Source organism: Erwinia sp. INIA01 (assembly GCF_025947915.1).
GTDB lineage: Bacteria > Pseudomonadota > Gammaproteobacteria > Enterobacterales > Enterobacteriaceae > Erwinia > Erwinia coffeiphila.
Genome location: NZ_JAPDNC010000004.1, coordinates 1 through 57,671, shown reverse-complemented (window position 1 = coordinate 57,671; position 57,671 = coordinate 1). Strand labels below are relative to the sequence as shown.

Here is a 57,671-nt window from a genome sequence, read left to right as displayed (position 1 = left end):
TTTTACGATCGATCTTATCGCTCAAAATCATTCTGCCACTGTCATTCAGATTAAATTTCTTTTCCTGTAGATGGCTGACATCTAATTCAGACTGCGCCTGCTGTTTTAACTGGAATATTTGCGCATAGGCCCAGGGGCGAGCGTACATCGAGAGCAGGGTCACTAAAATACCTAACGGGATCGCCAGGAACATGATGGCTTTATAAATCCGAAAAGGACTTATACCTGAAGCCAGTACGGCAGTTATTTCTGAATCGTTATAAAGCTGTCCCAGTGCAACGGCAACGGAAACATAAAGCCCGATGGGAAGTAGCATCTCCAGAGCAATCAATATTTTATAGAAAACGATATACATCACCGATTGCAGCGCCAGCGTGCCGTTGGCGGCATCGGTCAGATAGCGTTGAGTTGAATAACTGGCAAAGATAAAAATCAGGAAGCCGATTATTGTTATCACCAGTCGTTGCGTTGCAACCATGATGTAGCGTTCGATTAAATACATAAAATATTGAGACTCAATATCAGCGTCATAAATAACGGATTTTTATAGCCTTTCAGAGTAATAGTTCAGTCGCGTTACCGTCTTGCAGTTACGTGCTATTGCCCGAGCGGCCTGCTCGCGATGAGCGATTAGTGCGGTAAGCCATCTGGTAGTTGATCTGTATTTGAGAATAATTTACAACATACCATTAGTAACATACTTTTGGTATGTTGTGGCAATCATGGCCAAACACACTCTCATCACGCTCAGGGAACCTACCTATGCACGCACTTATTGTTGTTGCTCATCCGGATACACAGTCATTCACCCACAATGTTGCCGCCCGCGTGGCGAAAGGTGTCACTGATGCCGGGAGTGGCAATACCGTTGAAATCGCCGATCTGTTTGCAGAAAATTTCGATCCGCGTTTTGCCGCGCCGGACCTGGCATTTTTCCGCAATCAGTCATCGCCGCTGGCGGAAATCGTGGCTGAACAGCAGCGTATCGATCGGGCTGATGCGCTGGTGCTGGTCTATCCCATCTACTGGTGGTCTTTCCCCGGTATGCTGAAAGGCTGGATCGATCGCGTGTTTACCAACGGCTGGGCCTATGACTCCGCAGAAGACGGTGGGCTGATAAAAATGCTGCCGAATCTGAACGTTCATCTGATTGGCATTGGTGCCGCCGACGAAGGGACCTATTCTCGTCGTGGGTATGATGAGGCGATGAGAACGCAGATCGATCGTGGAATATTTGATTTTGTGGGTGCAAAGGTGGTTACATCTGAGCTGCTGCTGACGCCAAACGGCCAATTCCCTGAATCACATCTGGAAATCGCGCTGAAAATCGGTAATAAAATCGCCGGATAACGCCACGCCAGCGGCCAGTCAGCCTTATTTTCACCATCGATCTTTTCAGGATTGATACAACGAGGAGCTTCGGCATGCCCCGCATTCTGAACGAGAAGCACGGCGTCATTATTCACCATACAGCGTTAAGCATGACGGCGCGGGGTCAGTGATGTCGCGGCGTCGCTTATCTAAGGAAGATCGCTTTGCTCAGCTGATCGCGGTTGCGTGGCGGCTGATTGCCAGCGAAGGGACCGATGCGCTGACGATGGGCCATCTTGCCGAGGCGGCAGGCATCACTAAGCCCACCGTGTACGAGCATTTTGGCTCTCGTCAGGGGCTGCTGGCTGCACTGTATCAGGATTTTGAATCCCGCCAGAATAAGGTTATCGACGATGCGGTGGCCGCTGCGGAACCGGTTCTGAATGAGAAAGCCCGTATTATTGCGTCCAGCTATGTGAACTGCGTGCTGACGGAAGGGCGGGAAATTCCCGATGTGCTTGCCGCGCTGAGCGGTTCGCCGGAACTGGCCGAGCTGAGGAAGCAGTGTCAGAAAAGCTATCTGGAAAAATGCCGCCGCTCGCTGGCGATGTTTAGCGGCCCACGCGGCCTGTCGGATGCGGCGCTGTGGGCGATGCTCGGTGCGGCGGACAGCCTTTCTGCCACCGCCGTTAGCGGCGATATTGCTGAGCAGCAGGCGGTTGATGAACTGTATCAGGTGATTGTGGCGATGGTGGAACGCAGCCGCTAGTGCGGCTGTCGTTTATAAAGACGCCATGACGTCGTTGCGTAACTTACTGATGTGATTGCGGATGGAGGCCAGGCTTTTCTCGCGGTCGCCTTCGCGCATGGCGGTCAGCAGATCGAGATGCTCGGTGTGATTCTCGCTCTGGCGATGCAGAGGGCTGTGAAGGCGGAACAGGCGAACGTTAACCCGCAGCCCCTTTAACACGCCGGCCAGCACCACGTTGCCGCTGGCTTCCGCGATGGTGTTGTGCAGCTTCTCGTCATAGCGCCAGAAAAGATGCTCCTCGTCGGCCTTCATCAGTTCATGCAGCTCGGCGATCAGCGCATCCAGCGTTGGCGTACCGATTTTATCCAGCGCCTTGCCAACCGCTTCCACTTCCAGCAGTTCACGCAGCGCCATGGTATCTAAGTATTCTTTGATATCCACCGAACGAACGGTGTAAGAGCGTGCGCCGCGGCGCTCCAGCAGGTTCTCACCGGCCAGCCTGACCAGCGCTTCACGCATTGGAGTGCGTGAAACCTGTAGCTCATCGGCCAGGCGCGACTCCGACATTTCACTGTTGCCCGGAATTTTACGCTCAAGAATTAACTCTTTCAGTAATACATAGACCTGCTCAGACAGGCTGGCCGATTTCATATACAACGGTTTTGACGCCATAATTGCCGCCAGCGTATGGTCCTGATAGTCAGTCATCTTCACGCAGTTTCCAGTAGTTAATTCCGCCGCTAGTTTACCGAATTATCCTTCCGATGGGAAAGGGACCGCGCAGGCGAGGAAACGCCCCTGGCCCGGCACGCCGTGGAACTGATTATCGTCCCACACCGCCACGCCGTGCGACAGCGTAACGGCAGGCCAGGCCTGAACCTCTTTCCCTTCATACGGCGTATGGTCGGCGTTGGTGTGCAGCATGGCGCTGCTGATAGTTTTCGGCGTTTGCGTATCCCAGATCACCAGGTCGGCATCAGAACCGGGGGCGATAGTGCCCTTTTGCGGATAGAGGCCATAAAGCTTCGCCGGGGCGGTAGCGGTCAGATCGACAAAGCGCTGGGCCGACAGGCGATTTTTCAGCACGCCCTCGCTCATTAACAGCGGCATGCGCGTTTCCAGACCGGCAATGCCGTTCGGCACCAGATCGAACGATGCGTTTTCACCGTGCAGCTTTTTGCCGGTGGCATCATTATTAAACGGGCAGTGATCCGAGGAGAAAATGGTGAAGGTGCCGTTGGCCAGCGCCGTCCACACCGCGTTCTGGCTGTCCGTATCGCGCGGCGGCGGGCTGCAAATGCATTTCGCCCCGTGGAAGCTGTCATCAATCCCGAGGTCTTCCGCCGTCAGAAACAGATACTGCGGACAGGTTTCCGAAAAAATGTGCATGCCCTGGCCGCGCGCCCAGTAAATTTGTTCAATCGCCGCCCGGCTGGAAACGTGCACCAGCAGAATCGGCACATCGACCAGTTCGGCCAACGAAATCGCGCGGTGGGTCGCCTCGCGTTCGCCGATCGGCGAGTGGGCGAGGGCGTGATAGCGCGGGGCGATTTTTCCCTGCTTCTTTAGCCGCTCGGTCAGCCAGTTGATGCAGTCATCGTTCTCCGCGTGGATCATCGAAATCGCCCCCAGCTGGCGGGCGGCATCCAGCACATCCAGAATATGGTGATCCGGCAGCTTCAGCGCCTCATAGGTCATATAAATCTTAAATGAGGTGTGGCCCTGCTCGATCATCGCCGGCAGCTCAGCAATCACCGCCGGGTTGGCATCGGTAATAATCAGATGGAATGCGTAATCAATGCAGGCTTTGCCCTCGGCGCGCTGATGGTAGTCCGCAACGGCATCCTGCAGGCTCTGGCCCTTAAACTGCATGGCAAAGGGGATCACCGTGGTGGTGCCTCCGCACGCAGCCGACCGCGTTCCGCTGATGAAATCGTCGGCCCCGATTGAGCCATCGGTCGAGGGCTGATCGAGATGGCAGTGGGCATCAACGCCGCCCGGCGTGACCATTCTGCCCGCGGCATCAATCACCTGACGCGCGTCTTCGGCATTCAGCCCGGCGGCAATCATGCTGATTTTGCCGTCGCGGATGCCGACATCGCCGTGATAACGGTCGGAAGCGGTAATGATATCGGCATTTTTCACAATCAGATCGAACGTGCTCATCGCTGTGTCTCCTTGGCCAGCGCGGTGCTGGTGTCTGTTAACGGGGCCTTTTTCACCGGGCGGCTATGCTGGGTACTCTGATACGCTTTCGCGTAGTGCAGCTCGATGCGCCGCTGAATGAAGTCCCACAGCGTGGTGAGGATCAGGTAGTAGGTTGCCGCCACCATAAACAGCTCCAGCACCATAAACTGCTCCTGCATCAGGATCTGCGTACGGCGCAGCAGCTCTTCCATCGAAATCACCGAGGCGATCGAGGTGGTTTTCAGCAGGCCGTTAAAACTGTTGCCCAGCGACGGCAGGATCAGGCGCATGGTCTGCGGGAAAATCACGTAGCGCGCCACGCCTGCATGGTTAAAGCCCAGCGCCCTGGCCGCGTTGATTTGCCCCTTCGGCAGCGCCTGCACACCGCCGCGAATAATCTCTGCCAGATAGGCCGCCTCATTCAGCACCAGCCCGGTGATCACCGCTTCGATCACCGTAAAGCGAATGCCGATCTGCGGCAGGCCGGTATAAATGATAATCAACTGCACCAGCAGCGGCGTACCGCGGAAAATCCAGATATAGGTACGCGCTAACTGATTAACCCAGGACCAGGGCGACAGCCTGGCGAAGGCCAGCACCACACCCAGTACCAGCCCACCTGCCATTCCAGCCAGGGTTAACAGGACGGTATTCACCGCCCCAAGGAAAATGAAATAGTTGGTGAGATAATGGAAGTAGCCTTCCCAGCTCCAGCCCTGAATCATAGTGAAAGTTCCTGTGGTTTAAGAGGAGGGGCCCTGAACGCTAAAGGTTCCTGGGATCATTTCCGCGCCGTATTTCTTAAACAGCGCAGGCAGGCTGCCGTCGGCATTCATCTTGTTCAGCGCATCGGCGGCGGCGGCGGCCAGCTTCGGATCTTTAAAGGCGATGGCTACCGGGGTGGGTTCCAGCCCCGAGATCACCTGCTTAAACATCCCTTTGTGCTGATAGTCGGCGGCCACGGCGTCAATACTGATCACCGCATTCACCTGGCCCGCGCGCAGTGCCTGGAAAGCGACGGTGAAGTTGTCGAAGGTATGGATATCAACGGGCTTAAGGTTTTTGGCAACCAGCTGCTGGCTGATTTTGCGGATGGTGGTTTCTTCAAAACCGCCCAGCTCAACGCCCACGCTCTTACCGGACAGATCCTCAACCTTGGTGATTTTTCCTGCATCGGCAGGTGGGGTAGAAATACTCACCGCCTGGCTTTCATACGGGATCATGTACATCATTTTCGCGCGGGCCGGGGTGAAGAAAATGCCGGTATTGATCATATCCCAGCGGCCACCCTGCAGGCCGGGCACCATCGCGGAGAACTCAATGCGGGTGTAATCGGCTTTCAGGCACAGGCGTTTGGCAATCTCCTCGCCCATCTCAATGCGCATGCCCTTTAACTTTCCTTCACCGTCGACATATTGCAGCGGCGGCAGCGTCGGGTTGGTTGACATCTTCAACTCGCCTGAGGTAACCAGGCTGGCACCCTGTGGTGCCGTACAGTCGGCGAAGCAGCTGCCGGACAGCAGCGTTAACGCGGCTAATAAGGTTAATTTGGCTTTCATGTTGATTCTCCGGGTGTCAATTCAGGCCAGTGATTAATGCTGGAAGCTGTTCAGCACGTTAAGTTTTTCTAATTCATGACGTAAAACATGATGTAAATCGTCGGCCAGCGGCAGGCGCGGCGCGCGCGGGATACCAACATCGAGCCCCATCATCGACAAACCGGCTTTGCTGGCGGCGACGTAGTGCGGTCCGCCCACGGCGCGCACCACCGGCAGGATCTGGCGATACAGGGCGAGGGCCGCGTCGCGATCCAGACGATCCGCTGCGGCTTCAAACATCTGCGCACACTGCGACGGCAGCAGGTTAGAGGCCACGGCCACCCAGCCACAGGCCCCCAGCCAGAAGGATTCGTAACCGAGTATTCCGGCAAAGACGTTCATCCGATCGCCGCACAGTTCGATAATGTCGCGAACGCGGGTGACTTCCAGCGTGGATTCTTTGATGTAGCTGACCGTATCGATCTGCGACAGTCGGGCGACGGTTTTCGGCAGCAGGTCAACGTTGGCGGTGGCCGGGTTGTTGTAGATCATGATCGGGATGGAGATCGCTTCCCCGACCGCGCGATAGTGGGCAAACAGTTCGTCTTCATTCGGGCAGCTGTAAAACGGCGGGATGATCATCACGCCGTCTGCACCCATGCTTTCCGCCTCTTTGCTCAGCTCAACGCATTCCGGGGTCCACTCTGCACCCGTGCCCATCAGCACCGGCACACGCCCGCTTGCGGTGCACACCACCGTTTCAGTGACCAGCTGGCGCTCCTCGCGGCTCATCGATAAAAACTCACCGGTGCTGCCGAGCGGAATAAGTCCATGAATTCCCTGTTCAATTTGCCAGTTAACCAGTTTTTTCAAAGCTGGCACATCTATTGCTGAACCATCAGGGGTAAAGGGGGTAATCAATACCGTGTAAGTGCCGCGAAACGTAGACATGCTGAGTTCCTTGAGAAAGTTCTTGATGAACACCGTTTGTATACCGTATACGTACTGTATACGTATACGATGTCGGAGCACAAGATCTGTGGAACTAAAATCTCAAGATATCAGCCAGAGTGCCGAAACCCGGACCATCTGGTTTGATGGCCAGGCCATACAGGCTCTGGCTTCAGAGACGATCGCGGCCGCCCTGGCCCGCAGTAATATCGTGGCGCTGCGCGAAAATACGCAGGGCGAAAAGCGCGGATTGTGGTGCGGGATGGGCTCCTGCTATGAATGCGTGGTGGAGGTCGACGGCAAAGGATCGCAGCGCAGCTGTATGACGCTGGTTGAGCAGGGGATGCAAATTCACAGCCGTCGTTCAGACGATCGCACGCCTCAGCCGCTGGCGTCGGCACCCGCGACGGTTGAACCCGCTGAAACCGCCTGCGATCTGCTGGTGCTGGGAGCCGGGCCTGCCGGACTCTCTGCCGCGCTGGCGGCAGCGCAGGCCGGGGCTGCGGTGATCGTCATCGATGAGCGACCGCAGAGCGGCGGGCAGTTTTTCAAGCCGCTGGCACCGTCCCATATTCTGCACGGCAACATGCCGCCGCAGTGGCGCGACGGCGAAAAGCTGCTGACCGACGCCGTCGCAGCGGGCGTTACCGTGGTGCAACAGGCCACCGTCTGGGCGGCCTTCTCCGTGAATGAAATCGCCGTGATGGTTAACGGTCAGACGCGGCTGTTTCGCCCCGCGCAGCTGATTATTGCCACCGGTGCCTACGAACGCCCCGTGCCGTTTCCCGGCTGGACGCTGCCGGGCGTGATGACCACCGGAGCCGGGCAGACGCTGGCTAAAGCCTATCGCGTGATCCCGGGCAGCCGGGTGGTAGTGAGTGGCAACGGCCCGCTGAATCTGCAGTTTGCCGCCGACCTGCTGGAGAGTCAGGGTTCTGTTGTCGAAGTGCTGGAGCGCGCGCCGAAACCCGGGCTGAAGCATTTCCGCCAGATCTTCACCATGCTGCAGGCGGCCCCCGAACTGCTGTGGAAGGGGCGGCACTACCTTGGCGTATTAAAAAAACATCGCGTGCCGCTCAGCTGGGGTTATGAGGTGGTGGCCGCGCACGGGCAACAGCGCCTGGAGCGGATCACCGTGATGCGCGTCGACGCGAACGGGCAGCGTATTGCCGGTTCCCGCCGGGAAATCGACTGCGATGTGCTCTGCCTGGGCCACGGTTTTATCCCTTCCACCGATCTTGCCCGTATGCTCGGCTGCGAACAGCAGCTTTCCGCCACGCCGTTCAGCACGCCGACGATTAAAACCGACCCAAACGGCGCAACCAGCGTCAGCGGGGTTTACGTCGTGGGCGACGGCGCGAAACTGGGCGGCGCACAGGTGGCGCAGGCGCGTGGCAGGCTGGCGGGTCTCGCCGCCGCTGCCGCGCTGGGCAAAACGGTCAGCCCTCAGGAGATTCCTACCCTCACATCCCGCCTGACCCGGGCCGAGGATTTCCAGCGCTCGCTGTGGCAGGTCTATCAGGCACCGGCCGTCAGCCTGGCCTCGCTGGAAGATGAAACGGTGATCTGCCGCTGCGAAAATATCACTCTGGGCCGCCTGCGCCAGGCCATCAGCCAGGGGATCGACACCCCCGCCGCGCTGAAGCGCAATCTGCGCAGCGGTATGGGGCTGTGCCAGGGGCGCACCTGTTCCGGGATGGTGGCGCAGCTGGTGGAGGAGATGACCGGCCGTCATAACACCGTCAGCGGATTTTACGCGCCGCGTTTCCCCGTGCGCCCCGTTCCGATTGCCGCACTGGCTTTTGAAAAACCGGAATGGGGCGGGCATAAACCCGCCATCACTCCCAATCTTGCCCGACCGGTGGAGCAGACCGCGCTGCCGTTGCAAAAAACCGACATTCTGGTGATTGGCGGCGGGGTGATGGGTAACTGCCTCGGTTATTACCTCGCGGCGGGCGGTGCCGGTGTGCTGGTGGTGGAGCGTGACGAGATCAACCTGCAGGCCTCCGGTGCCAATGCGGGCAGCCTGCACGTACAGCTGCTGTCCTTTGATTTTGGTAGCAAGGCGCAGGAGGGCGGCGGCCCGGCGGCGCAGACGCTACCGCTGGGTCCGACGTCGGTCAGGCTGTGGCAGGCGCTGGAACAGGCCAGCGGCGAATCGCTGGAAATTAAAATTACCGGCGGGCTGATGGTGGCCGAAACGGAACAGGACATGCGTTTTCTGGAGCAGAAAATCGCCCTGGAGCGCCGCTACGGCATTGAAACCGAACTGCTGGATGCCGCCCAGCTCAACCGGCTTTCTCCTCATCTGTCACCGGACCTGCTCGGCGCGGAGTTTTGCCCGATGGAAGGAAAAATCAACCCGCTGCGTGCCACCTACGTGGTTAACAGACTGGCGACGGAGGCCGGTGCACGCTTCCAGCGCGGGACCGATGTGCAGGCCATCGAACCACTGCCGCACGGCGGTTACCGGGTGCAGACCAGCCGTGGGGTGATTGAAGCCGGGCGGGTGATCAACGCCGCCGGAGCCTGGGCGGCCAAAGTGGCTGAAATGGTTGATGTTGCGCTGCCGGTGAAAGGCGCGCCGCTGCAAATGATCGTCACCGAACAGTCCGCACCGCGTATTGACCACCTGATCGCCCACGCGGGCCGCCACCTGAGCCTCAAGCAAACCGCACACGGCAGCATTCTGATCGGCGGCGGCTGGAGCGCCGGATTTAACCCCGAAATGCGGATGAACCAGTCACTGCGCGCCAGCATTGAAGGCAACCTGTGGGTGGCCGGGAAGGTGCTGCCCGCCCTCAACAGCCTGCATATGGTGCGCAGCTGGGCGGGGATGAACATCAATATCGACGGTGCACCGATCGTCGGTGAAGTCCCCGGCAAAGCGGGCTTTTACCACGCGGTTACCTCTAACGGCTACACGCTGGCACCGGTTGTCGCCTGGAGCCTGTCACAACAGATTTTGCAGGGCCGCAGCGAGATCGATCTTGCGCCCTATGCGATTTCCCGATTCCACTGATAATAAGGACTTCTTTTCGTGAGCAATACACAACACACTCTCGCCAGCTGGATTGATAACCATTTTGAACAGCAGGTTGAGATGCTGAGAAAGCTGGTACAGATGCCGTCTGACAATCCGCCAGGCGACTGTACTCCGCACGCGTTAATGACAGCTCAATGCCTGCACGACCTCGGGCTGGAGGTGGAAATCCTCACCGTGCCCGATGACGTCGTCGCCGCAGGTGGCATGCGCAGCGCCACCAACCTGATTGTCCGCCACCGCTTTGGCCCCGGCCCGACCGTGGCGCTGAACGCCCACGGTGACGTGGTGCCGCCGGGCGGCGGCTGGAGCAAAGATCCCTACGGCGCGGAAATTGAGGACGGCTGGCTGTACGGGCGCGGCGCGGCGGTATCGAAATCCGATATCACCACCTACACTTCCGCGCTGCTGGCGCTGATTCACAGCGGTGCAGATTTGCAAGGCACCGTTGAACTGCATATCACATACGACGAAGAGACGGGCGGATCGACCGGCCCCGGCTGGCTGCTGGCCAACGGCCACAGCAAACCGGACTACGTGGTTTGCGCCGCGCTGAGCTACTTTGTGGTCACCGCGCACAACGGCTGCCTGCACCTGGAAATTGATTTAAAAGGCCAGTCGGCCCACGCCGCATTTCCCACCACCGGCTGCGATGCCATTGAAGCCGGAAATCGCCTGATGACTGCGCTCTACCGCTATCGCGATGCGCTGGGCGAAACCCATTCGGCAATTGACGGCATCGACTCACCGACGCTGGTGATTGGCCTGGTCAACGGCGGCATTAACACCAACGTCGTGTCGGACAATTTCGTACTGCGCCTGGATCGCCGCATTATCCCGGAAGAAAACCCGGAGGCCGTCGAGCAGGAGCTGCTGGCGCTGGTCGCCGACGTACAGCGGCAGGTTCCCGGCGTGGCCTTCAACGCACGTCGCATCCTGCTTGCCCGTCCGTTTACCCCTTCGCCGCAGAGCCTGGCGCTGGCAGAGATTTTCAGCCAGCAGGCCGAAGCCGTATTCAATGAGCCCATTCCGCTGGTCGGCCTGCCGCTGTACACCGACGCGCGGCTGTACAGCGGTGCCGGTATCCCGACCATCATGTACGGTGCCGGACCGCGCAGCTTCCTGGAAGCGAACGGCCATCGCGCCGACGAACGCATTCACCTTGATGACTTACGCCGCGCCACCCTGGTGGTTGCCAACAGCCTGGCCACCCTTTTGCAGGAGAAAACCGCATGATTGCCATTAAAAATCTGACTAAATACTACGGCGAGCTGCCGGTCCTAAAAAACTGCACCCTGGATATTCAGAAGGGGGAAGTGGTGGTGATCTGCGGTCCTTCCGGCTCCGGGAAATCCACGCTGATCAAGTGCATGAACGCGCTGGAGCCGTTCCAGAAAGGGGAGATTAATATCGACGGTATGGTGCTGAGCGATAAAAAAACCAGCCTGCCCGCGCTGCGCCAGCAGGTGGGTATGGTATTCCAGTCGTTTGAGCTGTTCCCGCATATGACGGTGATGGACAATTTAATCGTGCCGCAGATGCGCATCCTTAAACACAGCCGCGAGCAGGCGCAGAAAAAAGCCCACGAGCTGCTGGAGCGCGTCGGCATGAAATCCCACGGTCATAAATACCCGGCACAGCTTTCCGGCGGCCAGCAGCAGCGCGTGGCGATAGCCCGCGCCCTGGCGATGGAGCCGAAGGCGATGCTGTTTGATGAACCGACTTCGGCGCTGGATCCTGAAATGGTCGCCGAAGTGCTGGCGGTGATGGCGGAACTGGCGGAGCAGGGCATGACCATGTGCTGCGTGACCCACGAGTTGGGCTTCGCGCGGAAAATCGCCGACCGGATGATCTTTATGGACGCCGGAGAAATCATCGAAGATTCGCCGACCGATGCCTTCTTTACCGCTCCGGCTTCCGGGCGGGCAAGAGATTTCCTGGAGCAGATTATCCACCATTAACCGAGTTGAAAACCGCGCCTGACCATTGCGGCAGGCGCGGGAACGCGCTCAACGGGAAGATCCGGCGGCGTTAAGTTGCAGGCTTATCCCACAGCGCTGCGCATTGTTCAAATACCCGCCGCGCGGCGGGCGTGACGGCGGTCATATGCATCGCGCCATGGACCGTCCCCGCCAGCCGTACGAGCCGCACTCTGTTCCCATCCCGCGCCAGTCTGCGGGCGTACTCTTCCGCCTCATCCCGCAGCGGATCGCATTCACAGCTCAGCAGCAGCGTGTCCGGCAGGCCGTGCAGCGACGCTGCCGCAGACGGGCTGGCCAGCGGATTCTGCTGCTCGCGGGCGTCGGGCAAATAGCGCTCCCAGCAGTATTCCATCACCGACCGCGTCAGGCCAAAGCCCTCGCCGAACTGCTGCCAGGAAGCCGACTGCATCGCCGCATCCAGCGCCGGGTACAGCAGCAGCTGGCGGGCAATCAACGGCCCCTGGCGATTTCGCGCCAGCAGGCAGGCCGCCGCGGCCAGGTTGCCGCCCGCGCTGTCGCCGCCAACCGCGATGCGCTGCGGGTCGATGCCCAGCGAATCCGCCCGGTCGGCGATGGCACAAAGCGCGGCATAATAATCGCTTAACGGCACCGGGAACGGGTGCTCCGGGGCCAGGCGATAGCCAACGGAGAACACCACGCTGTCGGTGGCGTCGGCCAGCTGCTGGCACGGAGTATTCCAGGCATCCAGACCGCCCAGGCACCAGCCGCCGCCGGGGGCATACACCAAAGCCGGATGTGCCTCACCGTCTTCTGCCCCGGCCGGAAAATACATTCTTACCGAGATCGGCCAGCCATCCTCCGCTTCTATGCTTAACGCCTGCCAGTCGCGAATTTCCCCGGCTACGGGCTGCTGACCGGCGATCAATCCTGCGTCGGTGGTCGACCGTATTACCGCCAGCGGCACGGCGGCGCTGAAAGCGGGCGCGGCGGCCAGCCAGCGCTGCGTTGCGCTATCGAGCGGCATAGCCTTTCTCCTGTAAAAACGCCGCGATCAGCGTACAGAATTCATCCGGGCACTCTTCGGTAATAAAATGTCCGCAGTCGCTGACTATCGCGCTGCGTAAATCGGGGGCGACTTTTTTCATCGTCTCCGCCGGGGCATCCCGCGTGGCGTGCTCGGCACCGATAGCCAGCACCGGCATACTCAGCGGCGTGGTGGCCCGCTGCTGATTCTGACGGATGGTCTCCGGGATGGCGCGATAGTAGTTAAACCCGGCCTCCAGTTTCCCCGGCACGCTGTAGGCATCGATATAGACTTCCGCCGCCACGCGTTCCCGCCGCCATGACCATTTATCGAACATATAGCTGAGATACAGCCGTTCGCGCCCCGCAATCAGCGCCTCCGGCAGGCCGCTCAGCTGGTTGAACATAAAGTGCCAGAGGAAGATATTCTCCTGCGGGCTGACAAAAATCTCCGGCGCGGGGGCCAGACCGGGGATCACCGCTTCGGTCAGCAGCAGCGAATGTACGCGCTGCGGGAAATCTGCGCCCATGGCGTAGCCCACCCACATGCCAATATCATGGCCGATAACCGGAAAGCGCTGGTGGCCGAGCTGGGACATCGCGTCAACCAGCTGCGCGGCGATATTCCCGGTATCAAAACCACCGGTTGGTGCGTCCGACTCGCCGGTGCCGGGCGGATCGACCGCTACGGCGGTATAGCCCGCGCGGGCCAGATGCTCCATTACGTGCCGCCACGTGTACCACGTCTGCGGCCAGCCGGGGATCAGCAGGACCGCCGGGCCGTGGCCCTGAGTGACGCAGTGCAGACGGCTTCCGTTAACGCGCAGATAGTGATGGTGCCGGGTTGGGTTAGCCATGGTGTTCAGCCTCCGTGGTAGTGATGCCTAACAGGCGGTCTATCTGACTCTGGCTGACCGGGGCCGCCGCGAAATCATCGAAAATTTTATCGGTGACCGGAATAATATGGTCGCGGATAAACGCCGCCCCCTCGCGTGCACCATCGTCCTTATTCTTCAGGCAGCACTCCCATTCCAGCGCCGCCCATCCGGCGTAACCGTTCTGAGTCAGGCGGGAGAATATCGCCCTGAAGTCGACCTGACCGTCTCCCGTTGAGCGAAAACGCCCGGCGCGATCCGCCCACGACTGGTAGCCGCCGTACATGCCCTGACGCCCGGTGGGATTAAACTCGGCGTCTTTAACGTGGAACATGCCGATGTGGTCGCGGTAGATATCCAGAAAATCGAGGTAATTCAGCTGTTGCAGGACGAAGTGGCTGGGATCGAACAGGATTTTACAGCGCGGATGATGGCCGGTGCGCTGTAAGAACATCTCAAATGAGATGCCGTCGTGCAGATCCTCGCCCGGATGAATTTCATAACACAGGTTCACACCCTGCTCCTCGCAGGCATCAAGGATCGGCAGCCAGCGGCGGGCCAGCTCGTCAAAGGCGGTTTCCACCAGCCCGGCCGGGCGCTGGGGGAAGGGGAACACGTAGGGCCAGGCCAGCGAGCCGGAAAAGGTGCCCATCTCGGTCAGCCCAAGACGGGAAGAGGCGCTGACCGCCGCCAGCAGCTGCTGTTTTGCCCATGCGGTGCGGGCTTCCGGTTTGCCGTGCAGGTGCGGCGGCGCAAAGCTGTCGCACAGCGCATCGTAGGACGGGTGTACCGCCATCAGCTGGCCGAAAATATGCGTGGTCAGCTCGCTGATAACCAGCCCGTACCGCGCCAGCATGTCGGTGATCTCATCGCAGTACTGCTGGTTTTCCGCCGCCAGATTGACGTCAAACAGTCGCTTATCCCAGGCCGGGATTTGCAGAGCGCGGAAGCCGTTCTCCGCTGCCCATCCGGCAATCGCCTCAAGACTGTTAAACGGAAAAACATCATCACTGAACTGTGCCAGGTGCAGGCTGGGACCCTTGATCGTTTGCATATGAACCTCTATTGTTTGTCGATTGACAAACAATAGAGGTCTGACGAAACGGCCACAAGGCGTTTTTCTTCAGGCAGCACGTAGTGCTCAGTCATCAGGGCAGAAGGTGGCTGATTTAATGTGATATTCTTGCTGCCAGATCCTGAACGTATCATCCGAGAAAAGAGAACCGCTATGGCCGGAAGACCCAGAGAATTCGATCGTGAAGCCGCCCTGATTCAGGCGCGGGATTTATTCTGGCGTCACGGCTTTGAGGGCACCTCGATGTCCGATCTGGTGGCGGCGCTGGGAATTGCCTCCGCCCGCATTTACAAAGCGTTTGGTTCAAAGGAACAGCTGTTCCGCGAGGCGGTGGCGCACTATGCGGAACACGAAGGCGTTTTTGCCGCACGGGCGCTGGAAGAGGGCGAGATCGCTCTCGCGATCAAGCGAATGTTAATGGATGCCATCGCGCTCTATACCCGGCCCCTTGCGCCAGCAGGCTGTATGGTGGTTTCCGCCGCCGGTGCGCTCAGCGATGAAAATCAGCCGTTGCAGCAGTGGATGGCAGAACAGCGCCGCCTGCGTACGGAATCGATTATTAACCGCTTCCGCCAGGCGGCGGAGGCCGGGCAGCTGAAGAGCGATGCCAACCCTGACCTGCTGGGTAACTATTTTGCGCTGGTGCTGCACGGCCTGTCGGTACAGGCGCGGGACGGCGTTCCGGCGGGCGTCTTGATCGAGGTGGTTAACGCCTCGCTGGCGGTGCTCTGACGGTTAAGCCGCTGATGGCTTAACCCTGGTCATTGCCCTCTGCAAGAATTCGCGCCCGACAAACGGCCAGAATTTCATCGGCCAGCGCGGAATCATCCGGGCAGGCGCGGGACAGCACCATCGCACCCACCAGATGCGCGAGGGTGTCGATCAGATCGGCACGCTTTGCGCCTTTTTCCCCTTCTTCACCCGAGAGCCTGGCCAGATTCTTTTCAATACCGGCGGCAAATATGGCCTTCACCGACTCGGGCTGGCGCGCCGTGTCGGTGCTGAGCGCCGACATCACACAGCCTGACCCCATCGCATCGCGATGCTGGCGGGAAAGATAGCGCTCAACAAATTCTTCCCGGGTGGTGCCGCCTGACATACCCGCCGCCTGCACAAAGCCGCAGCTCACCGCTTCCGCCATCAGATCCGCCTTGGAAGCAAAGTGCTTATAGAACCCGCCGTGAGTGAAGCCCGCCGCAGACATCAGCTCCGCCACGCCAACCCCGTCGAAGCCGCGCTCGCGAAACAGCGCCGAGGCCGTTTCGACAATATGCTGGCGATTTTCGCGTACCTGTTCTTTCGACACTTTCATTGCTGCTGGCTCCTCTGAGCGAAATTTCTGCCGCAATTATACATTGATGATGACCATAATCAAAAAATGTTGACTGTTTAGATTATGATCGTCATCATTAATTCCACGTCGCGTTGTTGCCGTCAGCGGGATCTTCCGAGCTAACCGGGTACGGCAGGCAGAGAGCAATATGGGCAGCACGACTCATTCAATCATTCACAGAGGAAACACGCAGATGTCCAAACCTTCCGTTCTGATTACAGGTGCCTCAACCGGTATTGGCGCAGTTTATGCGCAGCGCTTTGCCCAACGCGGGCACGACCTGGTGCTGGTCGCGCGTGATAAAGCAAAGCTGGCCGCACTGGCCGAACGTTTGCATCAGGAATACGGCGTTGCCGTGGATATTCTGCCCGCCGATCTTACCCAGTCGGATGACGTCGCCACGGTAGAAGCGCGCCTGCGCGACGATACGAAAATTGGCATTCTGATCAACAATGCCGGTATCGCCCAGTCGGGGGCATTTGCCGGGCAGACGGCCGATTCGATTGAGCGCCTAATCGCGCTGAACGTTACCGCACTGACGCGGCTGGCTAACGCGGTCACGCCACGTTTCGTGCAGGCCGGGGAGGGCGCTATCGTCAACATCAGCTCGGTCGTAGGGCTGGCACCAGAATTCGGCATGTCGGTCTACGGCGCAACGAAAGCCTTCGTGCTGTTCCTGTCCCAGGGGCTGAATGTTGAACTGGCGGATAAAGGCGTATACGTACAGGCGGTGCTGCCTGCCGGTACTTACACCGAAATCTGGGATCGTGCGGGGATTGATATCAACACCCTGCCGCAAATGATGGAAGCGGGCGATCTGGTCGACGCCGCGCTGGTGGGCTTTGACCGCCGGGAAACGATCACCATTCCGCCAGTGCAGAGTGCATCAAGCTGGAGCAGCCTGGATGCGGCGCGGCAGGCGTTGATTGCCGATATTAATCAGGCGAAGGTGGCGGAGAGGTATCAATCTGCCTGACCAGTGCTTACTGCTACAGCCCGGACCTCGGCTGTAGCTGATAAATCCAGGCGCTCACCTGCAGGCCATCAACCGTGGTGACGTCAACCGTCACCCGGTCATAGCCATCTTCGAATTCATCCAGCATCGGCCAGTGCGCCTGCAAATTGTCGGATAAAAACAGGTAGCCGTTCACCTGCGCGCCATCGCTGTGCAGTACAATGCCGGGGAAATCCGCCGCCGCGCCCCAGCCCCGCTCGTAAAAGGTCCCGGTAACGTGGCCTGCCAGCCATTCGCCACCGATGTTTTCCATAATATGCGCATTCGAATGGCCCGGGCGCAGCGTGCCGTAGACAAACAACGATTCCATCTTGCCTCAACATTGAAAAAGGGATTACCCGCCGGGTAAAGAACAGCTTTCAACATACGGCCTAATCCGGCGGCTGGCAAACCCTTCGTCACGCAGGCACCCTCCTACAGATACTGCGCCAGCAACGTCTCCAGACTGTTCTGGTCGACGGCAAACAGGCGAATCCCTTCGGCCAGTTTTTCCACCGCCATCGCGTCCTGATTATGCGCCCAGTAGAATTCCGCTTCGGTCATGGCCACAGGCTTAGCCAGTACTTCGCCCGCATAGTTCAGCGGCGCGGGCACCGGCCCCTGGCTTTGCTGTAGCTGTGCCAGCAGCGCCGGAGACACGGTCAGACGATCGCAGCCGTTCAGCGCCAGCACCTGTTCCGGCGTGCGGAAGCTGGCACCCATCACGACCGTGTGGTAACCGTGCTGTTTATAGAAGCGATAAATAGTTTGCACCGACTCCACGCCCGGATCGTTGTCGACGGTCCAGGCGGTGCCGGGATTGTTTTTCTTGTACCAGTCGTAAATGCGGCCGACAAACGGTGAAATCAGGAACACACCGGCATCGGCGCAGGCTCTGGCCTGGGCAAATGAGAACAGCAGCGTCAGGTTGCACTGGATGCCTTCTTTTTCCAGTGTTTCGGCGGCACGTATCCCCTGCCAGGTGGCGGCAAGCTTAATCAACACCCGTTCTTTGCCAATGCCTTTCGCTTCATACAGGGCAATGATTTCCCGCGCTTTGGCAATACTGGCTGCGGTATCGAAGGAGAGGCGGGCATCCACCTCGGTGGAAATGCGCCCCGGCACGCTTTTCAGGATCAGTGCGCCGATACTGACGGCCAGCGTGTCGGCAATGTCTGACGCTTTTATCGGTTTTCCCGCCTGGCGGGACTTCACCGCCGCGACGGCTTTCGTAATCAGCGCCTGATACTGCGGAAGCTGCGCGGCCTTGTAGATGAGCGACGGGTTGGTGGTCGCATCTTCCGGCTGATACGCCAGAATGCTGTCAATATCCCCGCTGTCGGCAACAATCGTCGTGTGCTGCTTTAGTTGTTCAAGCTGATTCATAATCGTGACCTGTAATGAGAAGTAGAATTGAATGCACGGGGAACGGCACGGAGCCGCTCCCTGTGGTGGGGCTGGCAGGGCGATCAGTTAGCCTGCGCGACGCGGGTGGTCAGGCCTGGCATATTGAAGCACTCGGCTTCATTCTGAATCATATCCTTGATTTTATTGACCACGTAACGCTCAGGCTCCACGCCAAACGATTTCAGGTTGGCAAACATCGCCTTCATCTCTTTCACTACCGCCGGTTTTTCGTAGTTGTAGTGTCCGCTGAGTTCAAGGATCTCTTTCAGCAGATCCGGCTCATTAAAGATCTGCTCTTCGGACTTGTTTTTGTGCTCATCGGTCATCCATTTTTCCCACTTGTGGCTCAGCACGCACTCGCGGGTCAGCACGGTTTTCAGATCGGACGCGGTTTTGATAAAGCCTTTCGCAGCCAGATCTTTTTCCACCTGCGCCAGCTTCAGGTAGGCGCGGGTTTCAATGGTGCCGTAAGCCGGGGCCACGTTCATCGCGGTGATCCCCAGGCCCGGGTGCTTCAGCAGGATCTCATCCGGCAGATAGTCGCCGTTGTGCTCTTTAAGGCCTACGCCGTGACGGGTGCTGATGGCGGACAGTTCAGCGGACTGCTTATCGTTGAAATGACCGACGTTCTTGGTCAGGCGGGTCAGGGTTCCGGTCTGACCGACGATAAACAGCGGCTGCGGCAGCGATTCGGCCGCCAGGCGCTTGTTCAGCTCGATAATAAACTCTTCATAGGCACTGACGTCGGTCAGGCCGCCGTTGGTCTCTTCGGTACCGACCTCGTAGAAGAACTCTTTCATGCTGTTGGCTTTGCGGTAATCTTCGCAGAAGCGGATCAGCTCAACGGTGCGGCTCAGAACCAGTTCGATATCAATCGCTTTACCGACAACGTACGGATCTTTGGTCGGGTCGATATGCAGCAGGTCGAAACCGGCATCCATATCAATCTGATAGGAGCGGCGGGCCAGCTTCATCGCTTCGTCTTCAGGGATATGGTCTTTACGTTCTTTATCGCGCTGCCACGGGCCGCCGTGGTCGCGGCAGAGGAAGTAATCGCCGTCAAAACCGACTTTATCCGCCATCGCTTTCAGGTCAGCGGCAAAGCGGAACTGATCCCAGTTATTCACGTAACCGGCACCGAATTCATCGGCATCGACCTGGTTACGGCTGGCAATAAACATCAGCGGTAGATCTTTTTCTTTTCCCAGTTCAAAACAGGCCTGAATTAATGCCGGAGACATGGGGCCAATTCCCAGCATGGTAGATTTGCCACCGTTAACAATATAATCAACGTACTGTTTCATTGTGTTTTTCATAATAACTCCTCAGGCTTTATTCATATCAGAAGTGATGGGTTTTTTAGTCGATGATTTTTTTACCGGCTCGGTAATATTCGGTCGCAGAATATGCAGGCAGATGGCGGTTACAATCACACCGATGGCCATATCGATGACGTACCACATCGGGGCCTTATTCACGCCCGCGATGGCAATTAATCCGCCGTGGGGAACCATGGATTCAACGCCGTGAATCATTGCCAGACCGGCACCGACGGCGCTGCCGATAATAATTGACGGCAACACGGTTTTGAGGTTCTTAACGGCAAACGGAATGGCACCCTCGGTAATACCGATTAATCCCATAAAGGCGGCAGAGGTGCCCATTCTTCTTTCATCTTCCGCCCATTTACGCTGGGAAATAAAGGTTGAGAGGGCAATACCCAGCGGTGGAATAGCGCAGGCAATACGATATGCTCCGTTCGGGCCATAAATACCTTCGGCCATTAAGGCGAGGGTAAAGGCCGTGGCGGTTTTATTGACCGGGCCACCCATATCAAAGGCTGCCATCGCACCCAGAATCAGGCCGAGAATAACGCCGCTGCTTCCCTGCATATTCGACAGCATGGAAACCAGCCATTTCATCGCAAAGCCGATTGGCCCAATCAGTACGTATAGATAGAGCATGCCGACAATACAGGTGGAGGCGATGGGGATGATCATAATGGGCATCACCGGCATTAACGCCTTGCCAACCTTCCAGGTTTTAATCCATTTGGCGACGTAGCCGCTGAGGATGCCGAGCAGCATTGCCCCCAGGAAACCGGTCACCACGTGGTCTGCACCCAGCGGCGTGCTGGCCATAAAGCCGGTGATAAAGCCCGGCGTCAGCCCCGGTTTACCGGCGATTGAGTAGGAGATATAGGCCGCCAGCACCGGGATCATCATCCCCAGCCCGGCACTGCCGATAGCGCCCAGATTAAGTAAGAACGGGTTAGTCACCACCATCCCTTTGCCGACGACCGGTTCGCCACCTACCAGCGACAGCGCCAGGCAGATCCCGCCGACCACCACCACCGGCATCATGTAGGACACCCCGGTACTGAACGCTTTGACTAAATCATCTTTAATGACTTTGATATTTTCCGACATTTTTTATCCTCCCGAATCCGCTATTTTTTATTGGCTGCTGAGATTTTTGAACGCAGCGATACCCGTGCGCCCGTGCGCGCTATTTAAAATTGCAGGATTCGCAGACATGTAATTAACGTTTTTAATATTCCGGTGACGGCCGTCGAAATAAAACGCACCGGCGCGTTGTTTAATTCACCAGGCTTACCGCTTTATCAATAATCGCAGCCGGATCGCGCACCACTTCGGCCGGGTTGAGGGAAATAACCCGACCCTCGTCTTCTTTTTCTTCAAAGCGCTCAACGCCCTCAATACCGATAGCAATTGCCAGAATCACCACGTCGGCATCGGCAATATCATCGTCACTTAATTCATTTTCAATGCCCATGCCGCCCTGGGTTTCCACCTTGACGTCATAACCTCTTTTTTTACACTCCTGCTCAATCGCTTCCTGCGCCATATAGGTATGGGCAACTCCGGTAATACATGCTGCAACGCCGACAATTTTCATAATGAACTCCTGATTTTTTATTGGCTGATTTTTAAAATAGGACTGACGGTTATTCTGTTTTTATATAGCCAGCGTGCTGGCCATCAGGTTGTAGAGTACGGTCACGTTTTCGGCCTGTTTTATTTCATTGCGGAAATCCTCTTTCATTAGCTTTCTGGCAAGCGTTGAGAAATATTTCATATGCTCGTTAGGATCGGCGGATTTACTCACCGTCAGCATAAATACGGTTTCAACCTGCTGATCGCCCCACGTAATGGGCTTCGCAAGGGTGGCCATACTGATAGTGGAGTGCTGAATATGGTCCGATTTGGTGTGCGGAATGGCGAAGCCATAGCCCACGGCGGTGGAAAAAGAGTCTTCCCGCGCCCAGATATCATCGGTTAACCGATCGCGATTATCGGTACGGTGATGCAGCCAGAGATTGTCTGTCATCATCTTGATCGCTTCGTTCTTATCACCGGCATCCAGAGCACAAAGGATAAATTCCGGCGCGAGGAGCGGCATTTTGCTTATTGCCCTGACCTCCGGCGAGCGCAGGGCGCTTTTCACCCCGGCGGAACGTTTTACGCTGACGATCTCCTGCACCAGCCGCTGGCATTTGGTGAAATCCAGCTCGCGCAGCGTGTGCTTAACCCCCGGGATGGCGGTGCCGCTCATGCTCAGTTCGTCAAAGCCCATTCCGACCAGCAGCGGCAGGAAATCGTTGCTGGCACCCAGCTCACCGCAGATACCGATCCACTTGCCCGCGCGGTGCACCTCATCGACGGCAAACTTCAGGGCGCGCAGGAAGGACGGGGCATAATTGTCGTACACCGATTCAACCTGCGAATTGCCACGGTCGGCGGCAAAAAAGTACTGCGTCAGATCGTTGCTGCCGACGCTAAAGAAATCGGCGTATTCGGCAATTTCGCCAATGGCGAAGAGAACCGAGGGGATTTCCAGCATCACGCCCAGCGAGATGGCCCCGTTAAACGGCAGTGCTTCATCGCGCATTGCGCTTTTGACCTCTTCGAGCACCTCGCGGCACCAGATAACTTCATCGACGCTGGCAATCATCGGGATCATGATCTTCGCCTCGCCGAGCGCCGAGGCGCTGAGGATGGCCCTCAGCTGCATGGCAAAGAGGTCGCGATAGCGCGGATAGGTGCGCACGGCGCGGAAGCCGAGAAACGGGTTTTCCTCCTCGCCGGTATCCAGATAGTCCACCGGTTTATCGCCGCCGATATCGAAGGTGCGGAAGATAACCGGCCTGCCATCTGCCAGCGCCATGACCTGACCATAAAGATCCGCCAGCTCGCGGTAGTCCGGCGGCGTTTCTCGGTCCATAAACGACATTTCGGTACGGAACAGGCCGATGCCTTCCGCGCCGTTGTTGAATGCCGCTTCGGCTTCCGCCACGCTGGCAATATTGGCGGCGATTTCCACGCTATGGTTATCGCAGGTCGTCGCCGGTTGCATCACGCCCGCCATCATCTGCTGCTGCATCTGCTGCTGGACGGTGATTTCATGACGGTAATAGCGCAGGACCTGCTCGTCCGGTGCGGTAATCAAAATCCCCGGGTTACCGTCGATAATGATGTCCGTGTTCGCATCCAGCGCCAGGGCCGTAAAATCAATATCCGTCAGGGTCGGGATGCCGAGCGAACGCGCGAGGATCGCGGTGTGCGAGGTTTTACCGGTGGCCGACAGGACCATGCCGGCAAGGTACTGTTTATTGATGCCGAGGAACTGGCTCGGTGTCAGACTGTTTGCCAGAATAATCGACGGCTGGGTTAATTCCAGGCTGTTTTGCGGCAGTGCACCCGTGCCATAAATAGCGGTAAGCAGCTGTCCGGTAATATCGAGAACGTCAAGTGTTCTCTCTTTAATATATTTGCTCGCTGAACGGTTAAGAATTTCACAAAATTCCATCGCCGATTTAATGACGGCATTCCACGTATTCTCGCCGTTTGCAATGGCGGTGGTAATCTGGCTTTGGAAGATCGCATCGGTCACGATCGATAAATGCGCCTGTAAAATATCATGCTCAACGCCGGTCTTAATTTCCAGTGCGGTAAGTTTCTCATCCTTCAGTGCCGTCAGGCCCGCCAGGAAAATACGCTGTTGCTGTTCTGCTGAATATTCTCCGCCGGGATTACGCGCCAGCATTTCGTTTAAAGACAGGCTCTGTATGCGCACCGGCTTCGCAATCGCCACGCCGCCGCTGATGCGTGAACCCTGAATAAAGTCGAGCCGGGTTTCCCGCAGGGATCGCGGCAGATAGCCCGCTGGCGCCGTGGCTTCCTCCGCCTGACTGACCTCGAAAGAGGGCAGCTTTTTCAGCAGCGCCCGCAGCTGCTGTGCGGCTTCAGCCGCATCTTTCCCGCTGAGCGATATTTCGCAGGCGTCGTTGAATAATGTGTCGGTAGCCACCACCGAGAGAGCGCTTTTCCCATTACCCTGAATGCCGCTACGAATATTCTTCCAGCACACGTCGGATTGAAATGTATTACACAGTCGTTCGATGTGCCCTGCAGGCCGGGCGTGAATGCCTTCATTCAGTTCACACTGGTACGCTATTATCTCTGACATCATCGCTCCCGATAAAGCTTTGCAAAAGCAGGTTTATTTTGTTGGCAGATATACGGCTCTGCATTTCATGTTTTATATCCTTCACCGTTCATGACCGTGTTTGAATAGAAAAAAAGTGACCTTTGCTTGAATAAAAAAGCAGGTTAATTATTTTGTGATCGCAATCATAAAATTAATTCGCGCTAAGCCGCTTGTGATAATCGTCACGTTTTTATTTATCATCGCGCCGTGATGACATATTTGCTAATTAAGTACCTTTTCTACTATTTAATGGCGGGGTGAATGGCGTACAGAATAAACCCACTCTTTTATTTTTATGTGGAAAGAACGATGCATTTTCGTGGGGTATTACTGGATTTAGACGGCACGCTGGTGAATTCGCTGGATTTCGTTGAGGCCTCCTGGAGTTTGTGGGCCAGGCAAAAAGGGCTGGACCCGCGCACGGTCTGCCATTACCTGCATGGCAAACCGGCGCTGAGCACCCTGCGCCACTTTATGCCAGGCGCCAGCGAACAGACCATCCAGGACGAATTTCTTGCGCTGGAAGACTATGAGGCGAGCCATACCGACGGCATTACCGCCGTCAACGGTGCCGTGGATTTTCTCCGGCAGCTGGAGCGGAACCGGGTGCCCTGGGCCATCGTCACCTCGGGGTCGCTGAAAGTCGCGTCGGCGCGCATCAGGCAGGCTGGTTTCCCCATGCCGCCGGTGCTGGTGACCAGCGAAGACATTCAGCAGGGCAAGCCCCGTCCTGAACCGTTCCTGATTGGTGCCGCCCGGCTTGATGTTTCTCCCGCCCGCTGTATCGCTTTCGAAGACTCCACTGCCGGTCTGCTTTCTGCCAGCGGGGCAGGGTGCGTGGTGGTTGAAGTCCTCACCCGCCAGTCGGTGGTTCACGACATTGATTCCTGGCAAACCATCAATCGCTATGCTGGCCTGAGCGTGACGCAGAAGGGCGAGACAGAATTTTTCCTGACTATTCAGAGGGAGTGTTAAATGTCATCACGAAAAACCCTGGCGAATGCCATCCGCATGCTGAGCGTTGACGCTGTTCAGCGGGCGAACTCCGGTCACCCCGGTGCGCCAATGGGCATGGCGGATATCGCCGAAGTCCTGTGGCGGGATTTTTTGAACCACAACCCGAATAACCCAACGTGGAGCAACCGCGACCGTTTTGTTCTCTCCAACGGCCACGGATCGATGCTGCTTTACAGCCTGCTGCACCTCACCGGCTACGATCTGCCGATGGAGGAACTGAAAAACTTCCGCCAGCTGCATTCGAAAACCCCGGGTCACCCGGAGCTGGGCTATACCCCGGGCGTGGAAACCACCACCGGGCCATTAGGGCAGGGGCTGGCCAACGCGGTGGGCATGGCGATTGCCGAAAAAACCCTTGCGGCGCAGTTTAATCGCCCAGGCCACGCGATCGTTGAACATTTCACCTACGTTTTTATGGGCGATGGCTGTCTGATGGAGGGGATTTCGCACGAGGTGTGTTCGCTGGCCGGTACGCTGAAACTCGGCAAGCTGGTGGCCTTCTATGACGATAACGGTATCTCGATTGATGGCCACGTTGAGGGCTGGTTCACCGACGATACCGCCAGGCGCTTTGAGGCCTACGGCTGGCACGTGGTGCGCGGGGTGGATGGACACGACCCGGATGCTATCCGCGCGGCGATTGATGTCGCGAAGTCCATTAGCTCCCTGCCGACGTTGATTATCTGCAAAACGGTGATCGGATCGGGTTCACCGCACAAGGCGGGGACGCACGATGTGCACGGTGCACCGCTGGGCGAAGCCGAAGTGGCGGCAACGCGAGAAGCACTGGGCTGGAACTGGCCGCCGTTTGAGATCCCGGACGAGATCGCCGCGCTGTGGGATGCCCGAAAGTCCGGCCTGGCGAAGGAGGCGGCGTGGAACGAGGCATTTGACGCCTACGCCAGCGCCTTCCCGGAACTGGCTGCGGAATACCGCCGCCGGGTGAACGGCCAGCTGCCCGCTGAGTTTGCCGCGAAGGCGCAGGCATGGATCGAGCAGCTGCAAAATAATCCGGCCAATATTGCCAGCCGTAAAGCGTCGCAGAATGCCATCGAAGCCTTTGGCCCGTGGCTGCCGGAGTTTCTCGGCGGATCGGCGGATCTGGCTCCGTCAAACCTCACCCTGTGGTCGGGGTCGAAAGCCATTAATCAGCACGGCGACGGCAACTACATTCACTACGGCGTGCGCGAGTTCGGCATGACCGCCATCAGTAACGGCATCGCTCTGCACGGCGGCTTCCTGCCGTACACCTCTACTTTCCTGATGTTTGTAGAATATGCCCGCAACGCGGTGCGGATGGCGGCGCTGATGAAGCAGCGGCAGGTGCTGGTTTATACCCATGATTCCATCGGGCTGGGCGAGGATGGCCCGACCCATCAGCCGGTCGAGCAGCTGGCCTCGCTGCGCCTGACGCCAAACCTGAGTAACTGGCGCCCCTGCGACCAGGTGGAATCGGCGGTGGCGTGGAAGTTCGCCGTCGAGCGGCAGGATGGCCCCACCGCGCTGATTTTCTCCCGGCAAAACCTGGCACAGCAGGAGCGGACGCAGCAGCAGGTGCGGGACATCGCACGCGGTGGCTATGTTCTGAAGGACTGTGCGGGCCAGCCGCAGCTGGTTGTTATCGCCACCGGTTCGGAAGTCGGGCTGGCGGTAGCCGCGTGGCAGGCGTTGACGGCGCAGGGCGTGAAGGTGCGAGTGGTGTCGATGCCGTCTACCGATTGTTTCGATCGGCAGGATGCGGCGTATCGCGAGTCGGTGCTGCCGCAGGCGGTTTCCGCACGTATCGCGGTGGAAGCGGGAATTGCCGACTACTGGTTTAAATATGTTGGCCTGAACGGCGCGGTCATCGGCATGCACGGCTTCGGTGAATCCGCCCCGGCGGAACAGCTTTATCAGGAATTTGGCATCACCCTGGAAGCGATACTGCAACAGGCCAGGGCACTGCTGGCCTGATGCTGACGGCCCCTTTATCTAACGAGGGGCCTGTTCAACGGCGAGTGACCGGCGATCCCACCAGCCTGTACCTGCTCGATCGGCTACAGGTCGATCACATTCCCTCTTGGCAGATTCAGCGACTTGCGCATCGCGCCAATCACCTCACCCGGCTTGAGCAGCAGCGAATTAATGCAGACGTTCAGAATACGGCAGCCGTCAAAGCGCAGGGGATTATCGATGGTGATATCGGAGGCGATGATGGTCAGCTCCGAGGCGAAAATATCCTCGCTGGTGATTTTATTCTTCAGCCCCAGCACGCCCTGCGTCTCGATTTTTATCGCAAAGCGATACTGCCTGGCCAGTTTCTCCAGCTGTTCCGCTGCCATGTAGGTGTGCGCCACGCCGGTGGCGCAGGCGGTCACCGCCACCACATGCAGATTGCGTTCGCTGGAGAACGGCTGGATCTCTTCTCTTCCTGTCCGGATAGTCATAAGCCTGCTCCCTTATTTTTGCGGCGGTATTCCAGCGGCGTACAGTCGTTAGTATCGCGAAATACCTTGCAGAAATAGTTGGTATCGGTGAAACCGCACTGCTCTGAAAGCTCGTTGATTTTCAGATTGGTACTGGTCAGCAGCGCCTTCGATCGCGTGATGCGCGCCAGCTTGAGATATTCATTAAACTTCACGTCTGACTCCCTGGAAAACAGACGCGACAGATAGCCGGGGGAAATATTAAACGTCTCGGCGACGCTTTCCCGGCTAATGTCCGTATGGTAGTGGCTGTCGATATGGCTCTTAATTTCATCCAGCAGCGTGAAGGGCCGCTGGTTAATCAGGCCATCGGTGATTTGATACAGCAGATCGTTAATCAGCGCGTAGACCACGTGGGCAAAGGTCTCGCCGGTTGTATCCTGCGACCACGCCAGCGATTCGGCCAGATCGAGCAGCCGGTCGCGGACCGTACTGCTGGAGTTTTGCAGGTTGTACTTCTCCACTTCCTTAAACTGTGTGCCGTCCCAGTTGCTGATGCTGAAGCCAACATCCTGTTTCCAGAACACGATCGACATGCAGATCACCGGGCTTTCCCACTGCGGTGAGTTCCAGCTGTTGGCGGGAATATAGGTGATAGTGCCGACCGGGCGCTCATACTTCACGATACGGTCCGCCCCTTTGGGCAACAGCATGCTGAGCGCGCCCTTTACCGTCAGCTCAATGCGCGGCACGTGCAGATAGTAGGCCATCGCCGGTGGATTCGCGTTACCGTTTGCCACCAGCACGCTGTCGTTTATCGCGCCCTGGCCGCTGAATTCGCTGAGGATAGACTGAATAAAAGTGCCCATATTATGCCCGAGGTTTGATAACGGTTTTCAGAACCTTCACCGCCACGGCGGTGGCGACGGTTCCGGCGATCACCGAAACGATATAGCCAAAATGGTTGCCGACTACCGGTAAGACGATCAGCCCGCCCCACGGCGCGGCATTGGTGGCACCGAACCACAGAGAGAGGATGGCCGCCACCGCGCTGCCAAACATAATCGCCGGGATTACCCTGACCGGATCGGCCGCCGCGAAGGGGATCGCGCCTTCAGTAATGCCCATAAAACCCATGATCACCGCAGGCTTCCCGGCTTCGCGCTCCACATCATTAAAAATGTCTTTAAACAGAAAGGTCGCCAGCGCCAGTCCCAGCGGCGGCGTGCAGTCGGCGGCGGCAACGGCGGCCATCAGCTGCGGATTGGTGGAGATCAGCGCTACGGCAAAGAAAAAGGCGGTTTTGTTCATCGGGCCGCCCATATCAACGGCGATCATGCAGCCCAGAACGGTGCCGAGAATGATAAACGACGTGCCCTGCATATTGCCCAGCCAGGCGCTCAGCCACTTCATCAGCCCGGCGATCGGATCGCCAATAATGTAGTAAACCGCCATGCCGGTGAGGAAGGTGCCGAGCAGCGGGATAATAAATATCGGCAGCACCATGCGCAGAAAATTGGGGATGCGCAGCCGGGCAATCAGACCAAGCAGCAGCCAGACCACCAGCCCGGCAATAATCCCGGAGAGCATGCCGCCTAAAAATCCGGCCCCCATCTGGTAAGCCATCAGCCCGCCTATCGCACCGGGAGCCAGCCCCGGCTTATCCACCATCGACCATGCAATAAACCCCGACAGCATCGGAATAAACAGGGTCAGACCGGCAAGGCCGATTTGCGACATCGCCTTCAGAAAGCCGTGGTCGGGCACTGCGGCCTTTTCATTGAACATTACCGCCAGCGCCAGCAGCACCCCTCCGGCCACCACAAACGGCACCATATACGACACCCCGGTCATAAAATGCCGTTTGGTATTTTTTAATATTTTTATCATGTCAGCCTCGTCGGGTGGGTGCTCAGCAGGCCAGCGTGCGGGATATCAGCGTATACAGCGCCTGCGGACCTTTCGCCTGCTTAATTCGGCTGACAAATTCATCGTTCATTAGCATGCGCGCCAGGGTGGAGAAGTGCTTCATATGCGCGTTATTCTGCGCGTCTTTACTAATGGTCAGCATAAACAGCGTGTCCACCAGCACGCCGCCCCAGGCAATCGGCTGCCGGAGCGTTGCCACGCTGAGGGTAGAGTGATGGATATAATCGGTTTGCGCGTGGGGGATGGCAAAACCCGAGCCGACGACGGTGGGAAACGGTACTTCCCGTGCCCAGATATCATCGCAGAGTTTATCCCGCGCGTCGGTGCGCTGCTGTAGCCACAGATTATCCACCATCATTTTGATCGCCTCGTTTTTATTGCGGGCGTCCATCCCCCACAGGATCGTCTCCACCTTCAGCAGCGGTTTTTCCATCGCGCTGGCCTGGTCTTTATTTATCGCGCCGCTGATCCGCAGCCGCTGCTGCATCGCCTGCTGAACGGCGATTTCATGGCGGTAGTAGCGCAGCACGTTCTCATCCGGATGGGTGATAAGCATGCCGGATTCAGCGTCGATGACGACTGGCTGCCCGGCATCCAGCGTCAGCGGCGCAAAGTCAACATCGGCGAGGGTGGGAATATCCAGCGATCGGGCCAGTATCGCCGTGTGCGAGGTTTTGCCGGTAGATGACAGCACCAGACCCGCCAGCCGGTTTCTGTCCAGCGCCAGCAAAAGGCTGGGGGTCAGATAGCTGGCGAAAACAATCGCCGGTTCAGTGAGCAGCAGCGGGCTTCTGTTCAGCGCCCGTTCACCATAGGCCGCGCCGATCAGCTGCGTGGCGATGTCGAGCACATCCAGCGTGCGCTCCTGCAGGTAGCGGCTGGACGATTGCTCAAGATGCTGGCAAACGTCCTGCGACACCCGGACGATGGCCGACCAGGCATTCATCCCGTCGTTAAGATACCCGATCGTTGCATCCTGAAACTCACCGTCGTCAATCAGCGTGAGGTGTGCCGCAATCAGATCGTGCTCAATACCCCGGGTTTGACTCAGAGCGCGCTGTTTCTCCCCGCGCAGCGACGCTATCCCGGCGCGAAAGCGTGCCGTTTCGCTTGCGACCCCGTCGGTATGCCGGGGAGTGCGATCGATAATGTCGGCGAAGGTCAGGCTCTGCATCACCCGCGGCCGGGCAATGGCGGCTCCCGGATGAATACGGGTACCCTGAATCACCTGCGGGTTCAGCTCGCGCAGGCAGCGGGGCAGGTAGCCCTGGCTGACGACCGGTTCGGGCTGCATGCTGAACGCCGGAAGATCCGCCAGCAGCGCGCGCAGCTGGGCCGCAGCCTGCTGCTCATCCTCACCGTCCAGCGTGAGCCGGCATTCATCGTTGAGCAACGTGTCGCTGGCAATCAGCGAGAGGGCGCTTTTTGCATTCGCCCGTAGCCCGGTGCGGGTGTTTTCCCAGTCGATAGCGGCCTGAAACAGGTTGCACAGCCGGGCGATATAGCCAGCGGGTCGGGCATGAATCCCTTCATTAAGTTCGCATAACCAGGTGATTGAAACCGCCATGCCGACTCCTGAGCGTGTGCGCAGAGCAAAATTTGCAGAACAGGTTTGCTATCTTTCCCTGTTCACTACGGCGATGACATAGCAAAAAAGTGACCTTTGCTTGAAAATAGTGGACTGATTGTTATTTTGTGACTTTTATCATATTTATTGCAACAGGCATGATTTGTTAGCGTGTTGATTGTAGAAGGGATTGTTTCACTTTCGCGGTCGTAGTGGTTTGTGAGGCTGGTCACAAAATTAAAGAAGGTGACATCTCGAGATGGGAAATATCACCCGTGAAGAGGGTTATTATTTTGCCGCCGGGCTCACCACGGCATCCATCAGAACAATCCGCCCGTCCTGCCGCTGATACTGATTGATAGCAGGGACCAGCCGCTGAAAATGCTCAGTGGCACAGTGTACATCCAGCGCCGCACGGTCCGGCCACTCTTCGATAAAGATAAAGTGCCCCGGATCTTTCTCATCGATAAACAGATCGTAAGCGATACACAGCGGTTCTTTTTTCGTGGCGGCAACCAGCTCGCGGTACAGCGGCAGCACGGTGTCGATGTGTTCGGGTTTAATAAAGTCTTCAGCGATCACTTTTAGCATTTGGGCCTCCTGGCAGGGATGGATAGTGGATTATGTAAATCTGGTAACATGTTTAATCTTCCGATTCAACACCAGATAGTGATGCCTTGAGATAAACCACACGGCAGCCCAATAGTTCCCTTAACCCTCCGTATTTCGCTCCTTCATATAGCGCCAGAAGCGCTCTGCCGTCAGATTCAAACGCGCGCCGGAGCGATAAACATACGCTGAAATCTTCAGGGTAAGGCCTGGGTCCATAATCGCGAGTCTCTTCTCTTCCAGCTCACGCTGAATCGAGTAATCAGGCAGCCAGCCAACGGCGTCGCCCTTCAGGATCATCCTTTTCAGCAGCTCACTCATCGAGGAAACAAAAGTCAGCAGAAAGGTGGTGTTCGGTATGCGATCGATGACCTGATTGACCTGACGCCCCATGTAGCTGTCATTAGCATATTTGACCAGCGGCAGCGGACTATCGTTTATTGAGAATAACGGTTTGCCGTCAGGGTCGCAGGGCGAGACCAGGTGCAGAGACGAATCGAAGATTTTATGATTGATAAACGGGTAATTCATCAGCTCTTCGTTATAAAACGACAGGATAAAATCACTTTTCCCCTCTTTCAGATTAAACACCGCATCGTTGACGTTGATCGATTCAACGAAGAACACCTTATCCGGGCTGTCGCGGTATTCGGCTAACAGATCGGGTAGCAGCAGAACCGAAAGCGACGGGGCGGCATCAATGCGGATGCTCTGCTTCAGCTTATCCTCGCCCTTGATGCGGCTAATCTGGAAGTCCATATCGTCGAGCATATTCCTGGCATAGCCGACGAATATTCTGCCCTGCGGCGTTAACTGGGGGGGATTCACATTGCGGTTGAAGACGCTGAAACCCAGGTTGGACTCCAGTGACTGAATTCTTCTGCTGAAGGAGGATTGGGAAATATTTCGTTTCTCGGCCGCAAGGGTAAAGCTGCGGCACTCCTCCAGCGCAATCACATCATAAAGCCATTTCACTTCGAGATTACTTAGCACTTCTCTGCTCCGATTTCAGCCCCCATCGCTATGCAATTTTTACATGACGGATGATTTAAATGCAATTTCTGCATCACAAAGCCGGTGTTACTATCCGCTGCATCATGAGGTCGGCTATTGCCACCTCGCCATTCATCCAATGAGTCAGGGTATTCTATGAGCGCCATTCAATCTGTCATGCAACATCTCTCAAGCCTTGGCATCAATGATGTTCGCGAGGTGATCTATAACCCGAATTACGAATTGCTCTTCGAACATGAAACCGCTGCCGACCTTGAGGGGCCTGCTCGCGGTACGCTGACGGCGTCTGGCGCAGTGACGGTGGATACCGGCGAGTTCACCGGCCGTTCCCCACGCGACAAGTACATCGTCCGCGACGACGTGACCCGTCATACCCTGTGGTGGTCTGATGCCGGTACGGGCCGTAACGATAACAAACCGATGTCCGCTGACGTGTGGGCTCACCTGAAAACGCGGGTTGCCGACTACCTGTCGGAGAAAGCGCTGTACATCGTTGATGCCTGGTGCGGTGCCAGTACCGATACCCGCCTGGCGGTGCGCTTTGTGACGGAAGTGGCGTGGCAGGCGCACTTTGTCAAAAACATGTTTATCGCCCCCACCGACGAGGAGCTGGCAGACTTTACCCCGGACTTCACGGTGATTAACGGCGCGGGATGCGTTAATCCGCAATGGCAGGAGCAGGGGCTTAACTCCGAGAACTTCGTTGCCTTTAACCTGACGGAAAATATCCAGCTGATTGGTGGAACCTGGTACGGCGGCGAGATGAAGAAAGGCATGTTCTCAGTGATGAACTACCTGCTGCCGCTGAAGGGGATCGCTTCGATGCACTGTTCAGCAAACCGGGGTGAAAAGGGCGACGTGGCGCTGTTCTTTGGCCTCTCCGGCACCGGTAAAACTACGCTTTCGACCGATCCGCGCCGCCAGCTGATTGGCGATGATGAGCACGGCTGGGATGCTGACGGCGTATTCAACTTTGAAGGCGGCTGCTATGCCAAAACCATCAATCTGAAGGCGGAGTCCGAACCGGAAATTTATGGTGCCATCCGCCGTAACGCGCTGCTGGAAAACGTGGTGGTCAGGGACGACGGCAGCGTGGATTATGCCGACGGCAGCAAAACCGAGAACACCCGTGTCTCCTATCCGCTGTCGCATATTGAGAATATCGTGCAGCCGGTTTCCCGCGCCGGTCATCCTTCACGCATTATCTTCCTGGCGGCGGATGGATTCGGGGTGCTGCCGCCGGTTTCGCGCCTGACGCCGGAACAGATGCAGTACCATTTCCTGTCCGGCTTCACCTCGAAGCTTGCGGGAACCGAGCGCGGTATTACCGCCCCAACGCCGACCTTCTCGGCCTGCTACGGCGCGGCTTTCCTGTTGCTGCACCCAACGCAGTACGCCGATGTGCTGCAGGAGAAGGTTGCGCAGAGCGGTGCGGAAGTCTGGCTGGTGAATACCGGCTGGAACGGCGCGGGTCAGCGCCTGTCGCTGAAGGATACGCGCCAGATCGTTAACGCCATCCTGGAAGGGGAAACGGGCGCACTGCGCGAGGAAGCGCTGCCGATATTTGGCCTCGCCATCCCTCAGGAGATTGCCGGTGTGGATGCCGCCACCCTCGATCCGCGTAACGCCTGGGCCTCTCCGGCGCAGTGGCAGGAAGCCGCAGAGAAACTGGCGCAGCTGTTTATCAGCAACTTCAAACAGTACAGTGATAATGAAGCCGGTGCACGTATTGCCCTGGCAGGGCCACGCCTGGAACAGGGCTGAACTTTGAGTCGTTTGTAAGAGGTTGATGCCTGACAGACTCTACGCTGCCCCGTGTGTAAACCACCGGGCAGCGTTTTCATTTTTACAGCAGGCTGCTTTCTGCCAAGGACGATACGTTGTCCACTTCATGCTTTTATATCGACTGGCCGAGAAGCAAATCGGCCAGATCGGTTACCGTGGGCTTACAACAGCCATCATTCCTGGCTGTTCACTGTGAGGTTAAAACGGTTTTGTAGGCAGGTACTTGCCATCCAGGGTGATAACGGCGCGGTGGCCTCCGTCCGGATCTTCGACCTTCTTGATGTCCAGTTTAAAGTTGATGGCGCTGATAATGCCGTCGCCGAACTTCTCGTGAACCAGTGCCTTAAGAGTCGTACCGTAAACCGACATCATTTCGTAAAAACGATAAATTGTCGGATCTGTCGGTATCCCATCCGCAAAACTTCCGCGAACTGGCATCGACTGCAGTAAAGTGACTTCATCAGCACTAAGCCCCAGTTTCTGACCAACGACTTCCGCAGCGCTGGAGGGTAGCGGGTGCTGACCAAGCAGCGCCGCAGTGACAAAGGCTTCGGACAAACCCGTCCCGTCTACAATCTCGGCAAAGGAAAGGTCTTTGCGGGCTTTAGCCAGAATAATGGTTTCGGTAAGAATCTGGCGAGCGGTCTGGGTTACTTGAGTCTGGATCATACTTTCATCTCCTTGATAAATATGGTGTTCAGGCAACGCGCCTGGTTTGTGGGGAAACGGCCTGAATGTCAGGGTTATCTGCGAGAGGCATGAAGGTGCCGCTGCGGCTGTCAAAGGCGTCGATACGCCCACTCTCAATGTCATAGATCCAGCCGTGCAGGGTCACGCGGCCTTCTTCCAGCGCAAGGCGTACAGAAGGGTGAGTCTGAATGTTAGCCAACTGCGCGATGACGTTCTCGCGAACCATGGATGCGACTTTGGTCGGCTGGTCGGCATGCTGGCGGGCCTCATTTACCACCCGGGCTGAGTCTGCGTAACGCAGCCAGCTTGAGACTGCGGGCATATGATCCAGGCATTTGCAGGTGGCAATGGCCGTCATTGCGCCGCAGTCAGAGTGGCCGCAGATCACGATATCGTTGACCTGAAGTGCGGCTACTGCGTATTCCACGGAGGCTGAAACACCGCCGGGTTCGGGGCCATAGGATGGCACAATGTTACCGGCGTTGCGGATGACGAATAGATCGCCCGGCTCGCGCTGAGTAACCAGTTCAGGCACCAGCCGACTGTCAGAGCAGGAGATAAACAGTGCCCGGGGACTTTGCTGGTTAGCAAGGTTCTTGAACAGCTTTACACGCTCGGGAAAGGCGTTTTTTTGAAACTTAAGAAAACCTTCAATGATCTCTTTCATGGACGTTGCCTCAATGTCACTGGGTGTGAGGCAGAGATTAAACAGAGCGTGGTATAAGGTAAAAGTCTCATTTATTATTATCTGAATCAGATAATCTTATGAGGTGGGTTATGCTCGACCGACGTATTCGGTATTTTATGGCAGTCGCTGAACATTCCAGCTTCACCAGGGCTGCAGCGGCGCTACACGTCTCTCAGCCCGCTCTCTCACAATTGGTCCGGCAGCTGGAGGAAAGTCTTAATGCTCAGTTGTTCGACCGTACAGGCAAAACAACACGCTTGACGGACGTGGGGGAGGCCTATCTTCAGTATGTTCGCCGTGCTTCTCAGGAGTTGCAGGAAGCGACGCGGGTTATTCATGACGTGAACGATCTCAGCCGCGGCTCACTGAGGATTGCAGTGACGCCGACCTTCACAACCTATCTGGTCGGGCCGCTGGTTGAGGCGTTTCACTCGCGATATCCGCAGATAACCCTCAGCGTGCAAGAAATATCCCAGGAGCGCATGGAGGATCTGCTTCAGGCGGGCGAGTTGGATGTGGGGATAGCGTTCGGGGACGTCAACTGCCCGGACATCGAGGCCATCCCGTTGCTAAACGAGACGCTTGCGCTGGTAGTCAGCACCAGACATCCCCTGGCAGAGGAAAAATCTGTGGGATTGCAAACCCTCAATACAGAGTCCCTCGTCTTGCTCAGCAAGGAATTCGCGACCCGCGAACAGATAGACAGCCACTGTAGAAAACACGGCATTCACCCAAAGGTGATGATGGAGGCTAATGCCCTCGGTGCGGTAATCGAAATCGTTCGAAGAACACTTTTGTCAACGCTGTTGCCGGTAAAGACCGCTCTGGCTCAGGAGGGGCTGGTGGCGATTACCCTCGAGCCAGAACGCCTGCAGCGCAATGTGGTCCTTATGCGACGCAGGGATGCCTATCAAAGCGTTGCGGCCCGGGTTTTTGCTGAACTGGCTGTAGAGGTATCGACTCGACTGGAGCAGGAAACGAGCCTTACCCCAAAAATGTTTCCCCCGTCCTCGTGCCGGTAATACGCGCTGCCACCGTGTAATGCGGCGATGGCGCTGACCAGCGACAGCCCCAGGCCGCTGCCTGCGGTGTGGCGGACGTTATCACCGCGCCAGAAACGTTCGAAGACTTTCTCCGGTTCCGCCAGCGCATCACCGGCGTTTGCCACCTCTATTTCGGTAACATCGCCACGATGAAGGGTGCTGACCGCTATCGCGCCGTGGCCTGGCGCATAGCGGATGGCGTTGACAAGCAGATTCGTCATCGCCCGCTGGAACAGCATTTTATCGGCGGTGAGGTGGCCGTTGGCGTGGAGTTCAATGACCATTTCCCGCTCTTCCGCTACCGGTTCCAGAAAATCGATAAGGGTTTCCAGGGCGTCATGCAGTAAGAAGGTTTCTTTATTGAGCCGGATATTGTGGTGCGTGGCGCGGGCCAGAAAGAGAATATTTTCCGTCAGCCGCGACAGGGCTTCCAGCTCTTCAATATTCCCTTCCAGCAGTGCCTGATATTCCTCCGTGGAACGCGCGTGGCCCAGCGCCACCTGATTCTGGCCTAATAATACGTTGATCGGCGTACGTATCTCATGGGCCAGATCGTCGGCAAACTGCGTCAGCCGGATAAAGTCCGTCGACAGGCGCTGGCGCATGGTATTCAGCGCCTCACCCAGCGGCAACAGCTCTTTCGGCATCGCCTGCAGCGGCACGGTATGGGTTAGCCGGTCGCTGCCGGTTTCCGCCATGGCCTGACTTAAACGGCCAATCGCCCGCAGCCCGCGCCGGATAAGCAGCGGGCTGAGCGCGGCGCACAGCAAAATCGCCGCCAGCGACACCAGGATACTTTGCTGGCGATAGCGTTCCAGCATTATCGCCCGCTCCCGCGCCACCCGCGCAAGGGTAATCACTATCGGTCCTTCCTCAGAACGGGCCTGCAGGCTCAGCGCCGAGGCTTCAATATTATCCGCACCGATCCAGCGGTGGATCTGCTGCTCGCCGGGCGGGGTGCTGACCGGAGTAGGGGACATTTCCGGCAGCGCCACGCCGGTATGGTTAATGCTGACGTTTTGCTGATGCTGCGAGCCGATACTGAGAATATCCTGACGAGTATCAACCATACGATTGAAATAGAGCGGCAGAGAGTCGGGATGCGCGCCGCCTTCCAGCAGTTGCCGTAGCTGCGCGGCGCGGTTGATCAGCGTTTGATCGTCGCGCCACACCAGCTCGCTGCGTAACGCGCTATACAGGATCAGGCTGATACCGCCGCAGGCCAGCGCCACGATCAGCGTGAAGATCGCCGTCAGCCGCAGGGTGAGGGAAGGGCTATACACCGCCTGCCTCCTGTTCAGAGAGGCAGTAGCCCATGCCCCTGACCGTGGTAATCAGCTTTTGCGGAAAAGGGTCGTCAACTTTACGGCGCAGGCGTCGAATGGCGACATCGACGATGTTGGTTTCACTGTCGAAATTTACGCCCCAGATTTCACTGGCGAGCAGCGTACGAGGCAGGATCTCGCCGTAACGGCTGGCGAGCAGCCACAGCAGCATAAACTCTTTGCGGGTCAGCGCCAGCGAAACACCATTACGCATGACCTGAAAGCGCGCCGAGTCCATCACCAGATCCGCCACGCGGAGTGTGGTGCTGTGCGGTTGATGCTGGCGAAGCTGATTTCTTACCCGCGCCAGAAGCTCAGCAAACGAGAAGGGTTTAACCAGGTAATCGTTCGCGCCCAGCTCCAGACCTTTAACGCGATCGTCCACCGAATCCCTGGCCGTGAGGCAAATCACCGGCGTGCTGCTGGCGGTGCGTAGGGTTTTCAGAACCTGCCAGCCATCCATGCCCGGCAGCATAATATCCAGTATCACCAGGCTGTACGGGTGCGCCAGCGCCAGATGCAGACCGTCCCGCCCGTCCACCGCGTGATCCACAATGTAGCCCGCTTCCTCAAGTCCCTTGCGCACCCAGGCGCTGGCCTTCTGGTTATCTTCAATCAGTAACAGTTTCATGGGCGCAGTGTGCCATGAAAGACGGAGGCGCCCCAGCGTTTCAGCGCCAGATGACAATATGGTCATCTTCCTGACAGGTAACCGCGCCCCCCGCGCAGGTATAACAGCACTGTCACTAACACAGGAGAATAAAACATGAAAAAGTCCGTTGTTGCGATGTCCCTCTCTATGCTGCTGGCTGCGCCCGGTATGGCCCTTGCCGCCGGTAAAAACCCGATCAGCGTACATATCCTGAACCAGCAAACGGGGATGCCCGCCCCGCATGTAGCGGTAACGCTGGAGAAAAAACAGGGTGAGAAATGGACCGTGCTGAACACGGCCAGCACCGACGAAGATGGCCGCGTGGCGGCGCTGTGGCCGGAGAAACCGTTTGAAGCAGGTGACTATCGCGTGATCTTTAAAACCGGCAAATATTTCGCGGATCGCAAGCAGGAAAGTTTCTTCCCGGAAATCCCGGTGGAATTCCACATCAGCAACACGGCCACCACCTATCACGTTCCGCTGCTGCTGAGCCAGTATGGTTATTCTACGTATCGTGGGAGCTGAATACCAAAAACAAAAAGCCCGCTTAAGTTTCCTTAAGCGGGCTTGTAAGTATCCCGGTAAACCGAACCATTCACTTTTTTATATTGATCGTTTGATCCAGCATCATTATCGCATAATGTTCCGTTTTTTTCAGGGAACCCTACTTCAGAATACTGCCAGCTCAGATCTGAGCTAATAAAAAAATTCAACTTCCCAATCCCATTTCACCGCTGCGGCCTAAAGGGCGCTATGCCGGCATATGCAGGCTCAGTTTTTTCCCCGTTGGCCTTCCGTTCCTGTATTAGCTTGAAGTTAATCGTTTCCCTTCACAACTCGTATCGCAAGGAACAGAACACACATTCTGCCCCCTTGCATGCCGGAACGATGCCGGGAAAGCGAACCGTCGGACGTTACTAAAACGAAAATCACACCACTGATGGAGAAAATATTATGTCCATTTCCCTGCATACCCAAACTGGCGGCCCTAACACCACAGCGGCGACCAGCGCATCCCCACTGGAGCTGCCAGGTTCCTCAAAAACGAAATTTTCCACAATCAAAACCGATAGTTACCAGCCCGTCACCGACAGCATCATTACCGCGCTGGAAGCTGGTGTGAAACCATGGATGTGTGCGTGGCAACAAATATCCGGTATATCTGGCCTGCCATCCAATTAGGCTATCGGTGTAGCCTACAGTGGCATGAATATCATGTTGTTATGGAACAGTGCTTCCGAACAGGAATTTAGCGATTCGCACTACATGACTCACAAACAGGAAAAAGCGAAAGATGGGCAGTCGCGCAAAGTGGAGCACAGTACAACCGCTACTATCAATACCCACGCTGCAGCAGAAATGGCCACGGGTGAAATTGATTTTTCAAAACCCAAAAACAAAAAGCCCGCTCAAGTTTCCTTAAGCGGGCTTCTCTAAATATGGCTCCTCTGACTGGGATCGCCTTTGCCAGTAACTGGCTAATTATTAAGCTAAGTGGTAACAGCTTTTCTGTCAAGACCACCAAAGTGACCACCTCTGAGAAATGTATACATTTAGAAGAGGCAATGACCACTGGGGAGGATAAGACGTTGACCCGTGATTTCGTATTCATTTGTTATGTAATGTTTTTATTGTTAGTCATCATTTCTATACTCACCTTTTTTGGTGTTATCTGTGGTTAGTTATCACAGCACTAACCAATTTTTGAGCATATTTGGATTGACTAATACCATTTCTTTTCATTATGAATAATGATGCGTCAACTGATGGCGAACAGGCCAAATCCACTCTTCTACAACTGCTCATTGTCACGGTGTGGAATAATTAAAAATTTAGATTTTTGAGATTATTCTCATTTCTATCTTGATTTTATTTGTTTTTTCATCAAAATTCATAGTTCACAAGCTGTTCTCACTCCAAAAACAACCGTAAAGGCATTATTGTGAACACGATATACATACCATTAGACAGCGGAGAGTCTGCGGTTCTTAAGGATCCAGATACCTTACTTCCCCGAAATATTTACGAACAGCTTACTCGATTTATTGAAAAGGCTGTTAACGAAGTACCGAAGCCTCACGAAGCGCTTAATGAAACCCGTAGCCATAAGGCTATATCGATTGACGGCGCAAGGGGGACAGGAAAAACGTCGGTGCTAGTGAATTTGAACGACTATCTGCAGAGTAATGCTCAGCAACTGGCGGGGAAAATTCATATCCTTGATCCTATCGATCCGACCCTGCTTGAAGATGGTGAGTCGCTGTTCTTGCATATTATTGTTGCTGCCGTGCTTCATGATAAAGAGATCAAAACTGCCCAAAGCAGGGATCTCGATAAGTCCAGAGTGTTTACCCAGAAGCTTGAGAACTTGGCGCACGGACTGGAGTCCGTTGATTTGCAACAGAATCAACGTGGAATGGATAAAATTCGCTCCTTATATGGCAGCAAGCATCTGGCAAATTGCGTTGAAGAGTTTTTAAAATCTGCGTTGGAGTTGATCGGAAAGAAATTATTGATACTACCGATTGATGATGTGGACACTTCACTCAACCGGGCATTTGAAAATCTGGAAATATTGCGTCGTTATCTTACCTCTCCGTATGTTTTGCCGGTAGTGAGTGGCGATCGCCGTTTATATGATGAGGTCTGCTGGCGAGATTTTCATGGAAGGCTAAATAAAGATTCAGCATATAATCGCAAGAACACATATGATATTGCTAGAGATTTGGCAATTGAGTACCAGCGTAAAATTCTGCCGCTACCGCGCAGACTAAGTATGCCCGATGTAAGTGATTACTGGCAGCAAGATGGTATCGAAGTTACGCTAGATAAAAATGGCATTCCTCTGCGTAATTTTATGGCGTGGTTGAAAATATTTATTACCGGCCCCGTGAATGGCCTTGAGGGTAGTGATTTACCGCTACCGATACCTTCAATACGTGCTTTAACCCAGTTTATCAACCATTGCCGGGATTTAATTCGTGAGCTTCCTGAACCATTCAGAAAGAAAGCCAGTACGCTGGCTTTACGTCGTATGTGGCAAATGCCTGATGTTCCTCTTGATGTTCTTGAAAGTTTTGCTGAAAAACATCGGGAATTGAGTAAAGAAGCTAAGCGTGAATATGGGGAGGCTTACAAGCTATTTTATGATGGACTAAAGAATTTCACTGCTTGGGAGAGTAAGGCTTATTTAGAAGATGATAAAAAATCTGCATGGCTCGATAAGTTGTGTGAGTATTTTCGTTTTGAACCTAAGGCTGGGGCTGTGTTTTTAACGCTTCAGGCAAAACAGTTCTGGGTCTCATGGGCGCAGGGTGACAATCGTAATCAATCGATTCTTGCGACTCCGCTTTTTCAACCCTTATTGCATAATTTTCGTGAATACGATGTCTTTGAAAGGTATGATGATCTTTCTGATTGGGAATCTCAGTTAAGAACAAGGTTACCGGAGAGTTGGTTGACTGCCATTAAAGGGCAAAAAACGCTTTTACCCTATCCTGTGGCAGAGGCGGGAATTAATACCAGTTTAAAGTGGAAGTATTGGGAAGAATTAGAGAACTATGGCTTTGATCCTGCTTTGGAAAGCAAGGCAAATTTCCTTTTGTCCACGTTGATGCAGAGGAATTTTTATACAAACTCTAAACAGTCGGTCGTGATAAATATTGGTAGAGTTTTTGAAATAATTATAGCTAGCCTTGTTTCGGATTTAGAGTTGGCCGACTTGCAGAGAATTAGACAACGTTCTCCATTTTACTCTGCTAGCGCGCTTGCACCTACCAAAACGTTAGATTTGGAAGAAGATTTTACGAAAAAGAATACAAGATTTATGAATAACAGAAGTGAAACTGACAGAGACACTTCTGATGATATTCTTGTTGATGTGCCGGATAAAAATGAGGACGCATGGAAAAAAATTTGTGATGAAATAAATCATTGGAGAAAGACACACAATGTGGCTAGTACAAACTTATCACCTTGGCTGGTCTATAAGGTTTTTAATAAAACATATAGTCAGGTTGCTAATAATGTGTTTGTTCCCAGTGGAATGCAAAATATTGATGCGGCTCTAAATGTTTTTGGTAGGGTTTTTTATGCAGTTTGGTCAGCATTTGGTAGTTTTGAAAAAGGCGAATTGTTCGGACTATCCGATGTGGTTGCTACAACTAATATTATTTCGGCAAAAAATTTTTATAATCATGATAACTTCCGAGTGAATGTTGGACCGTTTACGCCTGAGCAAAACCAAAATTCTGACAGCGATCGTGAGGCATATCAGCATCGCAAAATGTATGGTGAAAAAACCAGAGCGGTAAGTTATGTATTAGCAACTCATCCGCTGAAAAAATGGATCGACGAGGTATTACGCACTGAGTTTAAACAAAAACAGAATGCTCAGCTTCAGACTGAGAGAGAAATGCTGACTCAGGCTGAGAAAATTATAGATATCAGCCCGGCAAGAGAGTTTATCACAAGCAAACTTTCATTAAATTCACACTCCCGGTTGGTTAAAACACGTATAATAAAACAGCTTAAGATGTTATATCCAAACTACGATAAGGCTAAGGACTTCATTGATGAAGTTACAAACCACTTCCCTCAGAATGATCCCGCAATTAATACGCTTCTGAAAGCATTTGCAGAACTTTACCCCAATGGTGACAAATAATGTTAACTCGGTCTCTAAGTGAACATGCTGCAGGGTGTTTTTTCACTGATGAGCGTCTGTCACAACGCTTTTTAGATATCCTTTTATCGCCACCCAAGGATTTTGAAACGTGGTCATCATTGCAGGAGGAATCTTTCAAGCTGCTCGTTAAGAGCATCGATAGCCGATATCCACGCACTTACCGGTTAACCGACGTACGCCAGCTTGTGGGGAACATATGTGACAACGGGTTACTGACGAGTCCGACACTACCTTGGCTCGATGTCATTGCGGATCGGCTACTGTTGCGGAATGGCGACTTACTCTATTACCGCGAAAATAAGGTTCAAGACTACGTGCGAATAGCCGCGGAACTTGACCCGGCCCTTCTAGTGGGATGGCGTCTTGGCGACTGGCTTTTGCAAAGCCCACCGCCGCGATTGACGGACATAACCCGTGTGGTGATGGCGCAGAATCCGTTTTTTGCTCCACCGGCTAATGCAGGTAAACCTTTTGCCGAGGGGCACGTACATCTCGGGGGAGTGACGGCTGGAGATACTATTTTGGATGGCTATCTTTTTGAAGAGATTGAACTACCCAAAAGCAAAGAGATGTTGTTGTGGGCACACAAAGAGCATGATGAATTAACACCGTTGATAAATCGAGCAAAGTCTTTGCTTACAGTTCTACTTTCAGCCCCCCCTCAAACGGTTTCTGAGCAAAATCAAAATGGTTTGGAACAGCGTAAAACTGTATCTGAGAAGTACAAGGCATTACAGAACCCGATGGATCGCATCCAGCGTCTCCCGGACTGGTTATTGCTTGCTAAAAAGAATTGCGGAACTGAAAGCGTCAGCCCCGGCTGGTTTTTAAATCAACTGGCGCATGCCTCCGAAAAAAAACATCCCTCACGCTGGCTGTGGCTGCAGCTTTACCTTTGCCACTCTTATCAGCTTAAAGACACTCATCCTTTGGAGCGCACGGCAATACTCTGTTTTTGGCTTACGGTAAATGCGCTACGGCGTCACATTATTATGGACGGGCAGGGGCTTGCATGTTTTACCGAGCGTTATTTTAATGGTGCTTTACGTGCGGGTAAGAAAGCTGACAGTAGCAATATGCGCTACCTGTTTGCCGGTAAAGACGATGTGGCCGAAGTGAAAGCATCCCCAAAGGCTTTCGATCATGAGATGGTCACTGCATTTTCCTCGACATTGCTGAAAACCCTCGGCATTCCAGCTGTTTTTCCACCGTATATTTTTGGTGAGCATGAGATTAAGCCAGATGAACGCGTGCTGCGCTATATTGGAGCACTGGAGCGCTGGCAGTTTTGTGGGCACTTTTCTCGCTCTAAAACTGCAAGTCGCGGCAAGCGAGCAAAGGCTGATTTGCAGGCTAACTGGACAGAAGCGGAGCGATTGTTACAGAAATTGTACAGTCATAATGGCTGGAATCATCCCGTCTTCTTAGGGGGTAAACGTAACCCACATTTTCATTTTCAGCCGTCGAACTGGTTTCGAGGACTTGATGTTGCAGGGGATGAAAACGTACTAAAAATTGCAGGCTTTGCCCCGATGCTGCGCTGGCTACGAAGTGGATTATATCCCGTTCCAGACGGGCTTCGCGCCAGTATGAGTTTTCATTTCAGTATTCATGCCGGGGAGGATTACGCACATCCGGCGTCAGGATTGCGCCATATTGATGAAACGGTTCGCTTCTGCGAAATGCGGGAGGGAGACCGGCTAGGACATGCTCTGGCTCTCGGAATTGAACCTGCGCTCTGGGCGAAACGGCATGGTGAAATGATACTACCTCTGGATGAACATTTAGATAATCTAGTCTGGCAGTGGCACTATGCAACGCTTTTATCGGCTTCATTGCCTCTCGCTCAGGCGGTATTACCGCTGCTTGAGCGTAGAATCGCACGCTTTATTGCACGGTGCGAATGGTGCAAAAAGAGACCTCCGCAAATAGATAACAGTGTGGTGGGGAAACAGGCCTGTAGTGATGATAAACCTCTGGAAAATATTACACCTGATACGCTCTACCGGGCCTGGCTACTGCGGCGTAATTGTTCATATCGACTCCAGCAACTCCACGGCGGTTCACCTTTGACCTCGCAAGAGAAATGCGCGCTGCCGGATTGGGCTACGCTCAGCGATAAAGGCAATGTGGCGGCGCAGCTTTATCAGCAAAGACATTCGAGTCTCCTTGACGATCTGCCGCCGCAACTAGTAGTTGTGCGTGTAGCGGACGAATGGGGAACTCAGGAGCTGATTGGCTTGGGAAATCCCGGTAAACTGCGTCAGCAGGCTCGTGATGGTAAAGATATCCTCCAAGACATTGATACGCCGGTAGAGCTGCAATTTATGCATGCTTTACAGGACTATTTGCTAGATCACTATGATCGTAAAGGGTTAATTATCGAAACCAACCCAACATCAAACGTATATATCGCGCGATTCAAAAAGCACGTAGAGCATCCTATTTTTCGTTGGAATCCTCCGGATGAAGAACTGTTGAAACCAGGCGCTGAATTCAATCGTTATGGATTGCGCCGTGGGCCAGTAAGGGTTCTGGTCAATACTGACGATCCAGGGATTATGCCTACGACATTACGGACGGAATTTTTACTACTGCGAGAGGCTGCGATTGAGCGTGGTGTCAGCCGAACGATGGCAGAATATTGGCTGGAAAGGCTGCGCCTGTACGGGCTGGAACAGTTTCAGCGTAATCATTTAAATGTATTTGAAGTTATTGAATAGAGGATTTTATCGTGAGTGGTACATTGCCTTACTTGCAATATACGGATGTCAATGGGCTACAACCTAAGCTCAAAAAAGAGTTGAAAAATTTACGGAGAAAAGAGTATTTGTCGTACTGGCCTCGTTTTATGATACGTAGAATTTCGCTTTATGCTATTCCGTTCCTCATGTTCTTCACTTTTTTCTTTTGTCTGAGTCTGACGAAGAAAGTTGGCGCAGAGGAAGTGAATAATATTCTTGGAACCGTGAGCATATCCTTCAGTAGCTGGCTGCTGCTGCTGGGGATTATTATTTCTGGTGTCGTGTTACTCTTGCAGTGGAAGTGCTTCAACTGTAAATACAGTCCGCAGGATACGAATGGAGTTGTTGGGTCTCGTAAGTTAAATTATAAATTACTTGCTCATGTTGTATTTGTTATTACATGTGTACTTTTATTTGTTTTTATTTATTGCACCAATAATAAATTGTTTTATGGTTTTATCGTGTTTCTCGTTTTGACATTATTACCATTGATAGTTGACCGTACCTTGGGGATGACTCGTCAAAATGAACGTCACAAACTCTATATCAGAAGGTTAGAGCGCCTCGATGAATTGAATATTCTCCGGGAGAAAATGAATATTAAATTCGAAGAATCCCATTTCATCGAGTATATGAAGCTTGTTGATGAAGCTGATCACGGAAAAAACCAGGATACAGTAAGCGATACATCTTATTTTATGACGTTGATTGAAAATAAGCTAAAAGCGTAATCGGTTTTAATATCATGCTATATAAAAAAACTACGCAATTGCGTGGTTTTTGTCGGACTATGAGGGCAAGGTCGCCCTAAAACAGAGGTTAAACGTTGAGATGTGATTTATTGCACATCATGCCGTGACCATCCAGTAGAATCCGGTTCGAAATGTGTATAGGATTGTGTATATGTTCCTGTTCGGTATCGGATTCCTATACACATGTCCCTTAACGATATGCAGATTTGTCGCGCTAATCCTAAAGATAAACCCTACACGCATGGGGATGGGCAAGGCTTGTCATTGGTCATTGAGCCTAGTGGAAGCAAGAGCTGGCGGTTCTGCTACCGCTATGCCGGTAAATCCAAAATGATCTCGCTTGGCGTCTATCCAACGATCACATTAGCAGACTCTCGTTCCCGTCGTGAAGAAGCGCGAGAACTTGTGGCATGAGAAAGAACCCTAGTTCATGTAGATAAAAACACTATTTGTGGCATATCTAACTATTCAGTTTACATTGAACAAAGAAAGAAAATGCTATTTTTTATTCAGAATATATTTTAAGGATGAGTTGACATGTATATATCAGAATTGGTTCTGGTGAATTATAGAAATTTCAAGCGTAGCAGGTTTGTTTTTGATAAAGACATCAATACTATTATCGGTGAGAATGGTACTGGAAAAAGTAATTTGTTCCGGGCTATAAGATTGTTGCTTGATGATGAAATGTTATATAGGGCCTATAAATTAGGGGTCAATGATTTTAGTCATGACTTAGACGATTGGAGAGGGCATTGGATAATAATTAATATAAAGTTTAAAAACATATCTCATGATGAATCGGTTCAATCTATTTTTCTTCATGAAGGGGGGGCGGTAGATGCTGAATCTGAAAAGGATATTACTGAGGCTTCATATAACCTTATATTCAGACCTGGAATATCAAAAAGATTGGAGTTGGCAAGGTTACCTATAGGCGATAAGGATACGTTAGTTCAAGTCAGAAATAACATTTCAATTGATGATTATGAGGTTGTATTTACCGGAAGAAGTTTTGCAGATTTTTACGATCAAGATTCGTATTTAAAAATCGTTGGCGATTTTGATAGGGTTGTATTCCCAAGTAAAATTGATAGCAGAGATATTGGTTGGACTATAAGCAAGCAGATGTCTTTATCGAAAGATATTTCTTTCACTTTTATAAAGGCATTAAGAGATGTAATTCAGGATTTTAATGGTAATAAAAGAAATCCGCTTTTAGAGTTGTTAGAGATAAAAAGTGAAACTTTAAATGATGAGGATTATGAAAAAATAATCGAGAATGTTATATCTTTAAATAGGGAAATTGAAAGTCTCCCTGATGTTATTGATGTTTCTAAAGGAATCCATTCCACCATTAGAGAGACTGTTGGTGAGGCATTCTCACCTACTAAATTATCAATAAAATCACAACTTCCAGATGAGCCTGAAGAGTTACTTAAATCATTAACATTAACTATTAGTGAAGGTTCTGAAAATTTTGATGGAACCATCAGTGATATGAGTCTTGGTGGAGCTAATCTTTTATATTTGACCCTTAAGATTTTAAAGTATAAGTATCTTGTAAATAAAGGAAAGGTCGCTAATTTTATTTTAATTGAGGAGCCTGAGGCTCATTTACACACGCATATACAGAAGGCTTTATTTACCAAGTTGAATTTCAAGAATACACAGATATTATATTCTACGCATTCAACCCAAATATCGGAAGCTTCTAAGGTCAGTAAGGTTAATATTATTTCAAAAACAGAAGGTAAAGATTTTGTCGACGTGTGCCAGCCATCAATAGGGCTATCTGGCGAAGAAATAAACAAACTTGAAAGATATTTGGATGCTAAAAGAAGTAACCTTTTGTTTGCAAAGAAAGTTATTTTAGTTGAGGGCGATGCCGAGGAGATAATGATTCCTGCATTATTTTCGAAATTCTTCGGGTTAACCTTAGATGAGTTGGGTGTTACTATTGTAAATGTTGGAAGTACCGGTTTTAAAAATGTCGCTAATATTTTTCATGATAAAAGATTAAGGAGACGCTGTGCGATTATAACTGATCTTGATAATTCTTTTTATAGTGATATAAAGAAAAAAGATACTAAAGTGCTAAAAACAAAAAAAAGAAAGGCATTGGGATCGGAGAAAATAGGAAAGGAAAGAAAGATATTACTAGATAATTTTTGTGATAAAAACGCTTATGTAAATCCGTTTTATGCAGATTATACTTTTGAAGTTGAGTTTATGAGTGAGTTTGGTAACGAAGAATATGTTATTAATGTTCTTGGTGATATTTATACTCATGAAAGTAAAATAGAATCTATTGAAAAAGACCTCAAGTCTCGGGATGTTGAGGTGTATGGGGATAGAGTTTTGAGCGTAGCTAAATATGCTGGAAAAGGATGGTTAGCATTGGCTCTTGCTGAAAAAATTGATCATAACGTTAAAATACCAGAATATATTTTAGATGCTTTAGCCTTTTCGATTGGTAAGTTTAATAAGTCAATTATAGTTGCTGTGCTGATTTACCGTAGGCAGTTTTATATTGAGTCGTCTAAATCAGCAGAGTTGGAATGTATTGACAGAATAATTGATGTACTAACGCAGAGTAAAACGCGCGTTAAAAGGCAATTTATAAAAGATCTCTACTTAGAAAAATTTGACGAAGATGACGCACTTTTAAGGATGATCTGAAATGGATAGACTTTTCCTTAGAGAGTTCCTAAACGAAAAGCAGATTGACGCTGTTCTGTTTGAGAAAAATGCTGTGGTGATGGCATGTCCAGGGGGAGGTAAGACAAAAACATTGGTTTACAAAATTGCTTATGAGTTGTCTTCAAAAAAAGATGATCGCATTGTTGTTGCAATTACATATACCAATAATGCTGCTGATGAAATAAAGAAAAGAATTGTTGAGATGGGGATTTCATTAGAAAAGTTATGGATTGGTACAATTCATTCTTTTTGTTTGAGATGGATACTAAAACCTTACTCAGGATTCTGCGAAGATATAAGGTTTGGGTATAGGATTATTGATCCACATGATGCTGATGGTTTAAAGCAAATGTTTTGCGATAAATACTCTTGTAGTATTTTCAAAACTGATTTTGGTTGGAATGAAAAAGGGTTGAAAGTTAAAGGGGTAAATAATAGGAGGGCAGTGGAGGATTATTACAGCCACCTCAAATCGAACGATTTAATAGATTTCGATCAAGTTATATATTTTTCTTATTTGCTTTTAGTTCAATATAAAAAGATTGCTTTAAATCTTTCGAGGATATTCAATCTTATCCTTGTAGATGAATACCAAGACACTCAAATACTACAATATGAATTGCTTTTTACCCTAGTGAAGTCAAGGGGTAATACCTGTCGTTTATTTTTTGTAGGAGATCCAAATCAGGCTATATTTAATTCTATGGGAGGGGTTGCATTAAGTTTTGAAGATTTTTGTGCAAGATCTGGGGTTGGTTTTGAATTATTGACTTTAAATGACAACTATCGTTCAAGTCAATCTATTGTAAATTATTTTTCGTTATTTAGAACAGTTGCTGGAGAGCCATTTAAAGCAGTTGGTGAATTCAGTAGTTATGATTCAAAAGTGACTTATAATAAAAGTTGTAGTATTGCCGTGTTAGATAATTATGTAAAGGATTTAGTCCATTCTGCCATAAATGATGGGATATCACAGTCCAATATTTGTATTATTGCTCCATGGTGGTTCCATTTGTCTGAGATAACTCGGCGCTTAATGGTTTTAATGCCTGACATTGCTTTCAATGGTCCTGGTGTCACACCTATCTCATTAAACAGAGAAAGTCTTTGGTATAAATTTGCAAGGATCGCTTTAACCCCCTCTTCGCCGAAAAACTATTTGACAAGAATTTATTATGCAAGTGAATTGCTGACGCAGTTGAATGAAGCTGGTTTTATTTTGAAAAATGATTCAATCGAGGTGAAAAATTTTCTAAGATATTGTAACTCATTGAATGTGCAAGAAATAGATGGGTTAGACTATCTAAAAGATTTTTTCAATGAGAGCTCAGAGTATTTTGACTTTGATATTTTGCAAAATGAAGAGTTTAGTGAATCATATAATGCATTTTTTTCGTCTGCACAAAAAAGAAAGGAAAAACTGGAAGTTGAAGGTTTAGGCGTTCTGACAAAAACTGAGCACTACAAGAAAATGTTTGATAAAAAATCAGGTGTGACAGTTACTACTGTGCATTCAGCCAAGGGATTAGAGTTTGATTGTGTCATTGCTTTTGGGTTGTTACAGGGTATTGTCCCACGATTTGATGAGGATGAGTTGCAGTCTAAGAGGCTGTTGTACGTATTGTGTTCAAGAGCTAAGAAAAAATTACACTTAATATCAGAAGTCGAACGGCGGCATAAAAGCGGCCCTTATCTTGCAAATGAAGTGCTCTGTAGAACTAAATTTGATTATACCCGTGAATGAGGTTCTTGAGGTCGATAGTCCATCTCGTTTAAACGCATGCTTCCTGTAGTTCTGGTGTCATGTGGGCTATAAGTACCACTCCAGCCAAGGCTTTTCAGTAGCTGACGCAGAGAGTGCGATGTCATTGAACCTAGCGGATTATCCCCGCCGAAGTCCGGTTAATCCTTATAGCGTACTGAGCATTTTGACAGCCAGGGAGGGCAGGGAAATAACATGTTATCTGTGAGCTTTCATTCGTGACGCAGGTAGTTAGCGATAGGATAATGAGTATAAAAATTTATTTGGAAAATTGGTTCGGGGCATATAATGCCCCTTCCGAATCACTTCCAGTGATTAATCATTTCGATTGCTTTTGATATATTTCTAAAGTTGCCTTCCAAAAAAATAATTGTTCCATTAGAATTAATCTCTATAATTTCTTCATTTGGAATAATGCCTGTTAATATTTTGGATTTTTCAATTTTAAAGTCTTTTTTATTAAAAAATATTTTTATTTCCTCTAAAGCATCGAATGATGATTCTATTTCGAGATCACCGAATGTATGTTTGCTAAATGTTAATCCTTTAATTTTTTCCTTAATTACTTTTACATCAGAAAAATGCTCTCGCATGGTATTAATGAACTCTTCAACTACAATGTTTAGATTAGAAACACTAAAGTCAGAAGATACCGCATTTCTCATATTTGCAATGAACCCCTTTATTGTTCGAGGAGCGGATTCAATAGATAATAGATAGTTATTACTGTAAATAGACCCGTTTTAGTTCCACGCACTTTTAGAGATCCCGGCCAGATGATGTTGTCGTCGGTATTCCTCCGGTGTCAGGTTGTTCAGTGATTCATGTGGACGTTCACAGTTATATTCTGAAAGCCACCGTTCTGTGATTTCTCGTACTTCGTTCAGCGTCCTGAACAGATAAAAATCGAGTATTTCAGTGCGGTATGTCCGGTTAAAGCGTTCAATAAATGCATTCTGAGTTGGTTTACCCGGTTCGATAAATTCCAGCTTCACAGCGTGCATTTCTGCCCAGTCAGCCAGAGTCAGCGAAATAAACTCCGGACCGTTATCCATGCGAAGCATCGCGGGGTATCCCCGGTTTGCTGCGATCCTGTCGAGCACACGAACAACTCGTTGGGCCGGCAGGTTCAGGTCTATTTCGATCGACAAAGCCTCGCGATTAAAATCATCGACGACATTAAACGTGCGAAAGCGACGACCGCAAATCAGCGCGTCATGCATAAAATCTACAGACCAACTCTGGTTCAGAGCTTCAGGTGTGGTCAGCGGCGATGGACTACGTACCGGCAGACGCTGTTTGCCTTTGCGACGAAAATTCAGTTTCAGCAGGCAGTAAATGCGGTGGATCCGCTTATGGTTCCACGGATATCCCTGCCGCTTCAGAACCTGAAAAAGCTTCGGGAAGCCGTATCGCGGATATCTTTCAGCAGCCGCCTGTAACGCGAAAATAACGGGATCGTCACGGGTGTTGTCCGGACGATAATGATAAACCGTTCTGCTCAGGTTCAGACTCCTGCAGGCTTGGCGAATACTTAGTCCGAATGTTGTTATCAGGTGCGTCACCAGCTCACGCTTAAAAGCTGGCTTCAGAGCTTTTTTTCGATAACGTCTTTCAGTGCGCGATTTTCAAGACTGAGGTCGGCAAACATTTGCTTGAGCCGCCGGTTCTCGTCTTCAAGATCCTTTATCTTTTTAATATCAGATGCTTCCATGCCACCGTATTTAGACTTCCAGTTATAATACGTGGCTTCAGATATTCCGGCTTCGCGACAGACATCTTTCACTGTTCGTCCGGATTCAACTGACTTAATCACTGTGATGATCTGATGCTCAGTAAAACGGGCTTTACGCATAGCGATCTCCTTCGTTGGCAAAATGAGTATGCCGGAAGATCTCTAAATGTGAATGGCACGATTATGCGGGATACTTACACGATTATATGCTGCACGGGTATAACGACTGGCTGTTGTGAAAGACTGCAACGATGGCGAGACCTGTTTTTAGTGTTATGATAAGTGCATTAAGCCCGCACTTCATCCGTTCCTTGCTACCGGAGAGAAAGAAGGTTCCTAAGTGTAAAACTACTATCGTGGGAGTGGGCTTAAGTGGAGTTAATACATGGGCATGGGTGGATAGGTATAACAGTTGGCGATTACCTGAACTGATTAGCCCCCATACTATCAGTCGAGGCAGAAAAGCATATTCTGTTGCCAGAAATTGTAACAACCTTGAAGCCAGACTTCTTATTTTAACTCTATCAAAAACTCTGCTGTACATTTTCGAAATGTACAAAGCGATTTCACTTACCACATCATATCAACACATTCTCCAGTCATTTCTTGTTCAAAAAGCCCAACAGTCTAATATTTTGCCATAAATACGAATGGTAATTATATGCATTGGTGGTGATGTATTGTACCCTCCCATGACGCGAAAACGCTTTCCGTCGTGAAAGTATTTCCTGACGGGTCGGTTCCTCATTCACGCGATGTAATTATTGATGAAGCCCATAACAGAGCCTATGTCAGCGCTGCGTTGACTGGTTTTGTCGAGGTGTATGACACTCAAACGCTTGAACACATAGGTCAACTGCAGTTCGTGGTGGAGCACGGCCGCGACCAGTTTTACAGTACAGATCTTACCCTTGACAGTGCCGGAGAGAAACTCTTTGGCGTCAGCCGCGATACGCCTTGGGTGGGCTGGATTGATCTTAAAACAGGCAAGAGCACAGCGGTGAAAATACCTAAGGCGCAAGGTGCAACCTACATCGCTCGCGATCCTGCGACCGCCCGTCTCTATGTAGTTTCCCAGGAGACGAACAATGTCGTGGTTCTTGATGTGAACGGTAAGGTTCTTGCTGATACCTATATTGGTGCAGGGGGCGTTTCTGTAGTGTGGAATGCAGTGACGTCGCAGGTCTTTGCCGCGACGCGCGCGGGTGGAACGGTAGCTGTTCTGAACCGAGACGGCAAACTGGTTGCCAATATCCCAATGGACGAAACGCCAAACCATCTGGCCGTTGCACCTGATGGCGCCGTTTATCTGGTGTCTATGTATGGCTCTGTTGGGGATAAGGCCCAGACTGGCTCAGTGACAAAAATCACCCTTAAGGAATGATGGCATTAGTGGGGAGTCATAGCCTTATTTGGAGCATGGCTCCTTTACACACTAGTTTACGCATTTGAAACATTAAGGTCAGCTACCAGCCCATCGCTGACCAGGATATGCCGGCTCTCATGTATGCAGTAAATAAAGTGAAATACTGTTTGCTCTGGAGGCGCGCCACCTGGAATGAAATGCAAACCTGCATTCTATTCTCATAGCGTTAAACCGCCTGAGACAGAATCGATTTAAATAGCACATGCAACATGCCATAAAGTTTTCCTTTTCCACTTATTAACGGCGCATCTAAGACGCCATTTCCGATGACCTTTCCGTCAGACCATACACTTAACCTGTCGAACTCTTTAACATCATTACCGAGTCTGTACGTCACAGCAAGAACCGCTGTGTTCAGGTCAAGAATGTCATTAAACATTCGCTCCTGCTCATGAATTGTTGAGCAGAACCAGGCGCAAACTGTAGACTGCAGATTAATTGCATGGAAAAGAGGATGCTATTTTCTTTTTGTACCTGACCTTAAATGGCTGTATATGGTTTTTGAGCATCCTTTTCAACAAGATATTTTATATTCAGTGAATCTATAACCGCTCTTTGATGGCTGACGACAATAATGATGCTTTGCGGGAGTTCGCTCCGGATCGTACTTATCAGCTCTATGGATGTCATATCGTCCAGGTGACTGGTTGACTCATCAAGGCAAATAAAATCGGGCTGATTCACCAGGATGCGGGCAAACGAAAGACGCTGCTGCTCGCCGCCGGAAAGGATACTGCGCCATGACTGGCGCTCATTCAACTGCCGGCATAAATGGTGTAGCCCAACCCTCTTCAGGCAGCTCTCCAGCCGTTGATTGCTGACTTTAGCTAAGCCCGGATATGTCAACACGTTGCTCAGGAGATCGTCGGGCAGATACGGTTTTTGCGGCACGAACAGGCTTTTGCCTGTCGGGTGACTATAGGCCCCGCTGCGGTATGGCCACAGCCCGCAGAGTACCCTTAATAAGGTCGTTTTCCCACACCCGCTGGCGCCGGTAATCGCCACCGCCTCCCCGCGCCGTAAGTCGAGATTTATCGGGTTAAACAGGGGCGTACCATCAGCGTGACGGGCGACCAGATGAAGACAGCGTAACGTTCCAGGCTGGCGGGAAACGCGCGATTGCGCCGGCAGCGCGATTAAGCCTTGCGCAAACTGCCATAGCCTCTCTACCGTCGCTGACCAGGCCACTATCTGGCGGTAGGAGTCGATAAACCAGCCGAAGGCGTCAAGGACGTAGCCGAAAGCGGCGCGCGCCTGCATGACGCCGCCAAGCGAGATCTGTTTTGCGATGTACAGCGGCAGGACGGCAAAAATCGGGATCATCAGGCTCAGACGAAAATAGGAGGTGGTGAACGTATCCAGGCGAAACTCGCGCAACATCAGCCGCTGCCAGTTCTGCACAATCGCCGAAAAATGACGGTGTACGCGGCGCAGTTCGGCACGCTCGCCGGCGTAGAAGGCAATCTGCTCGCTATTTTCGCGGATGCGCAGCAGGCTGGCACGGTAGTCCGCCTCGCTTTTTTGCCGCTCTATATTCAGCTGATGCAGCGGGCTGCCTATCCAGTGGGCCAGCAGGCTGCTAATAACCGCATACCCCAGCGCCACCCACACCAGATAGCCGTGCAGCGTGACGCTGTGTCCGGCGACGGTGAGGCTGAGCGTGCCCGAGAGCTGCCACAGAATAACAATGAACGATAAAAGCCCCGTGATGTTTTTTAGCAGCGACAAAAATAGCCCAAGGCTCTGCTCAACCAGCAGCCTAATATCCTCGGCAATACGCTGATCGGGATTATCGGGTTCCGCATGGAGGCTCAGACGGTAATGATTATGTCGTCGCAGCCACAGATGGTGAAATCTTAGGGTCATCTTCTGACGGCCGCGAACGATCAGTAATTTTTTCAGCCAGTTCGAGCTGATAATGAACGTCACAAACAGCGCGGTATATCCGGCATAGGAGAGCGCCAGCATGCCGATCGACGCCTGCTGAAAGTAGTCGCTGAGGGCATCGTAAAATTCCCGGCTCCAGTTGTTGTACTGAACGCTTATCCATACCACGCCCAGCGTGAGGGCGGTCAGCGTCAGCAATAAAAGCCATGAAAACCATTCGCGAGGGTGCAGCCAACAGGGGGCGATCAGCTGGTAAAACCGTTTCAAACTTTGCATAAAAAAAGGTCGCACAGAGTGTGTAAAAAGCGTGACAGCCGCCCTCGCGGACGGCTGCCCATTATCCTTTGCGCTTAATAAGCCCATTTCACGTTGAACATGACGTTACGCGGATCGCCGTAGAAATTGTTGCCGCCGCGGTGACGGTTGGAAACGCCGAGGTAGTACTCTTTATCCGTCAGGTTGTTACCGTTCAGGCTCAGGCTTATTTGTTTACTGTACTGATAGCCGATATTGGCGTTGAAAAGGGTGTATCCGCCCTGGGACACATCGTAGTTGGTGGTGGTATCCGTCTGCGCCGTCAGCCCTGCGCCGACGGACCATTTATCCCACTCTCCCGGCAGGCGATAGCTGCTATACAGGCGGAAAAGGTGCTGCGGCGTGTGTTTGCTGTAGTTGGTGCCTTTCTGCGTGGCGGCGGCTTCGAGATATTTGCTGTTATTAAGCGTGTATCCGGCGTAGATCTGCCAGCCCTGCGCAAGCTGCCCGGATATCTCCATTTCAATGCCCTGGCTCTGCACCTTGCCGTCGGCGACGTAGCAGTCATCGCAGTCCACCCCGCTCATGGCGTTATTGGCCTGAATAATGCGGAACAGGGCGACGGAGGCGTTCAGCCCGCCGTTGAAGAACTCCCCTTTGACGCCGGTTTCGTAGTTGCTGCCGGTGACCGGCGGCAGGAAGTTGCCGCTGGCATCCAGCGAGCTTTGCGGTTTGTAGATTTCGGCATAGCTCAGATACCAGGTGTAGTCTTTGGCGAAATCCCACAGCAGGCCGCCGTAGGGGATGGTTTTACCTTTCACCTTGTAGTTGCTGTGCGCGGTCATCGCCCCGGTGGTGAGATTGGTGAAATAGGAGTCGTAGGTAAAGCTGCTGTAACGGCTTCCGAGGATCAGCTTCCAGTCGTCCGTCAGGCTCAGCCGCGTCGTGGCGTACAGGCCGCGCTGATAGACGTTGTATGATCTTACCCAGCAATAGTGGACACGAGACTAAGTGAGTAAACTCTTAACCAGAGGTGACTCATATGACAAAACCA

49 protein-coding genes and 4 pseudogenes (1 of these 53 running past the window's edge) are annotated in these 57,671 nt (G+C 52.9%); 20 read left to right on the top strand and 33 right to left on the bottom strand.

The genetic code is table 11. From position 1 onward, the window contains the following. Positions 1–502: the 5' portion of an LPS export ABC transporter permease LptF gene (gene lptF, locus OMR58_RS08305; RefSeq protein ID WP_200562833.1), read on the bottom strand. The gene continues 569 nt to the left of window position 1, outside the view; 502 of the gene's 1,071 nt are visible here — the first part of the coding sequence; it begins with the start codon at positions 500–502; its stop codon lies beyond the left edge, outside the window. Positions 503–762: 260 nt separating this feature from the next. On the opposite strand from lptF, the gene OMR58_RS08300 reads away from it, so the two are divergent. Then, a complete protein-coding gene (locus OMR58_RS08300; protein WP_200562835.1) occupies positions 763–1,350 on the top strand; it encodes an NAD(P)H-dependent oxidoreductase in 588 nt (195 codons plus the stop codon). Between the two features lie 151 nt (positions 1,351–1,501). After that, the gene (locus tag OMR58_RS08295; RefSeq protein ID WP_105592725.1) at positions 1,502–2,080 is read left to right on the top strand and encodes a TetR/AcrR family transcriptional regulator; all 579 of its coding nucleotides are present in this window, start codon (positions 1,502–1,504) and stop codon (positions 2,078–2,080) included. 12 nt (positions 2,081–2,092) lie between these two features. On the opposite strand, the gene OMR58_RS08290 is transcribed toward OMR58_RS08295, so the two are convergent. Genes OMR58_RS08290 through OMR58_RS08270 form a run of 5 tightly spaced genes read right to left on the bottom strand, consistent with a single transcriptional unit; the run spans position 2,093 to position 6,738 of the window. Beyond that, positions 2,093–2,770 (bottom strand): GntR family transcriptional regulator, encoded by a 678-nt coding sequence (locus OMR58_RS08290; protein ID WP_105592724.1) that lies wholly within the window; start codon positions 2,768–2,770, stop codon positions 2,093–2,095. A gap of 45 nt (positions 2,771–2,815) precedes the next feature. After that, entirely contained in the window at positions 2,816–4,228 is a 1,413-nt protein-coding gene (hydA, locus tag OMR58_RS08285; protein WP_264545690.1) for a dihydropyrimidinase, read from the bottom strand. Then, positions 4,225–4,974, bottom strand: a complete 750-nt coding sequence (locus OMR58_RS08280; protein ID WP_234472032.1) for an amino acid ABC transporter permease — start codon at positions 4,972–4,974, stop codon at positions 4,225–4,227. The genes hydA and OMR58_RS08280 overlap by 4 nt, the downstream gene beginning before the upstream one ends. Before the next feature lie 18 nt (positions 4,975–4,992). Beyond that, positions 4,993–5,808, bottom strand: a complete 816-nt coding sequence (locus OMR58_RS08275; RefSeq protein WP_105592722.1) for an ABC transporter substrate-binding protein — start codon at positions 5,806–5,808, stop codon at positions 4,993–4,995. Positions 5,809–5,841: 33 nt separating this feature from the next. Next, positions 5,842–6,738 (bottom strand): dihydrodipicolinate synthase family protein, encoded by an 897-nt coding sequence (locus OMR58_RS08270; protein ID WP_264545689.1) that lies wholly within the window; start codon positions 6,736–6,738, stop codon positions 5,842–5,844. An 88-nt stretch (positions 6,739–6,826) separates the two neighbouring features. Here OMR58_RS08270 and OMR58_RS08265 point away from each other — a divergent pair, with 88 nt between their 5' ends. From OMR58_RS08265 to OMR58_RS08255, 3 genes are read left to right on the top strand one after another with little or no spacing between them, the layout of a single operon-like run. After that, entirely contained in the window at positions 6,827–9,760 is a 2,934-nt protein-coding gene (locus OMR58_RS08265) for an FAD-dependent oxidoreductase (protein ID WP_264545688.1), read from the top strand. Positions 9,761–9,778: 18 nt separating this feature from the next. Then, entirely contained in the window at positions 9,779–11,017 is a 1,239-nt protein-coding gene (locus tag OMR58_RS08260; protein ID WP_264545687.1) for a M20/M25/M40 family metallo-hydrolase, read from the top strand. Further along, on the top strand, positions 11,014–11,742 hold the full coding sequence (locus tag OMR58_RS08255; RefSeq protein ID WP_264545686.1) for an amino acid ABC transporter ATP-binding protein: 729 nt from the start codon (positions 11,014–11,016) through the stop codon (positions 11,740–11,742). Before OMR58_RS08260 ends, OMR58_RS08255 begins: the two co-directional genes overlap by 4 nt. 70 nt (positions 11,743–11,812) lie before the next feature. Here OMR58_RS08255 and OMR58_RS08250 read toward each other — a convergent pair whose 3' ends face one another. From OMR58_RS08250 to OMR58_RS08240, 3 genes are read right to left on the bottom strand one after another with little or no spacing between them, the layout of a single operon-like run. Further along, complete coding sequence (locus OMR58_RS08250) at positions 11,813–12,748, bottom strand: alpha/beta hydrolase (protein WP_264545685.1); 936 nt, start codon at positions 12,746–12,748, stop codon at positions 11,813–11,815. Then, positions 12,735–13,604 (bottom strand): alpha/beta fold hydrolase, encoded by an 870-nt coding sequence (locus OMR58_RS08245; protein ID WP_264545684.1) that lies wholly within the window; start codon positions 13,602–13,604, stop codon positions 12,735–12,737. The genes OMR58_RS08250 and OMR58_RS08245 overlap by 14 nt, the downstream gene beginning before the upstream one ends. Then, positions 13,597–14,676 (bottom strand): sugar phosphate isomerase/epimerase family protein, encoded by a 1,080-nt coding sequence (locus tag OMR58_RS08240; RefSeq protein WP_264545683.1) that lies wholly within the window; start codon positions 14,674–14,676, stop codon positions 13,597–13,599. Before OMR58_RS08240 ends, OMR58_RS08245 begins: the two co-directional genes overlap by 8 nt. A gap of 174 nt (positions 14,677–14,850) precedes the next feature. On the opposite strand from OMR58_RS08240, the gene OMR58_RS08235 reads away from it, so the two are divergent. After that, positions 14,851–15,429 (top strand): TetR/AcrR family transcriptional regulator, encoded by a 579-nt coding sequence (locus OMR58_RS08235; protein ID WP_264545682.1) that lies wholly within the window; start codon positions 14,851–14,853, stop codon positions 15,427–15,429. Positions 15,430–15,448: 19 nt separating this feature from the next. Here the strand turns inward: OMR58_RS08235 and OMR58_RS08230 are convergent, their stop codons facing one another. Continuing rightward, entirely contained in the window at positions 15,449–16,009 is a 561-nt protein-coding gene (locus tag OMR58_RS08230; RefSeq protein WP_264545681.1) for a TetR/AcrR family transcriptional regulator, read from the bottom strand. A 214-nt stretch (positions 16,010–16,223) separates the two neighbouring features. Between OMR58_RS08230 and OMR58_RS08225 the strand changes: the two genes are divergently transcribed. Then, on the top strand, positions 16,224–17,006 hold the full coding sequence (locus tag OMR58_RS08225) for an SDR family NAD(P)-dependent oxidoreductase (RefSeq protein WP_264545680.1): 783 nt from the start codon (positions 16,224–16,226) through the stop codon (positions 17,004–17,006). A gap of 13 nt (positions 17,007–17,019) precedes the next feature. On the opposite strand, the gene OMR58_RS08220 is transcribed toward OMR58_RS08225, so the two are convergent. The 6 genes from OMR58_RS08220 to ptsP all read right to left on the bottom strand — a co-directional run bounded on the left by OMR58_RS08220 (position 17,020) and on the right by ptsP (position 23,921). Next, a complete protein-coding gene (locus tag OMR58_RS08220) occupies positions 17,020–17,355 on the bottom strand; it encodes a gamma-glutamylcyclotransferase family protein (RefSeq protein ID WP_264545679.1) in 336 nt (111 codons plus the stop codon). A gap of 104 nt (positions 17,356–17,459) precedes the next feature. Beyond that, on the bottom strand, positions 17,460–18,410 hold the full coding sequence (gene tal, locus OMR58_RS08215; protein ID WP_264545678.1) for a transaldolase: 951 nt from the start codon (positions 18,408–18,410) through the stop codon (positions 17,460–17,462). Positions 18,411–18,493: 83 nt separating this feature from the next. Then, positions 18,494–19,747: a class II D-tagatose-bisphosphate aldolase non-catalytic subunit gene (locus tag OMR58_RS08210; RefSeq protein WP_264545677.1), complete on the bottom strand. Its 1,254-nt coding sequence runs from the start codon at positions 19,745–19,747 to the stop codon at positions 18,494–18,496. 9 nt (positions 19,748–19,756) lie between these two features. Further along, the gene (locus OMR58_RS08205; protein WP_264545676.1) at positions 19,757–20,860 is read right to left on the bottom strand and encodes a PTS fructose transporter subunit IIC; all 1,104 of its coding nucleotides are present in this window, start codon (positions 20,858–20,860) and stop codon (positions 19,757–19,759) included. A gap of 169 nt (positions 20,861–21,029) precedes the next feature. After that, complete coding sequence (locus tag OMR58_RS08200; protein WP_200562860.1) at positions 21,030–21,350, bottom strand: PTS fructose transporter subunit IIB; 321 nt, start codon at positions 21,348–21,350, stop codon at positions 21,030–21,032. Between the two features lie 60 nt (positions 21,351–21,410). Next, positions 21,411–23,921 carry a phosphoenolpyruvate--protein phosphotransferase gene (ptsP, locus tag OMR58_RS08195; protein WP_264545675.1) on the bottom strand — a complete coding sequence of 837 codons (2,511 nt, stop codon included), beginning with the start codon at positions 23,919–23,921 and terminating at the stop codon, positions 21,411–21,413. Between the two features lie 330 nt (positions 23,922–24,251). Between ptsP and OMR58_RS08190 the strand changes: the two genes are divergently transcribed. Next, a complete protein-coding gene (locus OMR58_RS08190; protein ID WP_264545674.1) occupies positions 24,252–24,917 on the top strand; it encodes an HAD-IA family hydrolase in 666 nt (221 codons plus the stop codon). Next, positions 24,918–26,912: a transketolase gene (gene tkt / locus OMR58_RS08185; RefSeq protein ID WP_264545673.1), complete on the top strand. Its 1,995-nt coding sequence runs from the start codon at positions 24,918–24,920 to the stop codon at positions 26,910–26,912. 83 nt (positions 26,913–26,995) lie between these two features. Here the strand turns inward: tkt and OMR58_RS08180 are convergent, their stop codons facing one another. The 6 genes from OMR58_RS08180 to OMR58_RS08155 form a co-directional block, all read right to left on the bottom strand. Continuing rightward, positions 26,996–27,385, bottom strand: coding sequence for a fructose PTS transporter subunit IIB (locus tag OMR58_RS08180; protein WP_105592705.1), 390 nt, complete (start codon positions 27,383–27,385; stop codon positions 26,996–26,998). Continuing rightward, the gene (locus tag OMR58_RS08175) at positions 27,382–28,233 is read right to left on the bottom strand and encodes a helix-turn-helix transcriptional regulator (protein ID WP_264545672.1); all 852 of its coding nucleotides are present in this window, start codon (positions 28,231–28,233) and stop codon (positions 27,382–27,384) included. The genes OMR58_RS08180 and OMR58_RS08175 overlap by 4 nt, the downstream gene beginning before the upstream one ends. A gap of 1 nt (position 28,234) precedes the next feature. Then, entirely contained in the window at positions 28,235–29,254 is a 1,020-nt protein-coding gene (locus tag OMR58_RS08170) for a PTS fructose transporter subunit IIC (protein WP_264545671.1), read from the bottom strand. Between the two features lie 22 nt (positions 29,255–29,276). Continuing rightward, a complete protein-coding gene (locus OMR58_RS08165; RefSeq protein ID WP_264545670.1) occupies positions 29,277–30,860 on the bottom strand; it encodes a PTS sugar transporter subunit IIA in 1,584 nt (527 codons plus the stop codon). A 288-nt stretch (positions 30,861–31,148) separates the two neighbouring features. Continuing rightward, positions 31,149–31,451, bottom strand: a complete 303-nt coding sequence (locus OMR58_RS08160) for a putative quinol monooxygenase (protein WP_264545669.1) — start codon at positions 31,449–31,451, stop codon at positions 31,149–31,151. Positions 31,452–31,571: 120 nt separating this feature from the next. After that, entirely contained in the window at positions 31,572–32,462 is an 891-nt protein-coding gene (locus OMR58_RS08155; RefSeq protein ID WP_200546644.1) for a LysR substrate-binding domain-containing protein, read from the bottom strand. Between the two features lie 156 nt (positions 32,463–32,618). Between OMR58_RS08155 and pckA the strand changes: the two genes are divergently transcribed. Beyond that, positions 32,619–34,247, top strand: coding sequence for a phosphoenolpyruvate carboxykinase (ATP) (gene pckA / locus OMR58_RS08150; protein ID WP_264545668.1), 1,629 nt, complete (start codon positions 32,619–32,621; stop codon positions 34,245–34,247). Positions 34,248–34,466: 219 nt separating this feature from the next. Here pckA and cynS read toward each other — a convergent pair whose 3' ends face one another. Together cynS and OMR58_RS08140 are read right to left on the bottom strand one after the other, a co-directional pair. Further along, on the bottom strand, positions 34,467–34,937 hold the full coding sequence (gene cynS, locus OMR58_RS08145) for a cyanase (RefSeq protein ID WP_200562880.1): 471 nt from the start codon (positions 34,935–34,937) through the stop codon (positions 34,467–34,469). Positions 34,938–34,965: 28 nt separating this feature from the next. After that, complete coding sequence (locus OMR58_RS08140) at positions 34,966–35,625, bottom strand: carbonic anhydrase (protein WP_200562883.1); 660 nt, start codon at positions 35,623–35,625, stop codon at positions 34,966–34,968. 110 nt (positions 35,626–35,735) lie between these two features. Between OMR58_RS08140 and cynR the strand changes: the two genes are divergently transcribed. Beyond that, positions 35,736–36,668: a transcriptional regulator CynR gene (gene cynR, locus OMR58_RS08135; protein ID WP_264545667.1), complete on the top strand. Its 933-nt coding sequence runs from the start codon at positions 35,736–35,738 to the stop codon at positions 36,666–36,668. Here cynR and OMR58_RS08130 read toward each other — a convergent pair. Continuing rightward, positions 36,557–37,972, bottom strand: coding sequence for a heavy metal sensor histidine kinase (locus tag OMR58_RS08130; RefSeq protein WP_264545666.1), 1,416 nt, complete (start codon positions 37,970–37,972; stop codon positions 36,557–36,559). The genes cynR and OMR58_RS08130 overlap by 112 nt on opposite strands. Further along, the gene (hprR, locus tag OMR58_RS08125) at positions 37,965–38,645 is read right to left on the bottom strand and encodes a response regulator transcription factor HprR (protein WP_264545665.1); all 681 of its coding nucleotides are present in this window, start codon (positions 38,643–38,645) and stop codon (positions 37,965–37,967) included. The genes OMR58_RS08130 and hprR overlap by 8 nt, the downstream gene beginning before the upstream one ends. Positions 38,646–38,780: 135 nt before the next feature. Here hprR and uraH point away from each other — a divergent pair, with 135 nt between their 5' ends. After that, positions 38,781–39,191: a hydroxyisourate hydrolase gene (uraH, locus tag OMR58_RS08120; protein WP_200546639.1), complete on the top strand. Its 411-nt coding sequence runs from the start codon at positions 38,781–38,783 to the stop codon at positions 39,189–39,191. 429 nt (positions 39,192–39,620) lie between these two features. Further along, a pseudogene (locus OMR58_RS08115) lies at positions 39,621–40,046 on the top strand (ArdC-like ssDNA-binding domain-containing protein); the annotation flags it as partial. Here the strand turns inward: OMR58_RS08115 and OMR58_RS08110 are convergent. Beyond that, positions 40,003–40,239 (bottom strand): hypothetical protein, encoded by a 237-nt coding sequence (locus tag OMR58_RS08110; RefSeq protein ID WP_264545838.1) that lies wholly within the window; start codon positions 40,237–40,239, stop codon positions 40,003–40,005. The pseudogene OMR58_RS08115 and the gene OMR58_RS08110 sit on opposite strands and share 44 nt — an antisense overlap. Before the next feature lie 369 nt (positions 40,240–40,608). Between OMR58_RS08110 and rdrA the strand changes: the two genes are divergently transcribed. The 6 genes and pseudogenes from rdrA (at position 40,609) to OMR58_RS08080 (ending at position 51,296) form a co-directional block, all read left to right on the top strand. Further along, complete coding sequence (rdrA, locus tag OMR58_RS08105; RefSeq protein ID WP_264545664.1) at positions 40,609–43,332, top strand: antiviral RADAR system adenosine triphosphatase RdrA; 2,724 nt, start codon at positions 40,609–40,611, stop codon at positions 43,330–43,332. Beyond that, the gene (gene rdrB / locus OMR58_RS08100; protein ID WP_264545663.1) at positions 43,332–46,076 is read left to right on the top strand and encodes an antiviral RADAR system adenosine deaminase RdrB; all 2,745 of its coding nucleotides are present in this window, start codon (positions 43,332–43,334) and stop codon (positions 46,074–46,076) included. Before rdrA ends, rdrB begins: the two co-directional genes overlap by 1 nt. An 11-nt stretch (positions 46,077–46,087) precedes the next feature. After that, entirely contained in the window at positions 46,088–46,828 is a 741-nt protein-coding gene (gene rdrD / locus OMR58_RS08095) for an antiviral RADAR system accessory protein RdrD (protein WP_264545662.1), read from the top strand. 204 nt (positions 46,829–47,032) lie between these two features. Next, positions 47,033–47,286: pseudogene (locus OMR58_RS08090) on the top strand (Arm DNA-binding domain-containing protein); the annotation flags it as partial. Positions 47,287–47,386: 100 nt separating this feature from the next. Next, positions 47,387–49,531, top strand: a complete 2,145-nt coding sequence (locus OMR58_RS08085) for an ATP-dependent nuclease (RefSeq protein ID WP_264545661.1) — start codon at positions 47,387–47,389, stop codon at positions 49,529–49,531. 1 nt (position 49,532) lies between these two features. Further along, positions 49,533–51,296 (top strand): UvrD-helicase domain-containing protein, encoded by a 1,764-nt coding sequence (locus OMR58_RS08080; RefSeq protein WP_264545660.1) that lies wholly within the window; start codon positions 49,533–49,535, stop codon positions 51,294–51,296. 8 nt (positions 51,297–51,304) lie between these two features. Here the strand turns inward: OMR58_RS08080 and OMR58_RS08075 are convergent. The 3 genes and pseudogenes from OMR58_RS08075 to OMR58_RS08065 all read right to left on the bottom strand — a co-directional run. Next, positions 51,305–51,545: pseudogene (locus tag OMR58_RS08075) on the bottom strand (tyrosine-type recombinase/integrase); the annotation flags it as partial. A gap of 71 nt (positions 51,546–51,616) precedes the next feature. After that, a complete protein-coding gene (locus OMR58_RS08070; protein WP_264545659.1) occupies positions 51,617–51,979 on the bottom strand; it encodes a hypothetical protein in 363 nt (120 codons plus the stop codon). Positions 51,980–52,057: 78 nt separating this feature from the next. Beyond that, positions 52,058–53,169, bottom strand: a protein-coding gene (locus OMR58_RS08065; protein WP_205066102.1) for an IS3 family transposase whose coding sequence is annotated in 2 segments (ribosomal slippage) — positions 52,058–52,908 and positions 52,908–53,169 — 1,113 coding nt in all. Because the reading frame shifts where the segments join, the coding sequence is not laid out codon by codon here. A 595-nt stretch (positions 53,170–53,764) separates the two neighbouring features. Here OMR58_RS08065 and OMR58_RS08060 point away from each other — a divergent pair. Next, the gene (locus tag OMR58_RS08060) at positions 53,765–54,433 is read left to right on the top strand and encodes a YncE family protein (RefSeq protein ID WP_264545658.1); all 669 of its coding nucleotides are present in this window, start codon (positions 53,765–53,767) and stop codon (positions 54,431–54,433) included. A gap of 208 nt (positions 54,434–54,641) precedes the next feature. Here the strand turns inward: OMR58_RS08060 and OMR58_RS08055 are convergent, their stop codons facing one another. The 3 genes and pseudogenes from OMR58_RS08055 to OMR58_RS08045 form a co-directional block, all read right to left on the bottom strand. Next, entirely contained in the window at positions 54,642–54,854 is a 213-nt protein-coding gene (locus OMR58_RS08055) for a hypothetical protein (RefSeq protein ID WP_110662929.1), read from the bottom strand. A gap of 101 nt (positions 54,855–54,955) precedes the next feature. Next, positions 54,956–56,638, bottom strand: a complete 1,683-nt coding sequence (locus tag OMR58_RS08050) for an ABC transporter ATP-binding protein/permease (protein ID WP_264545657.1) — start codon at positions 56,636–56,638, stop codon at positions 54,956–54,958. Positions 56,639–56,712: 74 nt separating this feature from the next. Next, positions 56,713–57,588, bottom strand: a pseudogene (locus tag OMR58_RS08045) (TonB-dependent siderophore receptor); the annotation flags it as partial. Positions 57,589–57,671: the final 83 nt, after the last annotated feature.

Excerpts from the sequence above, each read along its gene's own strand:
- OMR58_RS08210 (WP_264545677.1), bottom strand. The coding sequence starts at position 19,747 with ATGAAAAACACAATGAAACAGTACGTTGATTATATTGTTAACGGTGGC.
- OMR58_RS08180 (WP_105592705.1), bottom strand. The coding sequence starts at position 27,385 with ATGACTATCCGGACAGGAAGAGAAGAGATCCAGCCGTTCTCCAGCGAA.
- OMR58_RS08160 (WP_264545669.1), bottom strand. The coding sequence starts at position 31,451 with ATGCTAAAAGTGATCGCTGAAGACTTTATTAAACCCGAACACATCGAC.
- OMR58_RS08190 (WP_264545674.1), top strand. The coding sequence starts at position 24,252 with ATGCATTTTCGTGGGGTATTACTGGATTTAGACGGCACGCTGGTGAAT.
- OMR58_RS08170 (WP_264545671.1), bottom strand. The coding sequence starts at position 29,254 with ATGATAAAAATATTAAAAAATACCAAACGGCATTTTATGACCGGGGTG.
- OMR58_RS08220 (WP_264545679.1), bottom strand. The coding sequence starts at position 17,355 with ATGGAATCGTTGTTTGTCTACGGCACGCTGCGCCCGGGCCATTCGAAT.
- OMR58_RS08290 (WP_105592724.1), bottom strand. The coding sequence starts at position 2,770 with ATGACTGACTATCAGGACCATACGCTGGCGGCAATTATGGCGTCAAAA.
- OMR58_RS08140 (WP_200562883.1), bottom strand. The coding sequence starts at position 35,625 with ATGAAAGAGATCATTGAAGGTTTTCTTAAGTTTCAAAAAAACGCCTTT.
- OMR58_RS08085 (WP_264545661.1), top strand. The coding sequence starts at position 47,387 with ATGTATATATCAGAATTGGTTCTGGTGAATTATAGAAATTTCAAGCGT.
- cynS (WP_200562880.1), bottom strand. The coding sequence starts at position 34,937 with ATGATCCAGACTCAAGTAACCCAGACCGCTCGCCAGATTCTTACCGAA.
- OMR58_RS08070 (WP_264545659.1), bottom strand. The coding sequence starts at position 51,979 with ATGAGAAATGCGGTATCTTCTGACTTTAGTGTTTCTAATCTAAACATT.
- hydA (WP_264545690.1), bottom strand. The coding sequence starts at position 4,228 with ATGAGCACGTTCGATCTGATTGTGAAAAATGCCGATATCATTACCGCT.
- OMR58_RS08055 (WP_110662929.1), bottom strand. The coding sequence starts at position 54,854 with ATGTTTAATGACATTCTTGACCTGAACACAGCGGTTCTTGCTGTGACG.
- OMR58_RS08275 (WP_105592722.1), bottom strand. The coding sequence starts at position 5,808 with ATGAAAGCCAAATTAACCTTATTAGCCGCGTTAACGCTGCTGTCCGGC.
- tal (WP_264545678.1), bottom strand. The coding sequence starts at position 18,410 with ATGAATCAGCTTGAACAACTAAAGCAGCACACGACGATTGTTGCCGAC.
- OMR58_RS08295 (WP_105592725.1), top strand. The coding sequence starts at position 1,502 with ATGTCGCGGCGTCGCTTATCTAAGGAAGATCGCTTTGCTCAGCTGATC.
- OMR58_RS08230 (WP_264545681.1), bottom strand. The coding sequence starts at position 16,009 with ATGAAAGTGTCGAAAGAACAGGTACGCGAAAATCGCCAGCATATTGTC.
- OMR58_RS08240 (WP_264545683.1), bottom strand. The coding sequence starts at position 14,676 with ATGCAAACGATCAAGGGTCCCAGCCTGCACCTGGCACAGTTCAGTGAT.
- OMR58_RS08050 (WP_264545657.1), bottom strand. The coding sequence starts at position 56,638 with ATGCAAAGTTTGAAACGGTTTTACCAGCTGATCGCCCCCTGTTGGCTG.
- hprR (WP_264545665.1), bottom strand. The coding sequence starts at position 38,645 with ATGAAACTGTTACTGATTGAAGATAACCAGAAGGCCAGCGCCTGGGTG.
- OMR58_RS08080 (WP_264545660.1), top strand. The coding sequence starts at position 49,533 with ATGGATAGACTTTTCCTTAGAGAGTTCCTAAACGAAAAGCAGATTGAC.
- OMR58_RS08235 (WP_264545682.1), top strand. The coding sequence starts at position 14,851 with ATGGCCGGAAGACCCAGAGAATTCGATCGTGAAGCCGCCCTGATTCAG.
- pckA (WP_264545668.1), top strand. The coding sequence starts at position 32,619 with ATGAGCGCCATTCAATCTGTCATGCAACATCTCTCAAGCCTTGGCATC.
- cynR (WP_264545667.1), top strand. The coding sequence starts at position 35,736 with ATGCTCGACCGACGTATTCGGTATTTTATGGCAGTCGCTGAACATTCC.
- OMR58_RS08245 (WP_264545684.1), bottom strand. The coding sequence starts at position 13,604 with ATGGCTAACCCAACCCGGCACCATCACTATCTGCGCGTTAACGGAAGC.
- OMR58_RS08175 (WP_264545672.1), bottom strand. The coding sequence starts at position 28,233 with ATGGGCACTTTTATTCAGTCTATCCTCAGCGAATTCAGCGGCCAGGGC.
- OMR58_RS08165 (WP_264545670.1), bottom strand. The coding sequence starts at position 30,860 with ATGGCGGTTTCAATCACCTGGTTATGCGAACTTAATGAAGGGATTCAT.
- OMR58_RS08225 (WP_264545680.1), top strand. The coding sequence starts at position 16,224 with ATGTCCAAACCTTCCGTTCTGATTACAGGTGCCTCAACCGGTATTGGC.
- OMR58_RS08250 (WP_264545685.1), bottom strand. The coding sequence starts at position 12,748 with ATGCCGCTCGATAGCGCAACGCAGCGCTGGCTGGCCGCCGCGCCCGCT.
- uraH (WP_200546639.1), top strand. The coding sequence starts at position 38,781 with ATGAAAAAGTCCGTTGTTGCGATGTCCCTCTCTATGCTGCTGGCTGCG.
- OMR58_RS08300 (WP_200562835.1), top strand. The coding sequence starts at position 763 with ATGCACGCACTTATTGTTGTTGCTCATCCGGATACACAGTCATTCACC.
- OMR58_RS08200 (WP_200562860.1), bottom strand. The coding sequence starts at position 21,350 with ATGAAAATTGTCGGCGTTGCAGCATGTATTACCGGAGTTGCCCATACC.
- OMR58_RS08205 (WP_264545676.1), bottom strand. The coding sequence starts at position 20,860 with ATGTCGGAAAATATCAAAGTCATTAAAGATGATTTAGTCAAAGCGTTC.
- rdrB (WP_264545663.1), top strand. The coding sequence starts at position 43,332 with ATGTTAACTCGGTCTCTAAGTGAACATGCTGCAGGGTGTTTTTTCACT.
- OMR58_RS08255 (WP_264545686.1), top strand. The coding sequence starts at position 11,014 with ATGATTGCCATTAAAAATCTGACTAAATACTACGGCGAGCTGCCGGTC.
- OMR58_RS08270 (WP_264545689.1), bottom strand. The coding sequence starts at position 6,738 with ATGTCTACGTTTCGCGGCACTTACACGGTATTGATTACCCCCTTTACC.
- ptsP (WP_264545675.1), bottom strand. The coding sequence starts at position 23,921 with ATGTCAGAGATAATAGCGTACCAGTGTGAACTGAATGAAGGCATTCAC.
- tkt (WP_264545673.1), top strand. The coding sequence starts at position 24,918 with ATGTCATCACGAAAAACCCTGGCGAATGCCATCCGCATGCTGAGCGTT.
- OMR58_RS08280 (WP_234472032.1), bottom strand. The coding sequence starts at position 4,974 with ATGATTCAGGGCTGGAGCTGGGAAGGCTACTTCCATTATCTCACCAAC.